Source organism: Gilliamella sp. CG35, from assembly GCF_046635745.1.
Classification (GTDB): domain Bacteria; phylum Pseudomonadota; class Gammaproteobacteria; order Enterobacterales; family Orbaceae; genus Gilliamella; species Gilliamella apicola_I.
The window spans coordinates 1-57,671 of the sequence record NZ_JBIDFH010000013.1; the positions used below are offsets into that span (position 1 = coordinate 1).

At 35.0% G+C, this 57,671-nt stretch carries 56 protein-coding genes and 1 pseudogene (1 of these 57 running past the window's edge); 35 read left to right on the forward strand and 22 right to left on the reverse strand.

Annotated features, from left to right (window positions below; translation table 11 throughout):
- Positions 1-178: 178 nt before the first annotated feature.
- The 11 genes and pseudogenes from ACGH4F_RS07130 to gltP all read left to right on the forward strand — a co-directional run.
- Positions 179-349 (forward strand): annotated as a pseudogene (locus ACGH4F_RS07130) (pseudouridine synthase); the annotation flags it as partial.
- Positions 350-678: 329 nt separating this feature from the next.
- A complete protein-coding gene (rppH, locus tag ACGH4F_RS07135; protein ID WP_065558435.1) occupies positions 679-1,251 on the forward strand; it encodes an RNA pyrophosphohydrolase in 573 nt (190 codons plus the stop codon).
- On the forward strand, positions 1,248-2,117 hold the full coding sequence (lgt, locus tag ACGH4F_RS07140) for a prolipoprotein diacylglyceryl transferase (RefSeq protein ID WP_411590618.1): 870 nt from the start codon (positions 1,248-1,250) through the stop codon (positions 2,115-2,117). The genes rppH and lgt overlap by 4 nt, the downstream gene beginning before the upstream one ends.
- Positions 2,114-2,908, forward strand: coding sequence for a thymidylate synthase (gene thyA / locus ACGH4F_RS07145; RefSeq protein WP_267360940.1), 795 nt, complete (start codon positions 2,114-2,116; stop codon positions 2,906-2,908). Before lgt ends, thyA begins: the two co-directional genes overlap by 4 nt.
- A 226-nt stretch (positions 2,909-3,134) precedes the next feature.
- A complete protein-coding gene (gene lpxL, locus ACGH4F_RS07150; RefSeq protein WP_267350157.1) occupies positions 3,135-4,085 on the forward strand; it encodes an LpxL/LpxP family Kdo(2)-lipid IV(A) lauroyl/palmitoleoyl acyltransferase in 951 nt (316 codons plus the stop codon).
- A 47-nt stretch (positions 4,086-4,132) separates the two neighbouring features.
- Positions 4,133-5,215, forward strand: coding sequence for a 23S rRNA (cytidine(2498)-2'-O)-methyltransferase RlmM (gene rlmM, locus ACGH4F_RS07155; RefSeq protein WP_411590620.1), 1,083 nt, complete (start codon positions 4,133-4,135; stop codon positions 5,213-5,215).
- Between the two features lie 410 nt (positions 5,216-5,625).
- On the forward strand, positions 5,626-7,437 hold the full coding sequence (locus tag ACGH4F_RS07160) for a penicillin-binding protein activator (protein WP_411590622.1): 1,812 nt from the start codon (positions 5,626-5,628) through the stop codon (positions 7,435-7,437).
- Positions 7,430-7,774: a YraN family protein gene (locus ACGH4F_RS07165; RefSeq protein WP_267360932.1), complete on the forward strand. Its 345-nt coding sequence runs from the start codon at positions 7,430-7,432 to the stop codon at positions 7,772-7,774. The genes ACGH4F_RS07160 and ACGH4F_RS07165 overlap by 8 nt, the downstream gene beginning before the upstream one ends.
- A gap of 15 nt (positions 7,775-7,789) precedes the next feature.
- Entirely contained in the window at positions 7,790-8,365 is a 576-nt protein-coding gene (locus tag ACGH4F_RS07170) for an SIS domain-containing protein (RefSeq protein ID WP_220215956.1), read from the forward strand.
- Positions 8,366-8,465: 100 nt separating this feature from the next.
- Positions 8,466-11,162 carry a DNA topoisomerase (ATP-hydrolyzing) subunit A gene (gene gyrA, locus ACGH4F_RS07175; RefSeq protein WP_411590623.1) on the forward strand — a complete coding sequence of 899 codons (2,697 nt, stop codon included), beginning with the start codon at positions 8,466-8,468 and terminating at the stop codon, positions 11,160-11,162.
- 90 nt (positions 11,163-11,252) lie between these two features.
- Complete coding sequence (gene gltP / locus ACGH4F_RS07180; protein ID WP_411590664.1) at positions 11,253-12,563, forward strand: glutamate/aspartate:proton symporter GltP; 1,311 nt, start codon at positions 11,253-11,255, stop codon at positions 12,561-12,563.
- Positions 12,564-12,823: 260 nt separating this feature from the next.
- Here gltP and rpmG read toward each other — a convergent pair whose 3' ends face one another.
- Both rpmG and rpmB read right to left on the reverse strand, forming a co-directional pair.
- A complete protein-coding gene (gene rpmG / locus ACGH4F_RS07185) occupies positions 12,824-12,991 on the reverse strand; it encodes a 50S ribosomal protein L33 (protein WP_025314526.1) in 168 nt (55 codons plus the stop codon).
- Positions 12,992-13,006: 15 nt separating this feature from the next.
- Positions 13,007-13,243 (reverse strand): 50S ribosomal protein L28, encoded by a 237-nt coding sequence (rpmB, locus tag ACGH4F_RS07190; protein WP_220215954.1) that lies wholly within the window; start codon positions 13,241-13,243, stop codon positions 13,007-13,009.
- 300 nt (positions 13,244-13,543) lie between these two features.
- Between rpmB and ACGH4F_RS07195 the strand changes: the two genes are divergently transcribed.
- The 7 genes from ACGH4F_RS07195 (at position 13,544) to argA (ending at position 21,341) form a co-directional block, all read left to right on the forward strand.
- A complete protein-coding gene (locus tag ACGH4F_RS07195) occupies positions 13,544-14,443 on the forward strand; it encodes a LysR family transcriptional regulator (RefSeq protein ID WP_220215953.1) in 900 nt (299 codons plus the stop codon).
- 327 nt (positions 14,444-14,770) lie between these two features.
- Positions 14,771-15,601: a shikimate dehydrogenase gene (aroE, locus tag ACGH4F_RS07200; RefSeq protein WP_267360928.1), complete on the forward strand. Its 831-nt coding sequence runs from the start codon at positions 14,771-14,773 to the stop codon at positions 15,599-15,601.
- A 153-nt stretch (positions 15,602-15,754) separates the two neighbouring features.
- The gene (locus ACGH4F_RS07205; RefSeq protein ID WP_267350143.1) at positions 15,755-16,108 is read left to right on the forward strand and encodes a DUF1870 family protein; all 354 of its coding nucleotides are present in this window, start codon (positions 15,755-15,757) and stop codon (positions 16,106-16,108) included.
- Positions 16,109-16,321: 213 nt separating this feature from the next.
- On the forward strand, positions 16,322-16,834 hold the full coding sequence (gene aroL, locus ACGH4F_RS07210; RefSeq protein ID WP_411590625.1) for a shikimate kinase AroL: 513 nt from the start codon (positions 16,322-16,324) through the stop codon (positions 16,832-16,834).
- A 290-nt stretch (positions 16,835-17,124) separates the two neighbouring features.
- Positions 17,125-18,324, forward strand: coding sequence for an MFS transporter (locus tag ACGH4F_RS07215; RefSeq protein ID WP_411590627.1), 1,200 nt, complete (start codon positions 17,125-17,127; stop codon positions 18,322-18,324).
- Between the two features lie 74 nt (positions 18,325-18,398).
- A complete protein-coding gene (locus ACGH4F_RS07220) occupies positions 18,399-19,679 on the forward strand; it encodes an MFS transporter (RefSeq protein WP_411590628.1) in 1,281 nt (426 codons plus the stop codon).
- Between the two features lie 333 nt (positions 19,680-20,012).
- The gene (argA, locus tag ACGH4F_RS07225; RefSeq protein WP_411590666.1) at positions 20,013-21,341 is read left to right on the forward strand and encodes an amino-acid N-acetyltransferase; all 1,329 of its coding nucleotides are present in this window, start codon (positions 20,013-20,015) and stop codon (positions 21,339-21,341) included.
- Between the two features lie 276 nt (positions 21,342-21,617).
- On the opposite strand, the gene mutH is transcribed toward argA, so the two are convergent.
- From mutH to ACGH4F_RS07240, 3 genes are all read right to left on the reverse strand, one after another.
- Positions 21,618-22,289 carry a DNA mismatch repair endonuclease MutH gene (mutH, locus tag ACGH4F_RS07230; RefSeq protein WP_411590629.1) on the reverse strand — a complete coding sequence of 224 codons (672 nt, stop codon included), beginning with the start codon at positions 22,287-22,289 and terminating at the stop codon, positions 21,618-21,620.
- Positions 22,290-22,338: 49 nt separating this feature from the next.
- Positions 22,339-22,887, reverse strand: coding sequence for an NADPH-dependent FMN reductase (locus tag ACGH4F_RS07235; protein WP_411590631.1), 549 nt, complete (start codon positions 22,885-22,887; stop codon positions 22,339-22,341).
- A gap of 79 nt (positions 22,888-22,966) precedes the next feature.
- Positions 22,967-23,551 carry a Dps family protein gene (locus tag ACGH4F_RS07240; protein ID WP_065558418.1) on the reverse strand — a complete coding sequence of 195 codons (585 nt, stop codon included), beginning with the start codon at positions 23,549-23,551 and terminating at the stop codon, positions 22,967-22,969.
- Positions 23,552-23,825: 274 nt separating this feature from the next.
- Between ACGH4F_RS07240 and srlA the strand changes: the two genes are divergently transcribed.
- The 6 genes from srlA (at position 23,826) to srlR (ending at position 27,912) form a co-directional block, all read left to right on the forward strand.
- Positions 23,826-24,374 (forward strand): glucitol/sorbitol-specific PTS transporter subunit IIC, encoded by a 549-nt coding sequence (srlA, locus tag ACGH4F_RS07245; protein WP_267350127.1) that lies wholly within the window; start codon positions 23,826-23,828, stop codon positions 24,372-24,374.
- A gap of 27 nt (positions 24,375-24,401) precedes the next feature.
- A complete protein-coding gene (locus tag ACGH4F_RS07250) occupies positions 24,402-25,409 on the forward strand; it encodes a PTS glucitol/sorbitol transporter subunit IIB (RefSeq protein WP_411590632.1) in 1,008 nt (335 codons plus the stop codon).
- A gap of 24 nt (positions 25,410-25,433) precedes the next feature.
- On the forward strand, positions 25,434-25,802 hold the full coding sequence (gene srlB, locus ACGH4F_RS07255; RefSeq protein ID WP_411590633.1) for a PTS glucitol/sorbitol transporter subunit IIA: 369 nt from the start codon (positions 25,434-25,436) through the stop codon (positions 25,800-25,802).
- 10 nt (positions 25,803-25,812) lie between these two features.
- The gene (gene srlD / locus ACGH4F_RS07260; protein WP_411590635.1) at positions 25,813-26,592 is read left to right on the forward strand and encodes a sorbitol-6-phosphate dehydrogenase; all 780 of its coding nucleotides are present in this window, start codon (positions 25,813-25,815) and stop codon (positions 26,590-26,592) included.
- A 72-nt stretch (positions 26,593-26,664) separates the two neighbouring features.
- Positions 26,665-27,030 (forward strand): transcriptional regulator GutM, encoded by a 366-nt coding sequence (locus tag ACGH4F_RS07265; protein ID WP_267380258.1) that lies wholly within the window; start codon positions 26,665-26,667, stop codon positions 27,028-27,030.
- A 102-nt stretch (positions 27,031-27,132) separates the two neighbouring features.
- A complete protein-coding gene (gene srlR, locus ACGH4F_RS07270) occupies positions 27,133-27,912 on the forward strand; it encodes a glucitol operon DNA-binding transcriptional repressor SrlR (RefSeq protein ID WP_267350121.1) in 780 nt (259 codons plus the stop codon).
- Between the two features lie 137 nt (positions 27,913-28,049).
- Here the strand turns inward: srlR and serA are convergent, their stop codons facing one another.
- Both serA and rpiA read right to left on the reverse strand, forming a co-directional pair.
- Positions 28,050-29,291, reverse strand: coding sequence for a phosphoglycerate dehydrogenase (gene serA, locus ACGH4F_RS07275; RefSeq protein ID WP_411590668.1), 1,242 nt, complete (start codon positions 29,289-29,291; stop codon positions 28,050-28,052).
- Positions 29,292-29,350: 59 nt separating this feature from the next.
- Positions 29,351-30,025, reverse strand: a complete 675-nt coding sequence (rpiA, locus tag ACGH4F_RS07280; protein WP_411590637.1) for a ribose-5-phosphate isomerase RpiA — start codon at positions 30,023-30,025, stop codon at positions 29,351-29,353.
- A gap of 208 nt (positions 30,026-30,233) precedes the next feature.
- On the opposite strand from rpiA, the gene ACGH4F_RS07285 reads away from it, so the two are divergent.
- The 4 genes from ACGH4F_RS07285 (at position 30,234) to ACGH4F_RS07300 (ending at position 33,331) form a co-directional block, all read left to right on the forward strand.
- Positions 30,234-31,133 carry a LysR family transcriptional regulator ArgP gene (locus tag ACGH4F_RS07285; RefSeq protein WP_065558410.1) on the forward strand — a complete coding sequence of 300 codons (900 nt, stop codon included), beginning with the start codon at positions 30,234-30,236 and terminating at the stop codon, positions 31,131-31,133.
- A gap of 89 nt (positions 31,134-31,222) precedes the next feature.
- Positions 31,223-32,296, forward strand: coding sequence for a uroporphyrinogen decarboxylase (hemE, locus tag ACGH4F_RS07290; RefSeq protein WP_411590639.1), 1,074 nt, complete (start codon positions 31,223-31,225; stop codon positions 32,294-32,296).
- Positions 32,289-32,882, forward strand: coding sequence for a YjaG family protein (locus ACGH4F_RS07295; protein WP_267350113.1), 594 nt, complete (start codon positions 32,289-32,291; stop codon positions 32,880-32,882). The genes hemE and ACGH4F_RS07295 overlap by 8 nt, the downstream gene beginning before the upstream one ends.
- Positions 32,883-33,058: 176 nt before the next feature.
- Positions 33,059-33,331 carry an HU family DNA-binding protein gene (locus ACGH4F_RS07300; RefSeq protein ID WP_065558407.1) on the forward strand — a complete coding sequence of 91 codons (273 nt, stop codon included), beginning with the start codon at positions 33,059-33,061 and terminating at the stop codon, positions 33,329-33,331.
- A 172-nt stretch (positions 33,332-33,503) separates the two neighbouring features.
- Here the strand turns inward: ACGH4F_RS07300 and ybaK are convergent, their stop codons facing one another.
- The 3 genes from ybaK to glyQ all read right to left on the reverse strand — a co-directional run bounded on the left by ybaK (position 33,504) and on the right by glyQ (position 37,970).
- Positions 33,504-33,989, reverse strand: a complete 486-nt coding sequence (gene ybaK, locus ACGH4F_RS07305; protein WP_267350111.1) for a Cys-tRNA(Pro) deacylase — start codon at positions 33,987-33,989, stop codon at positions 33,504-33,506.
- Positions 33,990-34,953: 964 nt separating this feature from the next.
- Positions 34,954-37,026: a glycine--tRNA ligase subunit beta gene (gene glyS, locus ACGH4F_RS07310; RefSeq protein ID WP_411590670.1), complete on the reverse strand. Its 2,073-nt coding sequence runs from the start codon at positions 37,024-37,026 to the stop codon at positions 34,954-34,956.
- An 8-nt stretch (positions 37,027-37,034) separates the two neighbouring features.
- Complete coding sequence (glyQ, locus tag ACGH4F_RS07315; protein ID WP_065558403.1) at positions 37,035-37,970, reverse strand: glycine--tRNA ligase subunit alpha; 936 nt, start codon at positions 37,968-37,970, stop codon at positions 37,035-37,037.
- A 212-nt stretch (positions 37,971-38,182) separates the two neighbouring features.
- Between glyQ and envC the strand changes: the two genes are divergently transcribed.
- Together envC and ACGH4F_RS07325 are read left to right on the forward strand one after the other, a co-directional pair.
- The gene (envC, locus tag ACGH4F_RS07320; protein ID WP_267350107.1) at positions 38,183-39,391 is read left to right on the forward strand and encodes a murein hydrolase activator EnvC; all 1,209 of its coding nucleotides are present in this window, start codon (positions 38,183-38,185) and stop codon (positions 39,389-39,391) included.
- Positions 39,388-40,209: a divergent polysaccharide deacetylase family protein gene (locus ACGH4F_RS07325; RefSeq protein ID WP_267350105.1), complete on the forward strand. Its 822-nt coding sequence runs from the start codon at positions 39,388-39,390 to the stop codon at positions 40,207-40,209. Before envC ends, ACGH4F_RS07325 begins: the two co-directional genes overlap by 4 nt.
- Here ACGH4F_RS07325 and rapZ read toward each other — a convergent pair whose 3' ends face one another.
- The 4 genes from rapZ to dsbB form a co-directional block, all read right to left on the reverse strand.
- On the reverse strand, positions 40,210-41,058 hold the full coding sequence (rapZ, locus tag ACGH4F_RS07330; RefSeq protein ID WP_267380246.1) for an RNase adapter RapZ: 849 nt from the start codon (positions 41,056-41,058) through the stop codon (positions 40,210-40,212).
- Positions 41,059-41,157: 99 nt separating this feature from the next.
- Positions 41,158-41,754: an XTP/dITP diphosphatase gene (locus tag ACGH4F_RS07335; RefSeq protein ID WP_267380244.1), complete on the reverse strand. Its 597-nt coding sequence runs from the start codon at positions 41,752-41,754 to the stop codon at positions 41,158-41,160.
- Positions 41,755-41,830: 76 nt separating this feature from the next.
- The gene (gene rluA / locus ACGH4F_RS07340; protein WP_267360896.1) at positions 41,831-42,487 is read right to left on the reverse strand and encodes a bifunctional tRNA pseudouridine(32) synthase/23S rRNA pseudouridine(746) synthase RluA; all 657 of its coding nucleotides are present in this window, start codon (positions 42,485-42,487) and stop codon (positions 41,831-41,833) included.
- Between the two features lie 78 nt (positions 42,488-42,565).
- Entirely contained in the window at positions 42,566-43,096 is a 531-nt protein-coding gene (dsbB, locus tag ACGH4F_RS07345) for a disulfide bond formation protein DsbB (RefSeq protein WP_065558397.1), read from the reverse strand.
- Positions 43,097-43,242: 146 nt separating this feature from the next.
- Between dsbB and rluC the strand changes: the two genes are divergently transcribed.
- The gene (gene rluC / locus ACGH4F_RS07350) at positions 43,243-44,220 is read left to right on the forward strand and encodes a 23S rRNA pseudouridine(955/2504/2580) synthase RluC (protein WP_267350096.1); all 978 of its coding nucleotides are present in this window, start codon (positions 43,243-43,245) and stop codon (positions 44,218-44,220) included.
- A gap of 30 nt (positions 44,221-44,250) precedes the next feature.
- Positions 44,251-44,913, forward strand: a complete 663-nt coding sequence (locus tag ACGH4F_RS07355) for a histidine phosphatase family protein (protein WP_411590643.1) — start codon at positions 44,251-44,253, stop codon at positions 44,911-44,913.
- 61 nt (positions 44,914-44,974) lie between these two features.
- Here the strand turns inward: ACGH4F_RS07355 and ACGH4F_RS07360 are convergent, their stop codons facing one another.
- From ACGH4F_RS07360 to proS, 3 genes are all read right to left on the reverse strand, one after another.
- Positions 44,975-46,426, reverse strand: a complete 1,452-nt coding sequence (locus ACGH4F_RS07360; RefSeq protein WP_411590644.1) for a M48 family metalloprotease — start codon at positions 46,424-46,426, stop codon at positions 44,975-44,977.
- A 165-nt stretch (positions 46,427-46,591) separates the two neighbouring features.
- The gene (locus tag ACGH4F_RS07365; protein ID WP_411590645.1) at positions 46,592-47,095 is read right to left on the reverse strand and encodes a tyrosine-protein phosphatase; all 504 of its coding nucleotides are present in this window, start codon (positions 47,093-47,095) and stop codon (positions 46,592-46,594) included.
- A 105-nt stretch (positions 47,096-47,200) separates the two neighbouring features.
- The gene (proS, locus tag ACGH4F_RS07370; protein WP_411590646.1) at positions 47,201-48,922 is read right to left on the reverse strand and encodes a proline--tRNA ligase; all 1,722 of its coding nucleotides are present in this window, start codon (positions 48,920-48,922) and stop codon (positions 47,201-47,203) included.
- 329 nt (positions 48,923-49,251) lie between these two features.
- On the opposite strand from proS, the gene ACGH4F_RS07375 reads away from it, so the two are divergent.
- Positions 49,252-50,610: an L-serine ammonia-lyase gene (locus ACGH4F_RS07375; RefSeq protein ID WP_411590648.1), complete on the forward strand. Its 1,359-nt coding sequence runs from the start codon at positions 49,252-49,254 to the stop codon at positions 50,608-50,610.
- Positions 50,611-50,806: 196 nt separating this feature from the next.
- Here ACGH4F_RS07375 and mpl read toward each other — a convergent pair whose 3' ends face one another.
- From mpl to xerD, 4 genes are all read right to left on the reverse strand, one after another.
- Entirely contained in the window at positions 50,807-52,198 is a 1,392-nt protein-coding gene (gene mpl / locus ACGH4F_RS07380) for a UDP-N-acetylmuramate:L-alanyl-gamma-D-glutamyl-meso-diaminopimelate ligase (RefSeq protein WP_267350090.1), read from the reverse strand.
- A gap of 117 nt (positions 52,199-52,315) precedes the next feature.
- Positions 52,316-54,052, reverse strand: coding sequence for a single-stranded-DNA-specific exonuclease RecJ (recJ, locus tag ACGH4F_RS07385; protein WP_411590650.1), 1,737 nt, complete (start codon positions 54,050-54,052; stop codon positions 52,316-52,318).
- Positions 54,053-54,129: 77 nt separating this feature from the next.
- Entirely contained in the window at positions 54,130-54,825 is a 696-nt protein-coding gene (gene dsbC, locus ACGH4F_RS07390) for a bifunctional protein-disulfide isomerase/oxidoreductase DsbC (RefSeq protein ID WP_411590652.1), read from the reverse strand.
- 24 nt (positions 54,826-54,849) lie between these two features.
- A complete protein-coding gene (gene xerD / locus ACGH4F_RS07395) occupies positions 54,850-55,749 on the reverse strand; it encodes a site-specific tyrosine recombinase XerD (RefSeq protein ID WP_324101240.1) in 900 nt (299 codons plus the stop codon).
- A 235-nt stretch (positions 55,750-55,984) separates the two neighbouring features.
- Between xerD and ACGH4F_RS07400 the strand changes: the two genes are divergently transcribed.
- Positions 55,985-56,605: a Pr6Pr family membrane protein gene (locus tag ACGH4F_RS07400; RefSeq protein ID WP_267360883.1), complete on the forward strand. Its 621-nt coding sequence runs from the start codon at positions 55,985-55,987 to the stop codon at positions 56,603-56,605.
- A gap of 2 nt (positions 56,606-56,607) precedes the next feature.
- Positions 56,608-57,258 (forward strand): glutaredoxin 2, encoded by a 651-nt coding sequence (grxB, locus tag ACGH4F_RS07405; protein ID WP_267360881.1) that lies wholly within the window; start codon positions 56,608-56,610, stop codon positions 57,256-57,258.
- A 133-nt stretch (positions 57,259-57,391) separates the two neighbouring features.
- Here grxB and ACGH4F_RS07410 read toward each other — a convergent pair whose 3' ends face one another.
- Positions 57,392-57,671: the 3' portion of a tagatose 1,6-diphosphate aldolase gene (locus ACGH4F_RS07410; RefSeq protein ID WP_411590653.1), read on the reverse strand. It continues 761 nt past the right edge of the window; only the last 280 of its 1,041 coding nucleotides appear in the window; the start codon falls outside the window, past its right edge; it ends in the stop codon at positions 57,392-57,394.

Here is a 57,671-nt window from a genome sequence, read left to right on the forward strand (position 1 = left end):
AGAAGTGAAACGCCGTAGTGCCGATGGTAGTGTGGGTATTACCCATGTGAGAGTAGGGTGCCGCCAGACTTTTAAATAAGTGCGAGAGCCCAGCAGAGATGCTGGGCTTTTTTGCTATTGATGGTTTAGAAATAATTAAACTTAACCAAGCTGACGACAGAAAGGGATATGATTTGAGATGAGCTTATTAATCGCTTTTAATAAACCATTTAATGTGGTGTCTCAATTTTCAGCGCATGAAAAGTATCCAACATTGAAAGATTTTATCTCATTACCCAAATTTTATCCTGCTGGACGATTAGATACTGACAGTGAAGGATTACTTTTATTAACAAACGATGGTAATGTATTTGATTAAAGTAGGTGTATTTTGAAAGGTGTAAGTTATCCCTATTTTTCAACCAAACACTATTGATGTTACCTTTCTTTATCATCTATCTAAATTCAAATTATTGTTTTAATATAATTTAACAATCATTTAACTCATTAATATTCTAATTTATCTTATAATTTTAGTCATTCAAAAAACAGTTTTTATAGAAACAATAGCACTACTGAAAATGGTTAAAACTAATCTGTTTAATAACATATTTCTCGATTAATAGCATTTTTCTATTTATTTATTGCTGTATGTATGAAACAATTTAGCCATATGAAATAGATTTTTTGAGGTAGTCAGTGATTGATAATGATGGCTACCGTCCAAATGTAGGAATAGTTATTTGTAACCGTTATGGCCAAGTACTTTGGGCTCGTCGTTATGGGCAAAATTCTTGGCAATTTCCTCAGGGCGGAATAAAACAAAACGAAACGCCTGAACAGGCAATGTTTCGAGAATTGAACGAAGAAGTCGGATTATTACCTAAAGATGTAAAAATTTTATCTGTTACCAATGGTTGGCTCAGATATAAATTACCTAAACGTATGATTCGTTGGGAAAATCAACCTGTTTGTATTGGTCAAAAACAAAAATGGTTTTTATTAGAGTTAATTTCTGATAATTCAGTGATTAATCTCAATGTTTCTTCTACACCTGAATTTGATGATTGGAAATGGGTCAATTATTGGTATCCAATTCGACAAGTGATTTCTTTTAAACGTGATGTATATCGCAGAGCCATGAAAGAATTTTCATTACCCGTATTTGCCATACAAACTGAAGTGGATGTACAAGCAACAAACAGTTCAAACAAAAAAAAATCCAATTATTTTGTTCATAAACGTAAAAATAAACAGCGAACTAAAAGATGAATCAATATTTACAGTTTCCAAATTTCAATCCAATTGCCTTTTCAATTGGACCTATATCTTTACACTGGTATGGAGCAATGTACCTTTTTGGGGTATTAGGTGCCCTTTTTTTAGCCAAGAGGCGAGCAAAAAAAACAAATAGCCAATGGACTGTTCCACAAGTTGAAAATTTACTGTTTTGGGGATTTTTAGGTCTTTTCGTGGGTGGGCGATTAGGTTATGTACTCTTTTATAATTTTAATGTTTTTATAAACGATCCCATATCATTATTTAAAGTTTGGGAAGGCGGGATGTCTTTTCATGGCGGATTGATTGGGGCTATTTGTGTTATTGCAATTTTTGCTAAAATAAACCACAAAACATTTATGCAAGTTGCCGATTTCGTCGCACCTTTAGTGCCAATAGGTTTAATGTTTGGGCGATTTGGTAATTTTATCAATGGCGAACTATGGGGGCGTGTGACTCATTCTTCAGTTGGGATGCTGTTCCCTACATCATCACATGCAGATTTCATGTTTGTTCAATCACATCCTGAATGGAAAGAACTGTATACTCAATTGCATGGCATACTTCCAAGACATCCTTCCCAATTATATGAAATGGCTTTTGAAGGTATTGTCTTATTTATTATTTTAAATCTGTTTATTAGAAAGCCAAGGCCAACAGGATCTGTATCTGGATTATTTTTACTATGCTACGGTTTATTTAGGTTTGTTATTGAATTTTATCGACAACCTGATGAACAATTAGGCTTATTTTTCAACATCATTAGTATGGGGCAAATTTTATGTCTACCTATGATACTAGGTGGTGCTTTAATTATGTTATATGCATATCGATTTAATCAAAAAGCGAGAAATTCATGAAACAATATTTAGACCTGATGAAAACAATCTTAAATGAGGGTACGCCTAAATCAGATCGCACAGGAACGGGTACGTTATCAATTTTTGGTTATCAAATGAGGTTTGATTTGCAAAAAGGGTTTCCACTGGTAACTACAAAAAAATGCCATTTACGTTCAATTATTCATGAATTACTTTGGTTTTTAAAGGGTGATACTAATATCAAGTATTTACAAGATAATAAAGTGACTATTTGGGATGAATGGGCGGATAAGAATGGCAATTTAGGCCCTGTTTATGGAAAACAGTGGCGAGCATGGGGAACAGCTGACGGTAGGCAAGTTGATCAAATATCGCAATTAATTCAACAAATCAAAACAGATCCCGATTCAAGACGTATGATTGTTTCTGCATGGAACGTTGGAGAGTTAGATCAAATGGCATTAGCACCATGTCATGCTTTTTTCCAATTTTATGTTGCCAATGGAAAACTATCATGCCAACTTTATCAGCGTTCATGTGATGTATTTTTAGGCTTACCGTTTAATATAGCAAGCTATTCATTATTAGTGCATATGATTGCTCAACAATGTGATCTAGAAGTGGGTGATTTTGTTTGGACGGGTGGCGATACCCATTTATATTCAAATCATATGGAACAAACGCATTTACAGCTAAGCCGGGAACCTCGAGCTTTACCAAAGCTTAAAATTAGACGTAAGCCACCCACAATTTTTGATTACGAATTTGAAGATTTTGAAATTGTTGATTATGACCCTTATCCCGCTATTAAAGCACCTGTGGCTGTTTAATCGGAATAAATTACTTCAACTGATTTTTATTTTACAAATTAAGTTGTCTAATATATTGGGATTAATCTGATTAATCCCTAATTTTAATTTTTAATCCTCATGTTAACAATTAGCATTATGAGAAATGAATGTCATTGTTAAGTTAGTAATTTGATTTTTCTGCCACCAAAACCAAGATATAGTATATAATAGTCCACTTTGTTATTGATAATAACTTAATTTTTATATGACTCAAAATCAGGAAATTCGCCCAATCTTTACTAAACGTTTATTACACCCGCGTTATTGGTTAACATGGTTTGGGATTGGTCTTTTATATCTTATCGTGTTATTGCCATATCCAATTATTTATCAATTAGGTAAAGGGTTAGGATTGCTATCAATGAAAATAATTGGCAAACGTAAAGAAACAGCAAGACAAAATCTAATGCTCTGTTTCCCCGAAAAATCACAGCAAGAACGTGATCAGATGTTGCGTGAAAATTTTATATCAACCGGTTTAGCGATTTTTGAAACGGGTATGGCTTGGTTTTGGTCAAATAAACGATTAGCTAAACAATCCTCTATTGTTGGCGATTCGCATATTACTCAAATACAGCAGGCTGGAAAGGGTGTATTACTAATCGGTATTCATTTTCTCACATTAGAATTAGGTGCTCGTATTTTAGGTATGCATCATCCTGGAGTTGGTGTGTATCGCCCAAATGATAATCCTGTTATGGATTACGTGCAGTTAAAAGGTAGGTTAAAGTCTAATAAATATATGTTAGAACGATATAACACCAAAGGAATGATTCGTGCATTAAAAAATGGTGAATTATTATGGTATGCACCAGACCATGATTATGGGCCTAAAAACAGCGTGTTTGCGCCTTTCTTTTCTGTCGAAAAGGCAGCAACTACAATAGGTACGCGTATTTTGGTTAAACTTGGTCAACCTGCAATTATCCCTTTTACCCCCAAACGTGAAAAAAATGGGCATTATACTGTTTATGTTACATCCCAGCTTATTGATTTTCCGATGGACGATGATGTGCAAGCAGCAACGTTTATGAATAAAGCAATTGAGCAAGAAATTTTAAAAGCGCCAGAGCAATATATGTGGTTACATCGAAGATTCAAAACTCGTCCAAAAGGTGAAGCACCATTATATACAGACAGTGTTCAATCCGACTAATACAGCTATTTTTTTGGGATTTTTGAAAAAAGAGTTAAAGATACAATATGCAAAAATTAAATAAGATTATTCTCTATTGCCGTATTGGTTTTGAAAAAGAGTGTGCCGCTGAAATCACAGATAAAGCGGCTCAAAAAGAGATCTTTGGATTTGCTAAAGTTAACGATAATAGTGGCTATGTTGTTTTTGAATGCTATCAAAATGGCGATGCTCAACGCTTAATTCAAGCGTTACCTTTTAGAACACTTATATTTGCACGCCAAATGTTTGTTACAGGCGATCGATTAGTTGATTTGCCAACAGATGATCGTATTACGCCTATTGTTGAAGCGTTAACGGGATGTATTGATAAAGCCGGCGATTTGCGAGTTGAAGTGGCAGATACTAATGAAGGAAAAGCGTTGGCGGGGTTTTGTCGCAAATTTACTGTTCCGCTTCGGCAAGCGTTAAGAAATCATCGGATTTTATTAAAAGTCCAAAATCCAACCCGCCCTGTTATTCATGTGTTATTTCTAAATAATAATAGTTGTTATGTTGGTTATTCACTAAGTGAAAATAATTCACCGTTCTATATGGGGATACCTCGGTTAAAATTTCCAGTTGATGCCCCAAGCCGTTCCACATTAAAACTTGAAGAAGCGTTTCATATCTTTATTCCCTATGAAGAATGGGAAGAAAGACTAAAAGGTGGATTAAATGCTGTTGATTTAGGCGCTTGTCCGGGAGGATGGACATACCAGCTTGTCAAACGAAGTATGATGGTTTATGCCGTTGATAATGGTCCAATGAATCCGAAATTAATGGAAACAGGACAAGTTAAACATTTTCGAGAAGATGGCTTTAAATTTATGCCTAAAAAGCATAATATTTATTGGTTAGTTTGTGATATGGTTGAGAAACCGACTAAGGTGACAGAATTAATAACTAAATGGCTTATCAATGGTTGGTGTCGAGAAACAATTTTTAATCTGAAATTACCCATGAAAAAGCGTTATGAAGAAGTAAAACAAAATTTACAATTGCTCAATAACATATTAAATGACAATCAAATTAATGTTCAAATTCAAGCAAAACAGCTTTATCATGATCGAGAAGAAATTACCGTTCATGTACAACGAATTTGGGGATAAAAATAATTAATTCTTTAATTGACTGTAGTTAGTTAAACTAAGCTAATTTTTTAGGTAAAAGAATATACTTTATTAGTCATCAAAATAGTTTATATATTGTTGTCTTTATAGCTTTATATATGTAACGAAAAAGCTTAATATTGATTGATATATGTTCTGATTTAAATCAATGAGTAATGTAATTAGCGGTCAAATCGCGGTAAATAGATAATAAAGCGAAAATAGTTGTGTTCTTCTATATCCCAAGTAAAAATGCGATAAATTAGCACGATCAAATTTACTAAAAAGTCATTATAAATTGAAAATAAATAGATTATTTTTGAAGTTAAATTAAACACATTATCATAACCAAACTAAGTAACAATGAATTAACAACGAATTTAGTGACAACAAATTACACGAGAATAGGTATGAATATAAAACGCTCATTTTACACAATGTTAATTTCAGTATTATTAGCATTTTTAGTTGGATGTTCAGGGAGCTTTTCAAAAAACGGTTCTGGCTTTGATGAAAGCAAAGATTCGAGTTATTATCTTTCACAAGTCGAAGCAAGTTCTGGAGAAGCTAAAACAAATTGGCAATTGTTAGCTATTCGGGCATTAATTAAAGAAAACAAGCTTTCACAAGCTAACACACTACTTTCTAAGTTGTCGACAGATCTCAATCCGGAACAAAAAATAGATAAAATTTTATCTCAAGGTGAAATCGCAGTTAGAACAGGAAAACGATTTAAGCTTGATACCTTATCTATTAACGAGCTTAATAATTCACAGTTATATCGATATTACTCCATCAAATTAGCTTTAGACAAAAAAAATATTAATGCTCAAGCACATGACTATATTGAATTAGAAAAATGGTCATCGAAAGATCAGCGTCAACAAATATTAAGTAGTACATGGAATTTTTTCAGTAAGTTAAGAAGCGATCAAATGGATAAAATTGCTGTAGGTACTAATGAAACCACATTACAAGGTTGGATTGAATTAAGTATCGCTTATCAAACAACTACACTAGTTGGTGCTTCTGACAATGAAAATTTAAAACAGGCTTTTCATGATTGGGCGACACGATATCCTAACCATCCTGGTAATGGTGTTATTTCAATGTTAACGGGAGAACAAACACTTAGTGTTGATAATGAAGGCAAAAAAGTGGCATTGTTATTACCGTTAAGTGGAACTTCACATATTTTTGGTGAAACAATTCGTCAAGGTTATTTTGATGCCATGAAGTTTTATCCACAAGAACCACAACAAAATATTGTGACGTTTGATACAGCAAGTGCCTCATTAGATAAATTAATTCAACAAGCTAAAGATAAAGATGTAGAATTAATTGTAGGGCCTTTATTAAAAGGTGATGTTAACTATATCAAGCAATTGGCGCCAGGTATTCCTGTATTAGCATTGAATAAAGTTGAGAATAAATCAGATACCCGCAACAAGATGTGTTATTTTGCATTATCGCCTGAAGATGAAGCAAAAGATGCAGCTAATCATATATTTGCACAAAATAAACTAAAACCATTGTTATTAGTCCCACAAAATGAACTTGGTAAACGCGTAGCACAAAATTTTGCAAAACAGTGGTCTCAACTTTCAGTTAACAGTTCACCAGCTTATGTCCAGTATTTTGGAAATGCTAAAACATTAAGTGATAGTATGAATAAAAATGTTGGTATCGAACTTGTTGGTGAGCCTATTGTTCTTACTGATATGCCATCTGAATCAATAAGTTTAGTTGATAATTTTACTGATTTTGATGCTATTTATATTTATTCCTCATACGATGAATTAACGTTGATCAAACCGATGTTGGATATGGGAGCTGATAAACCGATTGGTCACTCGTCATCTGCGAGTGTTGCGCTGTATTCAAGTTCTAAAAGTCATGTCGCAAATGCATCTAATGACTTCTACTATGATTTAAATCAAACGCAATATGCTGAAATTCCGCTCATTTCTAATCAACTTGATACCTCGATCGAGTTGCCGGACAGTATTAAGAAGGATTATTCCTTAATGCGTGTTTATGCAATGGGAATAGATGCTTGGCGTTTAGCAAATCGTTTTAATCAATTAAGTTCAAATCAAACTAATTTTTTAGATGGAATGACAGGTAAATTATCAACGTCAGAACAATGCGAAATAACGCGCGCATTATCATGGCAACAATATTCTAATAGCTCAACTAAATCAGAACCGATTAGTGAATAGAAAAAAAATTGGCGAGCATTTTGAAAATATTGCTTGCCAGTATCTGCTTGGGCAAGGTTTAACGCTTATAGCTAAAAATAGTCAATTTCGCTTTGGGGAACTTGATTTGGTTATGCGTGACAAACAATGCCTTGTTTTTATAGAAGTGCGCTATCGAAAAAATGCCCATTTTGGTCATGCAGAAATGACAATAACGCCTAATAAACAAAATAAAATTAAACAGGCAGCGCAACTTTGGATGATTGCGCAAAATTTGAATATTGAAGAAACTGAGTTTCGCTTTGATGTTTTTGCTATTACTGGTAAAAGCCAACAATGGATTATTAATGCGTTTTAATATTTAGGTGAAAACGTGCAAGACTTAATCAAAAATTATTTTACAGAAAGTATTCAAACACAAATTGTGATGGCTGAATCCTTAGGTTCGTCAATTGAAAAAGCCGCTAACATCATCGTTGAAGGATTACTTAATGGTAATAAAATTATGAGTTGTGGTAATGGCTCTTCGGCTGCGAATGTCCAAAGTTTTACTTCTCGATTAATTACCAGTATTGATATTGAAAGACCTAGTATCCCCGCTATCGCTTTAGTGTCTGATAATGTTTTATTAAGTGCGATTAAAAATCATGAAGAGATTTATGCACGCCAAATACAAGCATTGGGGCAACAAGGTGATATATTAATCGTGGCAACTTGCCAAGGGAACAGTAAAGCAATTATCCGAGCTGTACAAGAAGCGGTCATTAAAGATATGAAAATTGTTGCTCTAACGGCTTTTGATGGTGGAGAGGTAATAGGTTTATTAGGTCAAAATGATATTGAAATTAGAATTCCGACCTACAAAAAAGTGATGGCTTATGAGATGCATGCTATGATTTTAAACTGTTTATGCCAATTAATTGAAAATACTTTGTTTAATCATACTTAATAATGAAAATAAAAACAGTTTAGTTCTGCAATAATAGCGAATAATATGCTATAATTATAAGCTGTTTTAATGATTTATATTAATAAGAGAACTTGGTGTTATGACCGAACTAGCCAAAGAAATAACTCCCGTTAACATTGAAGATGAACTAAAATCCTCTTACCTTGATTATGCTATGTCTGTAATCGTCGGGCGTGCACTGCCTGATGTTCGTGACGGCTTAAAGCCTGTTCACCGACGTGTTTTATTTGCCATGCATGAAGCGGGGTATGATTGGAATAAACCTTATCGAAAATCAGCTCGTGTAGTTGGGGATGTAATCGGTAAATACCATCCGCATGGTGACTCAGCTGTTTATGACACAATTGTACGTATGGCACAGCCATTTTCACTGCGTTATATGCTGGTTGATGGTCAAGGTAACTTCGGATCGGTTGATGGTGATTCGGCAGCAGCAATGCGTTATACCGAAATTCGTATGCAAAAGTTTGCAGGTGCATTACTGACAGATCTTGATAAAGAAACCGTCGATTTTTCACCAAACTATGACGGATCAGAAATGATTCCTGATGTGTTACCAACACGTATTCCTAACTTATTAATTAATGGATCATCAGGAATTGCAGTAGGTATGGCGACCAATATCCCACCGCATAACCTTACAGAAGTTATTAATGGGTGCCTTGCTTATATTGAAGATGAAAATATTTCCATTGAAGGGTTAATGGAACATATTCAGGGGCCAGATTTTCCAACCGCAGCATTAATAAACGGTCGAAAAGGCATAGAAAATGCTTATCGTACTGGCCGTGGAATTATCTATATTCGTTCTAAAGCAACCATTGAAGTTGATGATCACAGTGGTCGTGAAACGATTATTGTTAATGAAATACCCTATCAAGTTAACAAGAAAAAACTCATCGAAAAAATTGCTGAATTAGTTAAAGATAAGAAAGTTGAAGGCATTTCTGCTTTGCGTGATGAATCGGATAAAGATGGCATGCGCATAGTCATCGAAATTAAACGAGATGCGGTGGGTGAAGTTGTACTGAATAATCTTTTCTCATTAACCCAATTACAAGTCTCGTTTGGTATCAATATGGTGGCTTTACATAAAGGTCAACCAAAACTGTTAAATTTACGTGAAATGATTGAAGCTTTTGTGCTACATCGTCGTGAAGTTGTAACACGCCGTACTATTTACGAATTGCGTAAAGCCCGTGAACGTGCTCATGTATTAGAAGGTTTAGCGATTGCACTTGCCAATATTGACCCTGTGATTGAGTTAATTCGAGCAGCTGCAACACCAGCTGAAGCAAAAAGTAAACTTTTATCTCAAGCTTGGCAACTTGGAAATGTCGCGGCAATGCTTGAAAAAGCAGGCGATGATGCTGCTCGTCCAGAAGATTTGGCTCCAGAATTCGGTATCCGTGATGGTCACTATTATCTTTCTGAGGCGCAAGCTCAAGCAATTTTAGATCTTCGTTTGCATCGTTTAACCGGACTTGAACATGAAAAAATTCTTGATGAATATAAAGAGTTATTAGTTCAAATCGGTGAACTATTATATATTCTGGCAAGTCCTGAAAGATTAATGGAGGTGATACGTGAAGAGCTTGAAGCGATACGCGATCAGTTCCAAGATGCAAGACGAACGGAAATTACGGCAAGTAGTGCAGATATCAATATTGAAGATCTGATTGCACAAGAAGATGTTGTTGTTACCCTTTCTCATCAAGGGTATGTGAAATATCAACCGCTTTCAGATTATGAAGCTCAACGTCGTGGTGGTAAAGGTAAATCAGCAACCAAAATCAAAGAAGAAGATTTTGTTGAAAAATTATTAGTTGCTAATACCCATGATACTATTTTGTGCTTCTCAAGCCGTGGTCGCTTATATTGGATGAAAGTTTATCAATTACCTGAGGCAAGTCGAGGATCTCGTGGTCGTCCAATTATTAATTTATTACCACTTGAAGAAAATGAACGTATCACCGCAATTTTACCCGTTCGGGAATTTGACGATGAACATTGCGTATTTATGGCGACTGCTCAAGGAACGGTGAAGAAAACTTCTCTTATTGAATTTAGTCGCCCACGTAGTGGTGGAATTATTGCAATCAACTTACGTGATGATGATGAGTTAATCGGTGTCGATTTAACGAGTAATGAATCACCAGCCATTGATGATGAAGAACTGAATGATGATGTAGTGAATGAAGACATTGAGTCAGATGATGATGAAATCACTCAAGTTTCAGATACGGAAGACATCATGCTGTTCTCTGCTAATGGTAAAGTTGTTCGCTTCCCTGCTAATAAAGTTCGAGCAATGGGGCGTACCGCTGCAGGTGTGCGTGGCATTAAACTTGAAAGTGATGATAAAGTAGTGTCACTTATCGTCCCTCGAGGCAATGGTGCGATTTTAACCGCAACGCAAAATGGTTATGGTAAGCGTACTCAACAAGAGCTTTATCCAACAAAATCTCGGGCAACAAAAGGGGTGATTTCGATTAAAGTCAGTGAACGAAATGGCGCTGTGGTTGGTGCTGTACAAGTGGATGAAACTGATCAAATCATGCTAATTACTGATGCCGGAACGTTAGTACGCACACGCGTTTCAGAAGTAAGTATTGTCGGTCGAAATACACAAGGTGTAAGATTGATTCGCACAGCCGATAACGAAAAAGTTGTGGGTCTGCAACGAATCGCTGAAACCGAAGATGATGATGTGGAATCAGTATCATCGCAGCAGAGAGACGAGCTGGATAATTCAGCTCAGGAGTCCGAAGAATAATTTTTAATTATTAAGAAGGATTAGTTATATAGCTAGTCCTTTTTTATTTTAGAAAACCTCAAAAAGGAATAGTATTAGATGTCATTTTTAATGAAAAAAATATTATCAAATCTTGCATGGCAAATCTTAATAGCATTAATTCTAGGCGTGGCTGTAGGTGCTTATCTGTTCGAACTTTCTGATTCAAACCATCCTTTGTATTCGGATTACCAATTTTTAATCGTTAATGTCTTTCAACCAGCTGGGGAAATTTTCATTCGCTTAATTAAAATGATCGTATTGCCGATTATACTAAGCACATTAACCTTAGGTATTGCAGGCATTGGCGGTTCAAAGCGATTAGGTATTTTAGGCTTTAAAACAATTCTCTATTTTGAAATTATCACAACTATTGCTATTTTGTTGGGGCTTCTTTGGGGGAATCTATTTACACCTGGGGCTGGTATTGATTCTTCAACTTTAGCAACTACTGATGTCAGTAATTTTGCTAAAGCAGCTCAAGAACAAAGCGAAAAACCACATGGCTTAATCGTCATGATTTTAGAGATGATTCCTGTTAATATCTTTAAAGCAATGAGTGATGGTGCTGTTTTACCTGTGATCTTCTTCTGCGTATTTTTTGGTTTAGGACTTATGTCTTTACCTGATAAGCAACGAGAACCTTTCGTATTTTTCTTAAAAGTTGTTTCTGATACCATGTTCAAAGTGACCAATATGATTATGCGTTATGCGCCGATAGGTGTCTTTGCACTTATTACTGTCACGGTGGCAAAATATGGTTTTGAATCTTTATTACCATTATTCAAACTTATTGTTACGGTTTATTCGGCAATGATTATATTTACAATTGTCGTTTTAGGACTTGTTTGTAAATTGTGCCGATTCAGTATTTTTAAACTTTTACGAATATTAAAAGAAGAGTTAGTTATTGCCTTTTCAACAGCGAGTTCAGAGACTGCATTACCTAAAATTATTGAAAAGATGGAAGCCTATGGTGCGCCAAAATCCATAACCAGCTTTGTTATTCCAACAGGTTATTCATTTAATCTTGATGGTTCAACATTATATCAAAGTATCACTGTTATCTTTTTAGCTCAGCTTTTCGGTATGGAATTGTCGATTCTCGATCAAATTATTGTTGTTATTACACTAATGGTTGCATCGAAAGGGATTGCTGGTGTACCGGGAGCTTCAATTTTGGTGCTTTCTGCGACATTAGGTAGTGTTGGAATACCGCTTGACGGCATTGGTTATATTATGGGGGTTGAGCGTATATTAGATATGGGGCGCACCGTGGTTAATGTGGTTGGTAATGCCTTAGCGGCTATTGTTATTGCTCGCTGGGAACATGTATTTGATGATAAAAAAGCCCAAGCATATGAACAGCAATATTTAAAATAAAAAATAGTTTTATAACTTTCCAAAAAGCTTCAGGATAAAAACTGGAGCTTTTTTTATAATTGAATTTAAGTGGTAAATGCTTATCTTCATTAATATTCTGTTTATGTGATAGTTTGTAACAATCAATATTTTTTAATTATCCATGTAGATAATAGAAGAATACATATGGACTATTAATAGAAGTTTAATTTGATAATGATAGGTAATCGATAAACATAAAAAAACCCAGCTTTTGCTGGGTTTTTGGTATTTATCTAAAACTATTTGATTTTAGCTTCTTTATAGATAACATGCTGACGAACAACAGGATCGTATTTTTTGATCTCCATTTTTTCAGGCATGGTTCTTTTGTTTTTGCTAGTGGTATAAAAATGACCTGTACCAGCAGAAGAAACTAATCTAATTTTTTCGCGTACACCTTTTGCCATGATAGGGTTTCCTTATTAGTACTTTTCACCACGGGCACGAAGTTCAGCTAAAACTGCATCAATACCCTTTTTATCGATAGTACGCATACCTTTAGCTGATACACGTAATTTTACAAAACGTTTTTCACTCTCAACCCAAAAACGGTGAGTTTGAAGATTTGGTAGAAAACGACGTTTAGTAGCATTCATCGCATGAGAACGATTATTCCCTACTAAAGGTTTTTTTCCTGTTACTTGGCATACTCGTGACATGTCAATAATTCTCCAAAATTTCTATGCTTAAGCCTTGGGCGTAATATGTTAATGGAATTAACCTCGTCAGGCTTTTAGTTTGCTGCAGCTCTATTTGAGAAGCAGTTTCACCTCTCACACTACACCCACAATAATGAGGTAGCGAAGTATACGCTTTTATCGGCAAATTCTCAAGTATTATCTTGTTTAAGAAAAAAATAAGTTTAAATTTAACTGAGTTAAATAAAATACAAATATTGTGTTAATGGAAAATTCTCCTATACTGTCTTTTGTATAACTAAGTAAAGAGAGTTTGATCACATGAATCTTAAACAACTAAAATATTTCCAAGTGCTTGCTAAAACTCAACATTACACATTAACATCAGAATATTTTTCAATCAGTCAGCCAAGCCTTAGTCATTCTATATCAGAACTGGAAAAAGAGGTTGGGATTAAATTATTTCAAAAAAGAGGCCGAAATGTTGAACTAACAAAAGAAGGAAAACAATATCTTACTTATGTAGAACAAGCACTAACGGCATTATCAGAAGGCGAACAGTTTGTTAAAGAGTTAACCAGTGTTTCACATGGTCATATTGGACTTGCTTTTATCTATTCTATTAGTTCCAATTATATTCCAAAAATTATCAAGGCGTTTTTAGCTCAACCTGAGAATAAAGACATTACTTTCTCTTTTTATGAAGGAATGTCACAAAATATCATTGAAGGATTAAGAGACAAAAAATACGAGATAGCTATCTGTTCACGTTTACAAGATGAACCAGATGTTCATTTTCAAAAGTTAACTAAACAAGAATTAGTTTTTATTATCTCTAATGATCATCCTTTATCTAAGCGTAAAAAACTTGATTTAAAAGACTTAATTCACGAACCCCTTATTTTATTTACAGAACGAAGTGGGATGAAAAGTGTGATCGATGACATGTTAAATAAAACGGGCATCAAGCCGAACATAGCTTGTCATGTTGAAACAGAAAGCGCCATGATGGGATTAGTATCGATTAATTATGGTATCGGTATTATGCCGAGAGTACATATACCTGAAGAGTTCAATGTAACATTAGTACCAATGAGCAAAAATTATCAAAAAAGAGATATATTTATTGCGACAATGGAAAATAGACCGTTATTACCGGCAGCGCAGAAGTTTTATCATTTCTTAATTGAACACAGTGATGATGCGATTTTTGGTCGATAAATTTTATCAACTAGCATGAATTTATCATAGGGGATTTGGCATATCAGAATAATGATAAGGTTTGTGATGTGATAAACCTTATCAATGATCAATTTTCATCAAAAAATAAAAAAAAGTTTATTATCGATGAATTTTCTAAACAATTTAACATTGCTTTTACTCATCAAATTTAAATTCTATATATTAAACAAATTGTTATAAAACAAATCATTAAGGGTATCTATAATTTTAGAAAAAATGATTTAATTTTATAATAAATATGCTTTAATACAATGAATGACAGAATTTATTTATTCGGTTTAATTTTCTAACTTTCAAGGAGATTACATGAGCCAGTTCACGCCTTATAGTATTTACGGCATTATCGGTTATCCTTTAGGACATAGTTTGAGTCCACTAATTCATACCACATCATTTCAAGATTATGGCATTCCAGCGGTTTTGGTTCCATTTTCAACACCACCAGAAGATATTCCTACGCTTTTTAAATCTGTAAGATTATTAAATATTCGCGGATTGTGTGTCACAATTCCACATAAGCAAGCTATTATTCCTTATTTAGATGAAGTGACTGAACATGTCAAAAAAGCAGGTGCTGCAAATTTGGTTTATTGGGATGGTGATAAGCTTTGTGGTGATAACACAGATATTGTTGGTTTTATGCAACCTCTTCAAGAAAAGCAGCTACCGCCACACTACAAAAAAGTGCTATTACTTGGCGCAGGTGGTGCAGCTCGAGCTGCGGTAGTTGGCTTACATGATCTAGGTTATACCGATATTACTGTAACGGATATTGTAACAGATTTGCCGTCAGAGCTTGCCAAAGAATTTAATTTAAAAACGGTTGCTTGGGAAGACCGTGATAAAGTTGAAGCACAAATTATTATCAATTCTACGCCATTAGGTATGAAAGGTAAATTTGAAGATCAGACACCTTATGAATATTCTTGGTTCAAAGGAAAAGGTATTGCATATGACATTGTGTATACTCCATATCATACTCGTTTTAGACAAGAAGCTGAAAAAGCGGGATGGGAATCAATTTCGGGACGAGAAATGTTTATCGGTCAAGCGAATGCCCAATTCAAAATTTGGACAGGAAAAGATTTATCTGACCGGGCAAAACAAGCTGTTATAGATGCTTTAGCTGAAAAATAAGTATTTAGTAAAAATTCAATACATTGAACCATTTTGCATCATTAAATGTGTTTGATAAACGATTTATACAATTTGCTGAAAAATTCTAATTTTCGATTTTAATTGGTTTTTATTCTATTGTATAAATTTAGTCTGTTATTAGAAGGAGTAATTATGACTAACCTAGAATTGCAAGCTTATCGCCGTTTTCTTATGCTAAAAGTGCCAGAAGCAAGCGAATATATTGGTAAAACTGATGCGAAAACTTGGCACGATTGGGAAAAAGGCATAGAGCCTGTACCAGAATTTGTGGCTAATGCAATGAAAGCGCTAAAAAAACTTCGTACTGATAAAGTAAATATTATCATCAATAGTATTAATGATAGAGTAGGAAGTAATACTATTCGTTATTTCATGACATTTGAAGAATTTAAAAAGGTAAACCCAGATCTTGATGTCATACAGTGGCGCTTACATCAATCAATTGCAACGGAACTCTATTTTCGTGGTTTAGAAAAACTTTGTTAGTAGATTATAGATGATAATATAAATTTATAAAGTGAACAGAATAAAGGGTGTAAATTTTTATTTACAAAAAATTGATAAAAAATTAAATTAAATTTATAAAAATCAATGCCGTTTGTTTTGATAAACAATATGTAAAAAAATTGTTGCAAAAGCTGAAGTGAATCACTAGCATAGTGATATATTTTTCAATCTGTAAATATGAAAGGATCCAATATGAATAAGACAATTTTTTTAGTTGGTGCAAGAGCAGCAGGTAAAACAACTATAGGAAAAATGCTTGCAAATAAGCTGTCATTTTCTTTCGTTGATACAGATTGCCATTTACTGGAAACTACCCAAAAAACCGTTGCAGAAATCGTCGAAAAAGAAGGTTGGGATGGATTCAGAGCAAGAGAGAGTCAAGTCCTGATTGATACGACCAAATCGTCACGTGTTATCGCAACTGGAGGTGGGATGGTATTAGCTGAACATAATCGTGACTTCATGAAACAAAATGGAACAGTGATCTTTTTATCTGCTCCTGCGGCAACATTAGCCGCACGCTTAATGAAAGATCCTAATGTTGCCCAAAGACCATCCTTAACAGGCTTATCCATCGTTGATGAAATGGAAAAAGTATTAGCAGATAGATTACCTTTATATCATGATGCAGCACATCATGTAATCAATGTTGATCAAGATGAAAGACAAATTCTTAGTGAAATTCTTCAAATTTTGCAGAATTAATATACTATTTTCTTCCTTTCTTCCAAAGTGCCACATTCAATGTGGCATTTTTTATAAAAAAAAAGAATAAATTCTTAAAATACTATAGAATAAAATTATTTTTTGGTTCGTATATTAATCAATACTATATTTTTCTATTTATGAATTTATTAGAATCTATAAATAAATGTGACCAACATTAAAGTTTAGCAATAAAATTATACTTATCTCTTTTAGATTCAGATTGATGATTGTATATTGAAAGCAATTATAGTTTTATATTTTTAATTTTTAGCTATGGAGTACTACCAATGGATAATCGAAAGGTCAATTCTTATGGGATTGTCAGCTCTATTTACGCAAATTACATTATACAAAGTATTGCTTTAATCGTAATCATGCAATTTTCAAATGATCTTTCAAAACAACTCAATACCGATATTGTTGAACTTGGCTATGTTGCTTCTGGTATTGGGATAGGAAAAATATCTTTGATGCTAGCTGGTGGAATCTTGTCAGATATATTTGGTCGTAAACTTTTTATCTATTTAGGAATGGCATGTTATGTAATCTTTTTTGTAGGTATGACGTTTTGCACTGACATTCATATCGCCTTTTGTCTCGCTATTGCTATTGGGGCTGGAAACTCATGTTTAGATACTGGCTCTATGCCTACATTAACTGAGTGTTTTCCTCGATCAGCAGGTTCTGCTAGTGTATTGATTAAAGCGTTCATTTCAATTGGAACATTAATATTACCTTTTATCGTTACTTTTTTTGGTGAATATCATATCTGGTATGGTTGGGCATTTCTTTCTTTTGCTGCATTTTTGATAATCAATGGAATATTGCTTGCACCAACCCAATTTCCTTCTAAAAAAATTGCTATTACGGGGTGTGAAGGAAGTGATAATTATTTTAAAGATACCCCAAAATTTGCTATTGAAGGTGTGCTATTAATTATCATGGGGTTTACCACCACAGCAACATTTTTGGTCATTTCACAATGGTTGCCAACCATAGCGGTTCAAGGTGTGAATATGGATGAATTTGAAGCTAACCAGTTGATTAGCTATTATAGCGGAGCATCAATTATTTCTGTGTTTGTTACTGCATTTATAGTCAAATATTTTTTAAAGCCAATAGATTGCATCATTATTCTTCCTGCTCTATCCGCTCTTGTGCTCATTCTTTTCTATTTCAATATATCTTCGGAGATGTGTTTTTTTGTTGCTATTGGAATGGGGTTTACTGCTGCAGGTGGCGTACTTCAACTAACGTTAGTCGTCATGCAACAATTATTTCCAACCCATAAAGGTATTGCCGTTGGTTGTATGTATACTTTTAGCGGATTCTCTTTTACTGTTATTCCATTGATAGTACCTAAATTAGCGAAAATTGATGTACGTTATGCCATTTTGACCGATTTTGTTATTGCGCTGACTAGTGTGGTATTAGCGCTGATTGTCTATTTCCGTTTTACCAAAGTGATAGATATGAAAAAAATTTAAAACTCAATGTTATTTACATGATGAGTAAAATTTATTTTAGTGTTTTGAAAATTAATTTTTACAGGAAATAATAAATGAAAAATAGATATTTAGGCACTTCGATCTGTTTATATATAAACTACTTTGTGCATGGAATGGGGGCAATAATACTTGGTTTGAATATTGATTATTTAGCTGCTCAGTTTAATCCTGACATTGCTTACTTATTTAATATTGCGCAAGATGCACTTACTCCTGAACAAACTGACTTAATAGGCAAGGCAAAAAAGAGTGTTTATGATGTCATGATGGGGTTAGGCGTGGGGCGCTTGCTAGTCCTATTTGTTATGGGAACGTTATCCGATAAGTATGGGCGAAAACCTTTCATTGCGTTAGGCGGATTATTTTATATTGGTTTTTTAGTTGGTATTTTGGTTAGCCCGAGTTTTGAAATTGCCTTTATGTTTGCGGTGTTAGGCGGTATAGCTAATTCAACACTTGATGCCGGTACTTATCCTGCATTAATGGAAGCTTTTCCAAAATCGCCTGGCTCTGCATCGATATTAACTAAAGCAGCGATTGCCGCAGGTCAATCGGTACTACCTATCATTATGGGTATTATTATGGCGAGTGAAGGGTATTACGGTTGGTCATTTATCTTATGTTGTATTATTCTCGCATTAAATGCATTAGTTGTACTGAAAATGCCATTCCCAAATCATAAAATCACACCAGAACAAGAAGAAAAAGATTTACAAACCATTACTGAAGAAGCGCCAACTTTAAAACATAAATCAAATTTTTGGATTGAAGGTATCTGTTTTATTGTGATTGGTTTTACCTCTACCGCAACATTTTATCTGGTTTCTTCATGTTTAAAGGATTTCTCTCAAACTGTCGCTGGTATGGATTCAGCAGGAGCGGTTAAGGCATTCTCTTCGTATGGTCTAGGTACCCTTGCTAGTGTCTTTTTAACTTCAATATTGGTCAAAAGTTTAATCAAACCTGTATATATTGTGGTTGTCTATCCGCTGTTATCTATGTTAATGCTTATCGTATTGTATCTCAATCCATCACCAACAATGTGTATTGTCGGAGGATTTGTGCTTGGTTTCACTGCTGCAGGCGGTGTATTACAGCTTGCATTAACGACCATGGCTGAATTTTTTCCATCAGGAAAGGGTAAAGTATTGGGCATTTTCTTCACTTCATCGAGCGTTGCAACGACAGTCATTCCCTTTTTAATTGGCTGGATATCTACAAATTTTGGTTTAAGATATATCATGTTAAGTGATGCAATCATTGCAGGTTTAGGTACATTACTAGCGGTTATCGTATTAATGCGCTATCGCATAATCTTTAATATTAATAAATAAATCATTTAATGAAATTTTAGGAGATGTTGATATTAATTATGACAAAAAACGGTGAATAAATAATACTCGTTTTTTAGTGCATTACTTAAATTTATTCTCAGTTTAAAAAGCATACAATAATGGTATGCTTTTTTTATACGTTGATTTTGTTTTTGTTACCACTTTTAATAATATTTTGATAAACAACACACTGTTGAATACAGGTTTTTCTTTTGTTACTTAACTTATGATTTTATCTTGTTAAAATTTTATCAAATATTGCTTGATTATTGTTCGCAAATAAATAAAAATACAAAAAATATGAATAAATATTCAATTTGGGTGATTGCGAAAATGAAAGAGCGAACAACCGAGTTAGTTGAAGGATTAAGGCATTCTGTACCTTATATCAATGCTCATCATGGAAAAACTTTTGTTATCCTATTAACAGGTGCTGTGCTAAAAAGTAATAACTATTCAAGTATTATTAGTGATATTGGATTACTGTATAGTCTTGGAATCAAATTGGTTATTGTCAATGGAGCACGCAATCAAATTGATGAATCACTTAAAAATCATAATATTGAGCCGAAATATCACAAAAACACCCGAATTACAGATGCCGTTACTTTGGATATTATTAAGCAAGTAACAGGCATGTTACAACTGAATATTACTGCCAGTTTATCAATGAGTTTAAATAATACCCCATTACAAGGTGCTCATATTAATGTTGTCAGCGGTAATTTTGTTATTGCTCAACCCTTAGGAATAGACGAAGGAATTGATTATTGCCATACGGGTAAAATTCGTCGTATTAACAATGAGGCAATTGATGAGCAACTCAATCGTGGTTCAATTGTGTTATTAGGGCCGGTTGGTGTATCGGTGACTGGAGAAAGCTTTAATTTAGCTTCAGAAGATGTCGCTGCCGAAGTGGCGATTCGAGTCAAAGCTGAAAAGTTAATCAGCTTTTGTGCTGAGCAGGGTGTACTTGATGAACAAGGTAAAGTTATTACTGACCTTTTCCCAATCGATGCTGACAACTATGTCAATCGTAAACAGCAATTAGGTAAATATCTATCCAGTGAAGCTCGCTTTTTGAAAGCCGCTTCAAAAGCCTGTCGAAATGGTGTTAGGCGTAGTCATTTAGTTAGCTATTTAATTGATGGCGCTATTTTACAAGAACTATTTTCACGGGATGGCATAGGAACGCAAGTTGCTAAAGAGCATTCGGAGCAAATTCGCTTAGCGACCATAAACGATATTGGTGGTATTTTAGAATTGATTCGTCCATTAGAAGAACAAGGTATTTTAGTTAAGCGTTCACGAGAGCAATTGGAAATGGAAATTGATAAATTCACAATTATTGAACGTGACAATATGACTATTGGTTGTGCAGCGCTTTATCCTTATCAGGAAGAAAAAATGGGTGAAATGGCATGTGTAGCCATTCATCCGGATTATCGCAATTCATCCAGAGGTGATTTGTTAATTAATACGGTTGCAAGTAGAGCACAAAATTTAGGACTCAATAAAATCTTTGTGCTAACAACGCGTAGTATTCATTGGTTTAGAGAAAAGGGATTTAACCCAGCTGAAGTTGATGATTTACCGATTAAAAAAAAGCAACTTTATAATTATCAACGTAACTCCAAAATTTTAATGCTTGATATTATTTAAATTCTTTTCTTAGATTTGAATAAATGCATACAATCAGTTGGTTAATAGCAACGGGAATATCGAAAAACGTATTATTTGTTGTAGTTAAATTGATTCGTTTTGCGTATTCATGCTTTACTACCTCAATTTATAATTAACACAACAAACCAATTTAACTGAACAACAAGAAAGAAGAATCGATTAAAAAAACATTTAAGTTAGAATTGCTAAAATTACTTGAATGTCATTAAAAAAATCTAACTATTTGATATATAATGAATAAAATGATGATAGTATTTATTGGTAAGTAGCGTTGTGTAAAATTTGCTTGGTGAAAGACTTTTTAAGATAGAAACCACGTGGACGTGTTAAAATAGTTTGACCATTTTCTCCTACCGCTTCGGTTAAAGCTTTACCGTTTGCCGCTTTAGGTCTTATTTGTAAATATGTGCCATAATGTGCTGTAATTTTTTCAACATGACCTAATGCAATCATATCCATCAGTTCTTGCCAATCTTGTTTGAGTTGCTGTTCTTGTTCTTTTGAGGGTATCCATAAAATAGGACTGCCAACTTTACGATTGGCAAGTGGGATAGATCTTTCCCCTTCGATTGGGATCCAAAGTACTTTAGATAATTTATATTTCACATGGCTTGTTTCCCAAATCACACCATGATTTGCCATTAATGGTGCTACACTGACAAAGGTCGTTTCTAATGGTTTACCATGCATATCAATTGGAATTGTTTTTAGTTCGATGCCCAAATTACTAAAATCTCGTTCAGCTTTACTACCGGCATTGGCTCCCAAAAACGTTTCAATAAGATTGCCAACCCATCCTTTTTGTTTAGTCAAATTGTCAGGAATTGGCATGCCTAAATATTGAGCAATTTCACCAAATGTATATCCAGCAACAAGTTTTGCTCGATCTAATAACTCTTGTTCGTTGCTTGGAAAAAATATTGCCATTTATAAACGCTATCATCTAATAATTATGCCTACCTAAAATGATAAAGGATTAGCTTAATTTTTCAACCCATACTGCGTAAGCTTGAATAATTGATGAAAGAAATTCTCGGGTTTTTTCTGAAATATTGCCATTCGCATCGAAAGCGGCACTGATACCACCAATATAAGCTTCAGGCTGTTGTAAGGTTGGCATATCTAGAAAAACTAGTGACTGACGTAGTTGATGATTAGCACCAAAACCGCCAATTGCACCTTGTGAGACCGAAATCACTGCGGCTGGTTTTTTTGCCCAGACATTTTTACCATAAGGACGTGAGCCGACATCAATTGCATTTTTGATCACAGCAGGCAAACCTCGGTTATATTCAGGTGTGACAAAAATCACGCCTTGGCAATCCGCTATTTCGTTGCGAAATAAAGTGTAAGATGCTGGTGGGGTATCGGTATCAATATCTTCATTATAAAAGGGAAGATCGCCAATTTCGATTAAATATAAGGAAAGTGAAGAAGGGGCAATTTCTTTAAGGATTTTAGCTACTTTTAAATTATATGAACCTTTACGTAAACTACCAACGAGTACTGCAATTTTTTTACTCATTTTGGGTCCCCTTAAATTGAAAATAAAGAGACACCATGAGTGTCTCTTATTTAAAATAATTACAGATCATTACGGTGTTTTAATGTCCTGATGAATCCAATTTACGTCCTGTCTCAAATAGGAACCAAGCTCGTCTTTCTGATTGGTCAATCCATTCTTCAATTAAGCTTGCTGTTGCTGAATCATTATATTTATCACAAATATCATGAGCAACACGCATTCGTTCTGTTAATCTAATATTATCTTGACAAAGTTCAGCAAGCATATCAGACGGCTCAACAAAATCTGCATTATTGTCAGAAATACTTTGTAATTTAGAGATGTGACTAATTGAACGTAACGTTGTTCCGCCCAATTTACGTACACGTTCAGCAATCGGATCAGTCATTGCAAATAGTTGATCTCCATGATCGTCTAACATTAAATGGTAATCACGAAAATGTGGACCACTGACATGCCAATGGAAGTTTTTAGTTTTTAAATACAAAGCAAAGACATCTGCTAATACAGAATTCATTGCTCCAGAGATATCTTTAGACGCTTTTTGACCTAAATCAGTTGGAAATAAAATTGCAGATTGTTGTAGTCTTTTTGCAGTAGCTGTACTTTTGGCAGATAACGGTTTTTTTGTAGTCGTTTTTTTGGAAGTAGTACTTTTAGCCATCTAATATTCTCCTATAGGTGAATTGTAAAAATTGCTTAACTTTCCTATACCAAATTACGCCAAGTCTTAACTAAAGTCCAATCAAAATGAGCTATTTTTAACTATTACTGCTATTTCAGCAGTCTATGATTCTTATTTTTATTCTAAATAAAGCATTATTTGAAATAAATTCTTTCACAATAAAAGAATTTATTTCAAATTGTGACATGGTTAAAAGTTTTGTGTTTTTGAAATTGATACTCTTTGTTTGAAGTTTAATTAATGAGGAGAAATTATGATTGATACAATTTCATATGGAGCCGAATGGTTTATCGGCTTATTTCAAGAAGGTGGAAAAGTGTTTGTCGGTATGGTTACGGGAATATTACCACTGTTAATTTCACTGTTAGTGGTTATGAATGCCGTAATCAAATTCATTGGGCAAGACCGTATTGAGCGCTTAGCGCAAGCTTGTGCAGGCAATCCTATTTCACGATATTTATTGTTACCTTTAATAGGCACATTTGTTTTTTGTAATCCGATGACGCTTAGCCTAGGGCGTTTTATGCCCGAGTTTTATAAACCTAGTTATTATGCGGCATCATCTTACAGCTGCCATTCAATGAATGGGCTATTTCCTCATGTTAATCCCGGTGAACTTTTTGTTTATTTAGGTATCGCGGCCGGGTTAACAACCTTAAACCTTCCTTTAGGACCATTGGCTGTAAGTTATTTTTTAGTTGGCTTATTCACCAACTTTTTTAGAGGTTGGATTACTGATTTTTGTACTGCTATTTTTGAAAAAAAAATGGGCATTAAATTAGATCGAAAGGTACATCTATAACTAAAAGGAATAAACAAGGAAATGAACATGATGAAATTTATTCGAATTGAAAAAGGTGAAGCCGGTTGGGGTGGACCTTTAGAGCTGCCAATTATAGCGGGTAAAAAAATTGTCTACATTGCAGCAGGTACCCGACCAGCAATTGTTGATACTTTAGAAAAATTAACGGGTTGGCAAGCTATTGATGGTTTTAAAGAAGGGGAACCTCCTAAGGATGAAATTGGGGTTGCTGTCATTGATTGTGGTGGCACATTAAGATGTGGTATCTATCCTAAAAATAGAGTGCCTACGATTAATATTCATGCGACAGGTAAATCAGGGCCGCTTGCCCAATATATTTTGGAAGATATTTATGTCTCAGCCGTAAAATCCAATAATATTAGTGTGATTGAAAAAGAGATAGATAGTGACATCCAGAAAGCATCTGTTACAAACAATTCACATCAAAAAGTGCACACAAATAATTTTAAAAAGTATGACAGTAGTAAAAAAATTACCGAACAAAGCGATGGTTTATTAGCAAAAATCGGTATCGGTATGGGATCAGGTGTTGCCGTATTCTTTCAAGCTGGTCGAGATACGATTGAAACTGTACTTAAAACTATTTTACCGTTTATGGCATTTGTATCGGCCTTAATTGGTATTATTATTGCCTCAGGATTAGGTGATTTAATAGCTCATGGCTTAGTTCCATTAGCTGATAATCCACTTGGTCTGGTTATTCTAGCGCTTATTTGTTCTTTTCCATTACTTTCGCCATTTTTAGGACCCGGTGCGGTTATTGCACAAGTCATCGGGACGTTAGTTGGTGTTCAAATTGGTCTTGGTAATATTCCGCCACACTTAGCTTTACCTGCTTTGTTTGCCATTAATGCTCAAGCTGCTTGTGATTTCATTCCTGTCGGTTTGTCTCTTGCCGAAGCGAAACAAGATACCGTGCGTGTTGGGGTTCCCGCTGTTTTAGTCAGTCGTTTCTTAACTGGCGCGCCAACGGTTTTAATTGCGTGGGCAGTGTCGTTATTTATTTATCAATAAGCAAACGAATAGAGAAGGTCAAAGATGTCAAAAGTTATCTACCATTCAAAAGTTAAACAAATTGGTGACTTTGCCAAAGAAGCGTTGGCAGATGGCATGCTAATCCTGTTTAAAGAAGGTGCACCGTCTGATTTAGCCGATTATTGCTTTATACATAGTCATGACGAGTTAAGGCAGAATCTTGAAATAGGACAATGCATTCAATTAGGCAAGCACACTTATCGTATAACTTCGGTTGGGGAAGTCGCCACAACCAATTTTAAAGAGTTAGGTCATGTCACATTAAGATTTGATGGGAATCGTGAAGCTGAATTACCGGGGTCAGTGCATGTTACTGGTGAAATACCTAATCAACTTAATATCGATGATGAAATTATAATTTTAACTATTTAAGGAACAGAAAATGAAACAAGTAGCAGTCATTATAGGTGGTGGACAAACCTTAGGGGCTTTTTTATCTGAAGGTATTGCTGATGCTGGGTATAAAATTGCCGTTGCAGATTTAAATATTGATAATGCAAATAAAGTTGCTGAAGTAATAAATAAAAAATATGGGGTAGGAACAGCAAAAGGTTTTGGGGTCGATGCAACAAATGAGGAGAGCGTGCGACAGCTAGCACAAGAAGTTGATAATACATTTAAACGAATGGATTTAATGGTTTACAGTGCCGGTGTTGCTAAAGCTGCACCCATTACTCATTTTGTATTGAAAGACTTTCAATTATCCGTCAATGTTAATCTTACCGGTTATTTTTTATGTGCACGTGAATTTGCTAATTTAATGATTAAATATAAAACTGCGGGTCGAATTATACAAATTAACTCTAAATCGGGCAAAGTCGGTAGCAAACACAATTCAGGGTATAGCGCCGCAAAATTTGGTGGCGTTGGATTAACGCAATCTTTAGCACTCGATCTTGCTGACTACGGAATTACGGTTAATTCATTGATGCTGGGTAACTTATTAAAATCGCCAATGTTTCAATCCTTAATTCCACAATATGCTAAAAAACTTGGTATACCAGAAAACCAAGTTGAACAAGTTTATATTGATAAAGTGCCACTCAAACGAGGTTGTGATTATCAAGATGTGCTTAACGTATTGTTATTTTATGCAAGCGATAAAGCATCATATTGTACAGGACAATCAATTAATATTACGGGTGGACAAGTTATGTTTTAACTCAATTTGGTGCGAAGGTATAGCGATGCCTTTCGCACATCTCTTTTCTGGTCTGGTTAAAAGGAGAGAATAATGGATACGACATCAACGTTAGCCTTATTGGCTCTAATTGCTTGGAGTATACAGATAATACTTGGCTGGTTTCAAATTCGTCGTTTTAATCGAGCATTTTTATCGATGAAGAAAGGCACTTACTTAGGTGTTGGTCGTAGCCAAACTCAACGTTTTAAACCGAAAGTTTTAATCGCGCTATCATTAGATCACGATAAAAAAGTGATTGATTCAGTATGGATGAAAGGAGTGACCGTTTTTGCATTGCCAAAACCAATACCACAATTATTGGGACTAAATATTACCGATATTATGCCTGAAACCATTTTCCCCAATGATTTTGCGTCACAAAGCGCCTTGATTCTTGCATTAAAAGCAAATAAATAATCCCTATCTTTTATTTTGAAAAGTATTTTCTTTCATGATGAAGTATAATATTTTATACAATAAATTAATTCTGTTATTGAACAGTAATAATGGACTCCAATCATGAAAGTAAGGCAACGACAAACAGCAATCTTAGAATATCTGCAAAAAAATGGGCAAGTGAGTGTTGATGAGCTAGCTACCCATTTTCAAACGACGGGTACCACTATTCGAAAAGATCTTACTCAACTCTATGAAAGTGGGCTTGTACTACGGACTTATGGTGGTGCAATGTTAAATCGCGAAATTGGTGACCGTGCGATTGATCACAAAACTTATATTAATACGGCACAAAAAAAAGCAATAGCACAGGAAGCGGCAACACTTATTCATGACGGGGATTCTGTTATTTTTGATGCAGGAAGTACCGTTGCACAAATGATTCCTATGCTAGCTCAATTCAATAATTTAACTATCATGACCAACAGCTTACATATGGTGAATGAGCTCGTTGCTAATGATAATGACCAAAATATTATATTAACAGGTGGCACATTTCGTCGTAAATCCGCTTCGTTTCATAGTAATAATGCTTCAGCTATTGCAGCATTTGAATCCTATTCATTTGATAAACTGTTTATGGGTGCTGATGGCGTGGATTTGGTTGGTGGGGTAACCACCTTTAATGAAAGTTATCACGGTAGTGTGGCAATGAGTAAAGCTGCTGCCAAACTGATTTTATTAGCGGATTCTTCAAAGTTTGGACGACGAAGCCCAAATGTTGTTTGTGATTTAGATGCAGTGGATACTATCATCACTGATGATCATTTAGATGATAAATATTATGATGCTTTGATACAACGGGGTATCAATGTTATTAAAGTTAAAGTAGTTGATAAATAGATTAATACTAAAGTTTGATTGAATGTGGAATTAAATTTCTGGAGTATTTGGCTTCTTACGTAATCTCAATATATATTGAGATACGTTAGAAACCAAAACCCATGATCAATAACCCTTTAATTGATAATTTTCTTTAGTTAAAATAGTAATCTTGCTCTGATAGTCCCTGCGACATTTTTGAGTTTAATTAATAACTCTTCAGCTTTACTTTGTTCAACCCTATCGATATCAATAACTACATAGCCAATTTTAGGATCCGTTTGTAGGTATTGAGCCGAAATATTTAAACCTTGTTCTGCAAACAAAGTATTGATTGCGGTTAATACACCGGGTTGATTATGGTGAATATTGATAAATCGACTCGATCCTTTAGCCGGAATAGGTAAAGAAGCTTCAGGAAAATTAACAGCTGACAGGGTCGCACCTGTGTCGGAATATTTAGCCAATTTAGTCGCCACTTCGATACCAATGTTTTCTTGAGCTTCGCTGGTAGAACCACCAATATGCGGAGTGATAATGACATTATCGAATTCACATAATGGCGATTCAAATGGATCATTATTACTTGCTGGTTCGGTCGGAAATACATCAATGGCGGCACCACTAATTTTATTGGCTTTTAAAGCATCAGTTAATGCATCAAGATCGATAACTTTACCGCGTGATGCATTAATTAATATCGCACCTGATTTCATTTGATTGATCTCATTTTTGCTGATCATTCTGATTGTCGTTGGGTTTTCAGGGACATGCATACTGACAATATCACTCATTGCGAGTAATTCATTCATGCTTGCTACCTGTTTTGCATTGCCTAAAGGTAATTTTGTTTCAATATCATAAAAATAGACATTCATTCCCAATGATTCAGCCAATATACTTAATTGGCTACCTATGTGACCATAGCCAATAATACCTAGATTTTTACCTCTAGCTTCATGAGATCCCGTCGCTATTTTATTCCATTTACCTTGATGAGCTTGAGCATTGGCTTCTGGTACTCGTCGAAGTAATAATATGGCTTCGGCTAAAACAAGCTCAGCAACAGATCGCGTATTCGAAAATGGAGCGTTAAAAACAGGAATACCTTTAACAGTTGCAGCATCGAGATCAACTTGATTCGTGCCTATACAAAAACAACCAATACCAGCTAATTTAGGTGCTGAATTAATAATATCTTCGGTTAAATGAGTTCTTGAGCGAATTCCTATGAAGCGGACATCTTTTAAGGCTGTTTTAAGTTCGGTAGGTGATAAGGCGCTTTTAAGATATTCTATATTTGTAAAACCTGCGGATTTGAGTACCTCAACGGCACTAGGGTGAACACCTTCAAGTAATAAAAACTTATTTTCATCTTTAGTTAAAGCCTGAACAACCATCTTTTCCTCTCTTTCCATATACCACATCAATGCGTAAAACTTTAATAATAACACTCAATTTAATTTGAACAATGGTTTAATGTTAACTCTTTGACACCTGAACTTGAACCCACTAATGCAATGTTTGCACCTCGGTTAGCAAACAAACCAACTGTGACGACACCTGGAATATTATTAATATAATTTTCTAATTTAATTGGGTTTGTGATGACAAAATCATGAATGTCTAAAATAACATTGCCATTATCAGTTACAACGCCCTGACGATAAACGGGTTTTCCACCCAGTTTAAATAACTCACGTGCAACGTATGATCTAGCCATTGGAATGACTTCAATGGGTAAAGGAAATTTACCTAATACATTGACAACTTTTGATTCATCAACAATACAAATAAACTGTTTAGCCAATGCTGAAACAATTTTTTCGCGCGTGAGTGCAGCTCCTCCACCTTTTATCATCTGCATCTGATAATTAATTTCATCTGCGCCATCAACATAAACATCCAAACTATCGACTTCATTACAATCAAGTACGGGGATACCATAGCTGAGTAGTTTTTGGGTGGAAGCTTCTGAACTTGAAACCGTTCCTTTAATTTGACCTTTAATCGTTGCTAAAGCATCAATAAAATGTGCGGCTGTTGACCCTGTTCCAACTCCAACTAATGAGTTGGGTTTTACAAACTTTAAAGCAGACCAGCCGACCGCTTTTTTTAATTCATCTTGCGTCATAATATCACCGTAGTTTTAAATAATTTTTATTCAAAAAAATAAAATTTTGAAAGCAAAATTACTGAAGATATGGCATAGTAACCGTTTGGAAAGCAAAAATCATTAGTATTTTAATAAAATATATTAAGTTTTAGATCTATTTAAAAAATTAGCCGGTTCTAAAAGGTTTGAGTATTCAAGCAAAGATCCCATTATTCGTAAAGAGATTATGAAGCGTCCAGATTATAGAGCATTACAAGCATTAGATGCAGTAATAAAAGAGCGAGGTTTTGAAAGAGCAGCCGATAAATTGTGTATTACACAACCGGCGGTTTCACAACGCATCAAGCAACTTGAAAGTTTTTTTGGTCAGCAGCTTTTAGTCAGAACCATTCCGCCCAAAGCGACCAAGCAAGGGGAACATCTTTTAGGTTTATTGCATCAAGTAGAATTACTCGAACAACAATGGTTAGGCGATAACGATCAAAATCCGACACCATTGTCGTTATCGATTGCAATCAACGCGGATTCACTCGCAACCTGGCTTTTACCTGCGTTAAAACCCGTGTTAGATAAAAATATTCTACGTTTTGATATCCAAGTTAAAGATGAAGAGCATACATTAGAATTATTGCGACTTGGTACGGTTGTGGCCGCAATCAGTATTCAAGCCAATCCATTACCGGGTTGCTTGTCAGATATGTTAGGCGCCTTAGACTATATTTTTGTTGCGTCGCCAGATTTTGCTAAAAAATATTTTCCTAATGGGGTTACCCGTTCTTCCTTGTTAAAAGCACCAGCGGTAGCTTTTGATCATTTAGATGATATGCATCAAGCTTTTTTACAAGAGAATTTTAATCTTACGCCAGGAAGTGTCGTCTGTCATATAACCAGTTCTTCTGAAGCATTTGTTCAGCTAGCTAAACAAGGTTCGGCTTGTTGTATGTTACCAAAACTTCAAGTTGAACAAGAGTTGAAAACGGGAGAACTTGTCAATTTGACAGAAGGTCTTTATCAAAGACGAATGCTTTATTGGCATCGATTTGCCCCTGAAAGTAGTGTGATGCAAAATATTTCTGAAACATTGATCCGTTATGCACAAAATGTGCTTTCTCAACCTCATAAATAATCGATTATATAAGCATATAAAATGCTAAAATAAGATGTTAACTTTAAACGTTTGGATCAATTGTCATAACAACTAAAAGAGTCGATGCTATGTATCAACTAAAAAATGATCGTTATTTACGAGCTTTACAGTGTTTACCTGTTGATTACACGCCTGTGTGGATGATGCGCCAAGCTGGGCGTTATTTACCTGAATATCGTGATTTAAGAGCTAAAGCAGGGGATTTTATGACGATGTGTCAAACTCCCGATTTAGCTTGTGAAGTGACTTTGCAGCCACTGAAAAGATTTGATCTTGATGCCGCCATTATTTTTTCTGATATATTAACTATTCCTGATGCAATGGGGCTTGGTTTGTATTTTGAAACAGGAGAAGGCCCAAAATTTAAGCAATCAATTCAGTGTCTATCTGATATTCAGCAACTCCCCATTCCTGATCCAGAGCAATCATTAAGATATGTGATGGATGCTATTCGACTAACCAAAAAAGAACTCGACGGAACAGTACCATTAATTGGATTTTCGGGTAGTCCGTGGACACTCGCTACCTACATGATTGAAGGTGGTAGTAGTAAAGCTTTTACTAAAATAAAAAAATTGCTGTATAGTTATCCTAAAGCACTGCACCTATTACTTGAAAAACTGGCTAACAGTGTCGCTATATATTTAAATGCCCAAATTGAAGCCGGTGCGCAGTCGATAATGATATTTGATACTTGGGGCGGGGTGCTAAGTCATCAAAGCTATCAAACGTTTTCATTAGATTATATGAAATTAATCTTATCGCAATTAAAACAAGGTAAAAAGAGTCAAAATATCACTTCTTATGTACCTGTAACCTTATTTACTAAAGGTGGCGGATTATGGCTAGAAAATATTATAAACTCGGGATGTGATGCGATAGGTGTTGATTGGACAGTTGATCTAAGTAACGTGCCAAAAAAAGGACAAATAGCGGTACAAGGTAATCTTGATCCTTCAGTATTATATGCTGATAAGCAAATAATCGAAGCGAATGTAGATGCTGTGTTATCGGAATTTGGCTATCATAATGGGTATGTTTTTAATTTAGGACATGGTATTCATCAAGATATTCCGCTAGAACATGTACAATATTTAATTGACGCGGTTCATCGTCAATCAAAAAGGTTTCATCATGATTAAAAACCCAATTCAATTAAGAATGGAAAAATTGCCTGAATGGCAACAACGTTTATTTATGGTTTGTTTGTGTGAACGAATGTACCCTAACTTTGTTTACTACTGCAAACAAGTTGATAATCAAGAAGATAGTAAAAATTACAAAAAAATACTTGATTTAATATGGGAATCCTTATTAGTCTATGATGTGAAAATAAACTTTGATTTACAGCTAGAAAAATTAGAAGCTATCATTCCTGTTTTTACTAATGAAAGCCCTTATATGGTCTATCCTGCTATTGATGCATGTCAGGCACTTAGCGAGTTGTTACACTCGTATTTAAGTGGTGATATTGCTGAACACACCGCTAAAGTAAGTAGTATATCAGCGACAACTATTGCTGAATTTGAGATGACAAAAGAAAATATTTTACTTTCAGAGGATGAACAACAGCAATTACCTAGTGTAATTGATGAATTTGATTTGCAATGGGAAATTTTCCGATTATTACGCGATGAAAAAAATGAAATGGAAGATTTAATAAAAGGTCTAAAAGCAGAAATTCGAACGTCACAAATGAGCAATATTGGTGTTTTTTTAAGCAATTAAAGCGTTCCAGCCATGATTTTTTTATTTTTTAATAAATTTTTCTTTTATATTAGAGCAATATAGACTACATTTAATAGTAATGTAACCTAAATGTTGTTTACAGTTGGAAAGTTATGTAATTAACTTTCTTTATTATGTTAACTTTAACAATAAAATAAATATGTAAGGATATTTCCATGAATAAAACAGAACTTGTCGATGCAATTGCTAGTAAAGCTGATATTACTAAAGTTGCAGCTAAAACTGCGTTAGAAGCTACATTAGCAGCTATTACTGAATCATTAAAAGCTGGCGAACCAGTACAATTAGTTGGTTTCGGTACATTTAAAGTTAATGCTCGTAAAGCACGCACGGGTCGTAATCCTAAAACCGGTAAAGAAATCAAAATTGCTGCAAGCAAAGTACCTGCTTTCGTATCAGGTAAAAGTCTTAAAGAAGCAATCAAATAGTTTTTTTAAATTGTCGAAAATGTTTTTTTGACAATTAATAACGCTAGGTCATGGAACATCGTTTCATGACCTTTCTATTTAAAAAAATGATTAAAACGTATCAATGCATTACAATGCGTTTAAGATATCTTACATTTAATCTGTATTTGTTAGTTAATATTATTTAATTAAGCTAAGATGTAATTTCTATAAATTTAGCATTTAATACTGTAAGTAAATCACTAGGTGCCATTTCAATTTCTAATCCTCTTTTTCCGCCTGATACCAGCATAGTGTTTAAATAATTTGCGCTAATATCAATTAATGTGGGTAGACGTTTTTTCTGACCTAATGGACTGATTCCTCCAACCAAATAGCCTGTCGTTTTTTCAGCTATATTAGGATGAGTTAAATCAATCTTTTTACAGTTAAATGCTTTTGCTACTTTTTTAAGATCTAAATGTTTATTAACAGGTAATACGCAAACAGCTAATGTTTTGTCATTGTTGTTTAAACTTACAACAAGCGTTTTAAAAATTTGATCGGCAATCACATTTAATGTTGGATCAAGTTTATTGACAGCTTCTTGACCGTAATTAGTTGTATTAGGGTCGTGTTCATATTGATGAATTTTAAATTGAATTTTTAATTTTTTTAGTTGGTTAATCGCTGGTGTCATATCAATATCCCCTGTAATCAAAATGATAGGGTATCATTTAATTTTAATCACTCTATAAATTTTTTAATAGAGTGATTAAAAAGAATAGTGGATAATTTTAAATAATTAATTGATATTTTGCTTTGTTTTTTAATGGGTTTTATGCTGGTTTTTTAATAGCATATTGAGACGATAAAGGAAACATATCATAAAGATATTTGCAAATATTATTATTGTTGAATAGATAATATTTATCATCAGCGATGTAATTGAAATTGCCCAATGTGACAATAAAAATATAGCTAAAAAGTAGATTAAAAACATTGGTAAGGTTAATCGCCAATACATTAACGTGTGTGTAAAACATTCTATAAATTTTTGGAAAAAATCTTTTGTTGAAGGTTCAATAATTAAACTATTGAATTGGAAATAAACTATCGATATAACAATCATAACAACAATCGTGACCGTTAAAATTAAAAGATTCATGATTTGGATGGGTAAAATCAGATTCAAAACTGAGCATATTAATAACATAAATATTAACCCAGTAACGATTAAACATGCACAAACTAAATTTAAACCGATTAAATTTAATATGTTTGGTAACAAACGGGACAATATTAAATTGAAATTAAATTTATTGCTGATTGAATAATTATATATCACAGCAAGTATAATCGCCTGTGTCATAAAATTTATCACCATATAAATCATTGCTGGTTTTAATAATTGCAATAACACGGCATAGAGAGATTGGTTAGATAATTGCTGAAAAAGTTGTTTATCAAATAAATTATTTAAAATTGGTGTGGTAGTGGCACTGATTAAAAAACAGATGATAATGATTGGTTGAAAACGATTTCTAATAAAATTAATTGTTTCATTTAACAATCGAGAAAAGGATAATTCGGTTTGCATTTTTTAGCTCTAAGTCATTAAGTGGTAACCAAAATAGGCTACCACAAGTGTTGATATATATTTATTATGATTGTAATAATGAGATATCTGCAACTTTTAAAAATAAACTTTGTAGTTTTTTCAATAATGATAAACGATTAAGTTTTATTTTTTCATCATTAACCATGACCATAACTGAAGCAAAAAATTCATCAACGGGTGCTTTAAGCGTAGATAACTCAACGAGGGCATCTTGATACCGTCCTTGATTAAAATATGGGGCTAATTTATCCATTAACACCGCAACATGTTTTGCTAACTCTCCTTCTGCACCGGCTTCAAGCAATGAAGCATTAACACTATCAGGAATTGCTAGTTCTGCTTTAGACAATATATTCGATACTCGTTTATTTGCTTCAGCTAATGATGATGCTTCTGGCAGTGTTCTAAAATGTGTTACGGCTTTTACACGCGCATCAAAATCGGCTGGTTTGGTAGGATTAAGAGCCAATACGGCTTGAATAGTATCAATGGTGAAACCAAGTTCTTGATACCAAGCACGAAAACGACCCTGCATAAAACTAACAATATCAGTTACAACATTTTGGTTATTTAATTTATCACCATATAATGAAACGGCAAATTCAGATAACGCAATAAGATCTAACGGTAAGTTTTTTTCTACAATGATTCTTAGCACACCAATAGCCGCACGTCGCAGTGCAAAGGGATCTTTATCGCCTTTAGGGTGTTGCCCAATACCAAAAATACCCGCTAAAGTATCCATTTTTTCAGCGATTGAAACAGCACAAGAAACAGCTGTACTTGGTAACTCATCACCGGAAAAACGAGGTTTATACTGTTCTTCTATGGCGGTGGCGACTTCAACACTTTCACCATCTTTAAGGGCTAAATAACGTCCCATAATCCCTTGCGTTTCAGGAAACTCGAAAACAGTGTTCGTGACTAAATCGCATTTAGTCAATTTGCCTGCACGTTTTGCTTGCGCTACATCTGCACCAATTTGCTCAGCAATGAAACCTGACAATGATTCAATACGTAATGCTTTATCTTTTACAGTACCCAACTGTTGTTGAAATAATACCGTTTCAAGGCGAGGTAAGCGATCTTCTAAACGCTGTTTTAAATCTGTTTTATAGAAAAACTCAGCATCGGCTAAACGTGGACGAACCACTTTTTCATTACCGGCAATGACCACTTGCGGATCTTTTGACTCAATATTAGCAACAAAAATAAAATTCGGTAGCAATTTTCCTTGTTTATCATAAACAGGGAAGTATTTTTGATCGCCTTTCATAGTATAAACAAGTGATTCGGCAGGGACGTCTAAAAAACGTTCTTCAAATTTTGCTGTTAAAACAACAGGCCACTCAACCAATGAAGAGACTTCTTCTAATAAACTGTCTGTTAAATCCGCTTTACCATTAAGTTTTGCCGCTGCGGCTTCTGCTTGTTGTTGGATAATTAATTTACGTTTATCATAATCAGCAATAACTTTACCGCGTTGTTCTAAAATTTCAGGATATTGATCGGCATTATCGATAGTAAACTCCTGTTCACCCATAAAACGGTGTCCACGGATCACCCGTGCGGAATCAATGTCTAAAATAGTACCGGGTACTAGATCATCACCATATAACATCGTCACAGTATGGCTTGGGCGAATAAATTCAACTTGACGGGCTGCCCAGCGCATTGGTTTTGGTATTGGTAATTTGTTTAAAGCATTTTTAACCATATCACATAACAAATTGACAACAGGCTGTCCTTTTTGATTTTGTGTATAAGAAAGCCATTCCCCTTTATCTGTTTGTATTCGTTCTGCTTGATCAACCGTAATACCACAACCACGAGCCCAACCTTCTGCGGCTTTTGTTGGATTTCCTGCTTGATCGAATGCTGCACTTACTGCTGGGCCTCGTTTAACGATTTGGCTATCAGGTTGAGTATCATTCAGATTTAATACTTTTAATGCTAAACGTCTTGGTGATGCATACCAAAGGACTTCACCATGTTCTAAATTTGCATTATCCAGTTGTTCGATAAAATTAGCCGCAAAACTTTCAGCCAAAGTTCGGAGCGATTTTGGTGGTAACTCTTCTGTACCAATTTCCACTAAAAATGTTTTTTGCATAATATATATTCCTACTTAGATGATGCACTTTCGCTTGAAGGTGAATTTTGGCACATAGGGAAACCGAGCGCTTCACGTGATGCATAATAGGCTTCAGCAACCATTTTAGTTAATGTTCGAATACGTAATATATAGCGTTGTCGCTCTGTAACCGAAATGGCTTTACGGGCATCAAGTAAATTAAAACAGTGAGCGGCCTTTAAAATACGTTCATAAGCTGGTAAAGGAAGTGGTTTTTCTAACTCAAGCAAAAATTTTGCTTCTTTTTCGTGTTGTTCAAAACAGTAAAATAAGAAGTCAGTATTCGCATATTCAAAATTATAAGTTGATTGTTCAACTTCGTTTTGATGGAAAACATCGCCATAAGTCGTTTTACCGAATGCTCCATCACTCCAAATCAAATCGTAAACACTATCAACGCCTTGAATATACATGGCTAGTCGTTCCAAACCATACGTTATTTCACCTGTTACTGGCTTACATTCAAGTCCACCGACTTGTTGAAAATAAGTAAATTGGGTTACTTCCATACCATTTAACCACACTTCCCAGCCAAGCCCCCAGGCACCTAAGGTTGGGTTTTCCCAATTGTCTTCAACAAAGCGAATATCATTGATTGTCGGATCTAGACCAAGCTCCTTTAACGAACCTAAATAAAGTTCTTGGATATTATCGGGTGAAGGTTTTAAAATAACTTGGAATTGATAATAATGTTGTAGCCTATTTGGATTTTCACCATAACGACCATCAGTAGGGCGACGAGAAGGCTGAACATAAGCAGCATTAATTGGCTCAGGTCCAAGCGCACGTAAACAGGTCATTGGATGTGATGTACCTGCACCCACTTCCATATCTAAGGGTTGAATCACTGTACAACCTTGATTAGCCCAGTAATCTTGTAACGTAAGTATTAAACCTTGAAAGGTTTTGACATTAAACTTTTGCATGATGTTGTCTTTATGGTTGAATTGATTTTTTCGATATTTAAAACAGTGCTGTATTTTATACTTTTTATGAGTGCTTGTGAAATGTCTAATCGCTTCATATCATAATATATTACTTAATTATCTTAATGTGGTTTACATTTTGCATCTTTACCTATTTGTCGGTATAGTGACATTATCATTATTGCTTGGTAATAAATCTAAAATAAAACACCATGTCTATTTATCAAAAAATTGTTGTGATTATTTTTATAACATTAATCAATGTTAGTTTTTTGCACGCTGATGATACTCAGAGGCTAGAGTCTTTGCGTCGTTCAATTGAAGAACAAGAAAATCGAATAGCAGAACAAAATAAACAACGCACTCAATTAGTCAAAGACCTTAAACAGCAAGAAACCGAAATAGCAATTTTGTTGACCTCAATTGAAAAAAATGATTTATCGTTAAAAAAACTTAATCAAGAAATTCATATAATGATTGACCAGATAGATGAGCTGGTTAATAAGCAAACACAGCAACGAGCAGTGTTAGCTAAACAATTGATAGGTGCATTTAAAATTGGGAAAAATAGCGGATTAGAACTGGTATTTTCGGGGGAAAAGGGGGAACGTAACGAACGAATTATTCAGTATTACGGATACATTAACCAAGCTCGAGAGCAATTAATTAATGAACTTAAACAGACCCAATTACAATTAAGTGAAAAAAAAGCTGCTTTGCAAAAAAAAGAGTCCTCTCATAAAGTATTACAAAATAGACAAAAGCAAGAACAATTGAGGCTTGAAAAAAATCGTCAAAATCGTAAAAAAACGATAGTATCGCTTGAATCATCTATGCAACAGAATCAACAAAAATTAGCGCAACTACGTGAAAACGAAGCGAAATTGCAAGCAAAAATCGCTCAAGCAGAAAAAGAAAGTCAACGTATTGCAGAAGAAGAAGCAAGGCAAGCTAAAAATATTGAAGAAAAACAAAAAAATAATAACTATACATTGAGCTCAGATGAACAATCACTCATGGCAAGAGTGAGTGGTATTGGCAAACCGGCTCATCAATTTAACTGGCCGGTAAGTGGGAGTGTGGCACATCGATTTGGTGAGGCATTACAGGGCGAATTATACTGGAAAGGTATGGTCATTAATGCGAAAAATGGTGTGACAGTCAAAGCAATTGCTGATGGAAGAGTGTTATTAGCCAGTTGGCTACAAGGCTATGGATTTATGGTGGTTTTGGAGCACGGAAAAGGCGACATGAGCTTATATGGATATAATCAGCGTGTTTTAGTGGGAGTTGGGGATAAAATTAAAACCGGTCAATCAATTGCAATTGTTGGCTCGAGTGGTGGTCAAAATAATCCCGGACTTTATTTTGAAATTCGGCGTGATGGTAAAGCGCTAGATCCGAGTGGATGGTTAAAATGATTGTACGCTGTGTAAGTTTAGTTTTTATGAGTCTGTTATTATTCCCTATTAATAATGGACTTGCTTCACAACTGGCTATTGTTATTGATGACTTCGGTTATCGTCAGCAAAATGAACAAAAAATTATTTCACTATCACCTAATATTACGATTGCAGTCTTGCCTTATTCACCCCATGCCAAACAGATGTCTACCTTAGCAAACAAACAAGGCAATGAGGTGATTATTCACTTACCCATGGCACCATTATCTAAACAACCATTAGAAAAAGAGACACTATTTCCTTATATGGGGGAAGAAGAAGTTAATCAAATTATTGCCAATGCTGTTGAGCGCGTACCTTATGCAATTGGCGTGAATAATCATATGGGAAGTTTAATGACATCTGACCTTAAAGGTATGGAGCATGTTATGAAAGCACTTAGCCATTATTCATTCTTCTATTTAGACAGCAAAACAATAGGTAAAACGCAGGTAATTAATGCGGCTCAAAACTATAATATACCTGTTCTTGTACGAGATGTTTTTCTTGATGATAAACAGAATGAAAATGCCATTGCTTACCAATTTGATATTGCTATTGAATTAGCCCGAAAAAAGGGGCAAGCAATTGTTATTGGTCATCCTTATCCACAAACGGTGAACGTCTTAACAAAAAAGCTGTCCGAATTACCTTCAGATATACAACTTGTTAAACTTAGTCAATTAATTCATCCAGAATCCTTACCCGAAAAACCAACATTAACCTTCAAAGATATATACAAAATATTTGAAAAAATAGGTTATGAAATCTATTATTTATCAATAATTCAGCAATAATTACTTCTTCTCTAAAGTACGGTGACGGACTTGAACTTGTTTATTTTGAGCTCGAAAAATATCAGCTAACTGGTCAGCAATGAACACGGAACGGTGTTGACCACCTGTGCAACCAATTGCAATAGTTAAATAACTTCGATTGTTTTTCTCTAACATTGGTAACCAATTTTTTAAATAATCTGCAGTTTGATAAATAAAATTGGTCACTTCATCATGTTTTAATAGATAGTTTTTGACCGGATCATCTAATCCTGTTAGTGGTCTTAACGATACATCCCAGTGTGGATTCGGTAAAAAACGAACATCAAAGACAAAATCTGCATCCACCGGTAAACCATGCTTAAAACCAAATGATTCAAAAATCATGGTGAGTTCACGCTCTTTTTTGCCTAAAATACGAGATCGTAAAATATCTGATAGTTCATGCACGGAAAGATTATCAGTATTAATCATTAAACTAGCATGAGATTTTAAGGGTTCTAAATACTTTTCTTCTTGATCGATGGCTTCTTCAAGGGAAAATTGCTGATTAGCCAATGGGTGAATTCGTCTTGTTTCACTATAACGACGGATAAGCGTATTACGGCTACAATCAAAAAAAATTATCTCAGGCGAAACAGATTGAGGTAAACGTTGAAATATATCTTTATCAAAATCAAAATTGATTGGTAAATTACGGATATCAATACTCACAGCAACAGGGGTTTTATTATTTTTGAGTGAATCAGCTAATTGTGGTAATAAAGCAACAGGAATATTATCAACACAATAAAAACCCATGTCTTCTAACGCACGTAATGCAATCGATTTTCCTGAACCTGAACGGCCACTTACTATCAGTAGGATCACAATTTCAACTCCGATATAATTGATGCATGTAAGTATATAACGTTTATTCGTAAACTTGCAATTTGGAATATAAACAATATTACAACAAACTAAATATTTTTAATATTTAGTTTTTATTTCTTTAATCAATTGTTTAAGAGCTTGCCCTCTATGGGAAATTTGGCTTTTGTGTTCTTTAGTCAGCTCAGCGGCAGTACAATTTAGTTCTGGCACATAAAATAAAGGATCATAACCAAAACCGCCTTTACCTTTTAATTCATTTAAGATTAAGCCATTCCATTTGCCTAAACAGATGATGGGAGTAGGATCGTTTTCATGACGCATAAAAACTAGAGCACAATAAAAATATGCGGAACGCTTTTCTTGAGGAATAGGTTGTAATGCTTGTAATAATTTTTGATTATTACTTTCATCATTACCGTGCTCGCCTGCATAACGTGCAGAATAGATACCCGGTTCACCATTAAGTGCTTCCACAACTAACCCTGAATCATCGGCTATGGCGGGTAACCCAGTTAATTTTGCAGCATATCTCGCTTTTATAATGGCATTTTCGACAAATGTTAAACCTGTTTCATCGGCATCAGGGAGATTAAACTGACTTTGTGCGATGATATCAAAACCCGCATCAGCCAGTAAATTTTGTAATTCATTGACTTTACCCTGATTATTGGTTGCTAAAACAATTTTTTGCATAAAGGTTCCTTAACCTATTGGCTTAATATTTGAGCTGATTGCTTAAACATAATGAGTGTTTTTTATATTTACTTATTTAAAATTCAGGATCACAAGTAAAAGTCATGTTTTCACCTGATTTAGGATGATTAATTGTTAATAATTGTGCATGCAATAGTAATCTTTTTGACATCGAGAAAGCTTCTGGATGGGCATAAAATTTATCGCCTAAAATTGGATGACCAATAGCTTGCATATGCACACGCAGTTGATGAGAGCGTCCTGTAAATGGAAATAATTTAATGCGAGTTGTATTATCGGGATTTCTTGCAATAACTTGATACTCTGTTAATGCATATTTGCCATTTTCCTTATCTACCATTTGTCTAGGACGATTTGGCCAATCACAAATCAGTGGTAATTCAACAGATCCGGTGTCTTGCTCAACATGTCCATGCACAACCGCGATATAGGTCTTTTTAGGAATACGTTCTCGAAATTGTTTTTTAATTTCTCGATCGGCAAGTTTAGATAATGCGACAACCATAATGCCACTGGTTGCCATATCTAAACGGTGTACCGATTCCACATAACTATATTTTTGTTGCAAACGATGAATGATACTGTCAATAAATTGTGGTTTATTACCAGAAACCGATAAGATTCCCGGTTGTTTGTTAACAACAACGATATGATCGTCTTGATATAAAATTGAAAGCCAAGGATCAGTAGGGGGATGATATTCCAAAAGCATTTAAATATGACAATTAATAACTAAAAATTGCCATATATTCTAGCAAAATCAACAAAAAGTGCCAGTTCTATAAATTGTTTACTTATGCCATGTTGATTCTTTCGGTGAAAAGAGCTGCATAAACAATATGATCAGACCCACAATAAAATAGCAAGCAAAAATGATGATCATCCATTGTGACATTTCAATCGTTAAAAATGACCAGATTTTTTCAGAGCAAGAACCATAAGCACTAAATACTTCAGGTAACCAAGTATCTAAAGGTAACCAGGATGGAAATTCAGTTTTAATTGAACACGTATCACCAAAGCTTGGCTCGAACTGTAGTTGTGCATGGAATTTTGCTAATCGAAAACCTTGAAATGCACTAATAAGCCAAATAAAAATACCGGCTAAACGAAAAGATGTTTTGCGAGGAGCCAGAAATCCAATAAAGCTTGCTATCATGATACCAAATATTGCACAACGTTGATAAATGCACAATGTACAGGGTGCAAGACCTAAATTGTATTGAAAATGTAGAGCAATTAATTCAAAAACAACGGTTGAAAGAAAAAGTAAAAACCAAGCAAACCTTCTACGTGAGTACTGATTAAGCAGCGATAACATACTATTTTATTCTCCCAGATTCCGTTATAATTGTTTTGCTTTTATTATACTGAAAAAAACTACCTAATTATAATTAAGATTAGTGTAGATTATTTAAGAATAATGTAAACGACTTTTACTCATTGATAGCGGACTAATCATCTCTTATGCACACAAACGCTCCACAAAAAAAATTAAATGTTACTTTTGTGACTATATCTGAAGAAAATGCGACTCAACGTATTGATAACTTTTTACTCACCTATTTGAAAGGTGTACCAAAGAGTATGATCTATCGTATATTACGCAAAGGTGAAGTGCGAGTGAATAAAAAACGTATTAAGCCAGAATACAAATTGAATATTGGCGATGAAGTTCGTATTCCTCCTATTCGAGTTGCTGAAAAAGCCACGCCCGAAATCTCAACAAAATTAAATAAAGTGGCCGAATTAGAAAAGGCAATTATTTATGAAGATGAGATGATTTTAGCTATCAACAAACCTTCGGGCATTGCGGTGCATGGTGGCAGTGGCTTAAGTTTTGGTGTGATTGAAGGATTACGAGCATTAAGACCTGAAGCAAAATTTTTAGAGTTAGTGCATCGAATCGATCGTGAAACATCAGGGGTGTTGCTAATTGCTAAAAAACGCTCTGCATTAAAAGCGTTGCATGAACAGCTTCGTCTTAAGCAGATGCAAAAAAACTATTTGGCATTAGTGAAAGGTAATTGGTCTTCTGACTGTAAAGTGATTCAAGCACCATTGCTAAAAAATGTGCTCAAAAGTGGTGAACGCGTTGTGAAAGTTGATAAAGAAGGAAAACCTTCAGAAACACGTTTTAAAGTAGAAGAACGATTTGAGTTTGCCACGTTGATAAAAGCCAGTCCTGTAACAGGCCGTACTCATCAAATTCGAATTCATACGCAATATGCTAATCATCCGATTGCTTTTGATGATCGTTATGGGGATCGCCAATTTGATGCATTATTATCACATACTACACTCAACCGTCTTTTTTTACATGCGGCGAGTGTCAAATTTATTCATCCTAAAACCCAGCAAGAAATGCTATTACAAGCCCCAATGGATGCCACATTGCAAGCTTGTTTAACTCAGCTTAGAAAAGATAAATTTAAACAAGCATAATTTAAAAAATAAATAAGGTAGTTAGCACCAATGAAAGATATCAATTTATATTTAATTAGACACGGTCAGACGGAATGGAATATTAAAGATCAAATGCAAGGCTCACAGAATTCCCCTTTGACAGAAGAAGGAATTTTAGGTGCAAAGGTGACAGGAAAGTACCTTAAAGATATTCCGTTCATACAGGCTTATTCAAGTACTCAACAGCGTGCAATGGAAACTCGAGACTATATCATCAATGAAAATGTAAATGTTATTCCAACCGCTGAACTTTCAGATTTATGCGAAATGGATTTTGGTATTTGGGAAGGTAAACATGTGCCGACATTAAAAAAAGCATTTCCAGAATTTAACACTTATCTTACTGATCCTGCTAACTTTGATGCTACAGTCAATCAAGGTGAAAATTATCAACAAGTTTTGGCACGTATGGAGCGAGCATTAAAGACCATTATCGAAAATACTAAGCAAGATACCGGTAATATTTTAGTTGTTTCTCATGGCACAGTATTACGGATACTACTTTGTGTTTTAAATGGAGGAGACTGGCGTTTACACCGTGATGAAGCGTATTTTCCACGAATGTTAAATACAAGTATCAGTGTGGTTAACTATAAACAAGATGAAAATCAGCTTGAAGGGCAATTTTCGGTTAAGTTTTATAATAACGTTGATCATTTAGCCAATAAATAAATTTGCTGAATGAATATTTTTCTGGCTAATGTGGATGCCATTAGCCAGAAAATTATAAATTTTACCTTTTGTATTTTGCAAAGCGTTTTTGCAGTTGCTTTAATTGATTTATTCTGGCGTCTATTTTAGATAGTGTGATTTGATCGCCTTTAGCTCTATTTTTAGCGTTTTGTAGCAATTGAATAGATTCATCAAATCTACCTTGTAAAGCAATAAGCTCAGCTCTTGCAGTCATTTGTTGTGCTGTTGAGTGCAGCCCACCATAAGCTTTAATCAATTCATCCCAGCCATTCATATCGTCATTATGGTCATGGGTATAGCGATGAAGAAGACTAACCGCCTGTTGGTAATTTTTATTATTATTATAAGCCGCCGCTAAATTTAATTGTATCGCTGTGCTGTTAGGAAATTTTTTTAAAGCTTGCTGTAATCGTGTAATGGCAACACTATTATTATTAAGTTCTAAATCAATATCAGTCATTAAATCAATAAACCATAGATTATCAGGCTGACTATCTAATAATGGTTGAAGTTGCTGTTTGGCTTGTTGATATTTACCTGCCTGATAATCCGCCAATGCGGCACAGTATATGATGGCAATTTTGCTTGGTTGATTATTTAATTTTTTATAACCTTGAATTAATAACAAAGCGGCATTTTTATTTTTAGCCGTAATAATCGCTAATCGAGCTTTAGCTAAATAGTAATCAAGAGAAGAAGTAATATTTTTTTTACTGTATTGCAAAGTTCGGTTGCGAACGTCAGTTAAACGATTATTAGGCAATGGGTGAGTAAGTAATATTTCAGGCGGTTTACTACTAAAGCGCGTTTGATCAGCAAGTTTTTGCAAAAATTCAGATGATGCATAAGGATCAAATCCGGCTTTGACTAAAGTCCTAAGACCAACACGATCCGCTTCTTGCTCATTGCTCTGAGTAAAACTAATCATACTTTGTGCAGACCCCGCCATTGTACTTGTCATTGCAGCCATTCCAGCTTCAGGATTTGCTAATGTAAGTAATATAGAACCTAACGTAGCTCCCCAAAAATAAGGACTGTTACGATTTTGGGCTTCGATTGCACGGGCTAAATGTCTTTGGGTGACGTGACCTATTTCGTGAGCCATGACCGACGCTAGTTGACTTTCGTTATCCGTATCAAGTATTAACTTAGAATGGACAACAACATTACCACCAAAAAAAGCGAAAGCATTAAGGACATCGCTACGCATGATATAAAAGTGAAAAGGGGTTTGTACCGATTCTGATTTTGAAACTAATTTTTGACCCAAGTCATTAATATATTGATTCAAAACAGGATCATTTAGAATAGGGGCTTGAGCGCGTAACATTCGCATGTAATAATCCCCCATTTCCATTTCTTGACCGATACTTAATGTTGATGCAGCCGCTGTACCAATATCGGGCAAGTTAATGTTATCTGCATATACCAATGAGGTATTTTGCAATAGCAATGAAGCCGAGATTAAAAATGCAATTGTTTTTTTTAGCATTATTTTATTCCATAGGGATAATATAATTATTAATAGTTATTTTAGCTGAAAAAAAACACAATATCGATTTGAATTTGTGATTAAACTTTACATAAAGTTAATAAGCCTAACAGATAGCATCTTTAATCAATGACGTTGTTTAGGGTTATCAAAATTTCTATCTTTTTATTGAAAAACGGCAGAGCGAATTTTTTCAATATCAACTGTTTCAAGATATTTTTTGATATTGGGATAAACATTGTAGTGATGACCAAATTCAGCTTGCATTAACTCATTAATAGCTTGAGATTTAGTCCAATTTTCAAAAACCAAACGGTACATAGCAATAGCGACGCCGGTACGATCACTACCTTGCCAACAATGGATTAATATCGGTTTAGGGGAGGTATGAATTGCTTTCATTACTTGGATCATTTTCTCATCAGTAATATCACCTGCCCGCATTCGAATCCAAACTTCTGACATCTGTGTATTTTCGACTAACTCACGATCACTGTGAAAAAACCGTAAATTTATAATGGTTTTAAAGCCAAGTTTATCAAGATATTTAAATTCAGTTATTGAAGGTTGTTCTGAGCGATAGATATCGTTAGACACTTGATGAAAATTATCCGGTAATTGATAATCAGAATTAAGCTTAGATTGACAGCCAATGAGATTTAAACTCATACAACACAGCAGTAGTAGACATATCACAATCGTTGTAATACGGTTATGACTCATTTTTAACTGTTGTGTTGTATTTTGCATAACTAATTATTCGAACATGTTTATTTAAACTGTTTGAAGACGTTTTTTAATAAATGTCATCAATTCATCGATTTTTACTAGCGATTTTTCACCACCAGCACGGTGTTTATATTCAACTTCGCCATTTTCAAGATTGCGTTCACCGATGACAAAAGTATGTGGAATACCAATGAGTTCGGCATCAGCAAACATCACGCCCGGTCGCTCTTTACGATCATCAAAGAGTACTTCAATACCTGCTGATTGTAGATCTGCATAAAGCTTTTCAGCAGTGGCTTGTACTTTTTCAGATTTATGCATATTCATTGGTATTATGGCAACGCTAAAAGGCGCAATTGCGTCAGGCCAAATAATACCGCGGTCGTCGTGGCACTGTTCAATCGCTGCTGCGACAATACGACTTACACCAATACCATAACACCCCATAATCATGACATGATTTTGACCATCTTCCCCTTGAACAGTGGCTTTCATCGCTTGAGAATATTTGGTTCCTAATTGGAAAATATGTCCTACTTCAATACCACGTTTAATTTGTAATGTTCCTTTACCGTCAGGGCTAATATCGCCTTCAACCACATTACGAATATCTTCAATGCGAGGTAAAGCGACATCTCTTTCCCAATTGATATTGAAGTAATGTTTATGATCAATGTTGGCACCAGCACTAAAATCACTCATTACTGCCACATCACGGTCAATGATGATTGGCATATCAAGGTTTACCGGTCCTAATGAACCTGGTCCTGCATTCACTATCGCACGAATTTCATCTTCAGTTGCAAATTCTAAAGGCGATGCCACAATATCAATTTTTTCCGCTTTGATTTCGTTCAACGTATGATCACCACGGACTAATAAAGCCACAAGTTGGTGCCCACTCTCTTTAGTCGCCTTAACCATAAGTGTTTTAACTGTTTTTTCAATAGGTAAATTAAATTGTGCAACTAATTCATCAATCGTTTTGGCATTAGGTGTATCAACCAGTTCCATCGCCTTGGTTGGTGCAAGGCGACTTTGTGTTGGCGCTAATGCTTGTGCCATCTCAATATTCGCCGCGTAATCAGATTCGGTAGAAAAGACAATATCATCTTCACCACTGTCGGCTAATACTTGGAACTCATGCGACCAGTTGCCACCAATAGAACCCGTATCAGCTCGTACCGCTCTAAAATTTAAACCTGCACGTGTAAATATGGCACTGTAGGCTTTATACATATCATCATAGGTTTCTTGCAAGGATTCTTGTGAAGTATGAAATGAATAAGCATCTTTCATAATAAATTCACGAGAACGCATTACGCCAAATCGAGGGCGGACTTCGTCACGAAATTTGGTTTGAATTTGATAAACATTAAGCGGTAACTGTTTATATGAACTCACTTCGTTGCGTAGTAAGTCAGTGATCACTTCTTCATGGGTTGGACCTAATACAAAATCACGATCTCCCCGGTCTTTAATACGTAATAATTCCGGACCATATTGTTCCCAACGGCCGCTTTCTTGCCAAATATCAGCAGGTTGCACAACTGGCATTAACACTTCAATTGCCCCTGCTCTGTTCATCTCTTCCCGAACAATATTTTCAACTTTTTTAAGTACACGATAACCAGTGGGCAGCCAAGTATATAATCCTGCGGCAACTTTACGGATCATGCCGGCACGTAACATTAATTGATGGCTTATCACTTCAGCGTCTGCTGGAGTCTCTTTTAATGTAGAAAGAAGATATTTACTGGTTCGCATAAATTTATCCTGAAAAAAATAATGTACTAATGAATATACTAAAATGTGAGCTAGTTTAGCAGTCCGTCGCGTAACACTAAAGTAATTTTATGCGTAATTGTTGTAATCGACAAAAATTATTTATAAATTTAAGCAAATAAAGAGAGATAAAATGAAAATTAACAACATGACTAAGGCGCATATCTTCGCTTGGCAAAATTTTTTACGATTTAAATTGAAAGCTTGATTCTATACTTGATTATGCCATGGTTAACGCCATAATATAGCCATCATCTTTGATCAAATAGTTATTCTTACTTTAATCGACGTTAACCGTATAAAGGAAACAAATGGCTTCAGTTTTTGAGATATTTAAAATTGGTATTGGCCCTTCAAGCTCGCATACTGTTGGTCCAATGCGAGCAGGCAAAGCATTTATCGATCAGTTAATTGATAATGGTCAAATGCCTGTTGTGACTAAGATTATTGCCGATGTCTATGGTTCATTATCTTTGACAGGTAAAGGTCATCATACTGATATCGCTATTATTTTAGGGCTAGCGGGTGAAAAACCCGATACCGTTAATATCGATGATATTCCTATTTTGATTCAAAATATGAATCAAAATAAACGGTTATCTATCTATAATGGTCGTTATGAAATAGCGTTTTCAAGTGAAAATATTCTATTTCATTCTACTTTTTTGCCTAAGCATGAAAATGGTATGACTTTAACGGCTTATCAAGGTGAGCAAATACTTGCTCAAACCACTTATTATTCGGTCGGCGGTGGTAAAATTGTAGAAGATACACAGTTTGGTCAACAAGATCAAAATACGGTTGACTTTCCTTATCCTTTTTCATCGGCAGCACAACTTTTGCAGCACTGTGATGAAAACTCATTATCGATATCAAGCATTCTGCTTAAAAATGAGTTACAACTCCATTCGCAACAGGAAATTATCAACTATTTTACGTTGGTTGGACAAACCATGTTAGATTGTATTAAGCGAGGTATCCACACTGAAGGTTTATTACCGGGTGCATTAAAAGTACCTCGTCGAGCGAATGCACTTTACCGACAATTATCAACCAGTAAAAATGATAATGATCCAATGATTATTATCGATTGGATAAATATGTTTGCCTTAGCGGTCAGTGAAGAAAACGCAGCAGGTGGGCGGGTGGTGACAGCGCCAACCAATGGGGCTTGCGGTATTATTCCAGCAGTGCTTGCTTATTATGATAAGTTTATTGCTCCAGTAACTCCTGATACCTATGTTCGGTATTTTTTAACTTGTGGCGCCATAGGGCTTTTATACCAAAATAATGCTTCTATTTCGGGGGCTGAAGTAGGTTGTCAAGGTGAGGTGGGGGTAGCTTGTTCAATGGCTGCAGCTGGACTTGCGGAATTACTGGGTGGCAGTCCTGAACAGGTGTGTATGGCGGCTGAAATTGGTATGGAGCATAATCTTGGTTTAACCTGTGATCCCGTAGATGGTCAAGTACAAGTCCCTTGTATTGAACGTAATGCCATTGCTGCAGTAAAAGCGATTAATGCGACACGTATGGCGCTAAGACGAACAACTGCTGCCATTGTATCTCTTGATAAAGTAATAGAAACGATGTACGAGACAGGTAAAGATATGAATGCCAAATATCGTGAAACATCACGGGGTGGATTAGCCATAACGGTGCATTGTAGTTAGTAGTGCATTTATAATTAGTAATCGATTTGAAATCTATTTCTTAAAATCAATTTTGCCAGTCAATGCTGATTGGGGCGATCCGATTTTGATTGTTGATAAACAAATTGTAATATCTTGAAAAGATTGTGAAAGGTGTGCTATTTATACTTGTATGGTAGGCTAGGTATCTAGCCATACCGACAAGCATAAAAATCAATTAGATTAAATCTTGGTCTTCCTGCTCTTTGCTTTGCTGTTTTGTTAACTTATCCAAAAGCTTTTTATGAATACCATTAAATCCTCCATTGCTCATAATTAATATTGCATCGGTTGGTTTTGCTGATTTAACAATCATTTCAACTAACAAATCAATATCACCAGACCAATAAGCCGGTTGAATACAAGCATCAACAACATCAACGACTAACCATGGTAACTGTTCTGGTTGAAAAATGAAGATTTCATCGGCACGACCTAATGACGGCGCTAATTCATCTTTCGATATGCCTAATTTCATGGTATTTGAGCGAGGCTCTAACACTGCCAGAATACGACGATTAGCACCAATTTTACTACGTAGCGCTTCTAATGTTGCCAAAATAGCCGTTGGATGATGTGCGAAATCGTCATATATTTCAATATTATTGACTTTACCATAAAGTTCTAAACGTCGTTTAGCATTAACAAATGAGCTGAGAGCTAAACAAGCATCAGCCGGTTGAATACCGACATTATGGGCAGCAGCAATTGACATGAGTGCATTATGCATATTGTGTTCACCAACCAAAGAATACTCTACTTCGCCGACTTTTTGACTATTGTAATAAACAGCAAAGTGACTTGCATCATGGTTAATTCTTTGAGCTAGCCAACCAGATTCTGACTCAGTAAAAGTTTGTTCACTCCAGCAACCTTTGGCTAAGACTTGTCGTAAATTCACATCATCTTGAGGCGAAATAATCAGCCCTTTGCTAGGGACTAAACGTACCAAATGATGAAATTGTTTTTGGATTGAATTAAGATCATCAAAGATATCAGCATGATCAAACTCAAGATTGTTCATAATAAGCGTTTTAGGGCAGTAATGCATAAACTTGGAGCGTTTATCAAAAAACGAACAATCATATTCATCAGCTTCAATAACAAAAAATTTACCTTCGCCTAATCGAGCGGAAACATCAAAATTACCCGGTACACCACCAATCACAAAACCTTGTTTATATCCCTGTTTTTCCAATATCCAATTGACCATGCCTGCTGTGGTTGTTTTACCATGCGTTCCTGCAACAGCGATAACCCAACGATCTTTTAATACATTGTCATGTAACCACTGTGGCGCAGAGATATAAGGAATATTACTATTTAGTATATGCTCGACACAAGGATTACCTCTGGATAAGGCATTACCAATAATGACTAAATCCGGGCTAGGAGTCAGTTGTGATGGATCATAACCTTCAATAATGTCAATATGCTCTTTTTGTAAAAGCGTGCTCATAGGTGGATAAACGTTTTTATCTGAGCCAGTAACTTTATGGCCAAGAGAACGGGCTATTAATGCAATTCCTGCCATAAATGTGCCACAGATCCCAAGAATATGAATATGCATTTTTAGTCCTCAATCTCTACAAATTATGTTAATAAACTAGTCTTTATCTGAATTATATCAAAGGTTAATGTAATGTAACTTTTAAATATTCTGCGAATTATAATCGATTTTGATCAACTATGCGATAGGCCACAAATGTCTAATCAATAATTTGGCGGCTTGATTACCACGAAACTCATCTACGTCTAAATGATAAACAACTTTAGCTTGTTTTATTGATAAATCAGGCCATTCTAGACGATCAACATTAAATGCAATACCATCAATGATGGGTCCGCCATTTTTAGGTTCTAAAACCAATTTAAGATGCTTGTCTGCCAATAATCGCTGTTGATGAATGATGAATTCACCATCAAAAATAGGTTCAGGGAATCCTTCTCCCCAAGGCCCAGAATCTTTTAATTGTTTGGCAATTGAATAATTGAAATCTTGTCCATCGATTTCCCCGTCTGTTTCAATAACCGTTTCTAATAATTTGTCATCTAATCGTTTAAGTAATAATGCTTCAACACATGCGGTAAAACGTGATAAATCATTTTCATGTATTGTTAAACCAACCGCCATCGCATGTCCCCCAAAACTTACCATAAGCTCAGGGTGTAAGTGCTGCAATTCATCAAGTAAATCGCGTAAATGAATTCCTTTAATTGACCGTCCAGATCCCTTTAAAAAACCATCTTGAGTAGAAGCAAACGAAATAACCGGACGATGATATTTTTCTTTCAAACGGGAAGATAAAATCCCAATGATACCTTGATGCCACTCGGGATGATAAACCACTAGAAAGTGAGGAATCGAGGTTTTTTCATTCTCCATTTTTTCAATGAAAGACAGTGCTTCTTGATGCATCGTCTGTTCAATTAATTTGCGATCATTATTTAAATTATTAAGATCAGTTGCTAAGTTAAGGGCGGTGTCAGGGTGGTCACAGAGTAATAATTCGACACCAAGCGACATATTGTCCATTCTCCCAGCGGCATTTAATCTTGGTGCAATGTAAAAAGCAAGATCAGTCGCATTACATGAACAGCAATCTTTTTTGGCAACTTGCAATAATGCCTTAATACCTTCACAACAGTAACCAAAGCGGATTCGGCTAACTCCTTGATGAACTAAGATACGGTTGTTATGATCCAGTTTCACGACATCGGCAATAGTTCCCAGTGCAACTAAATCTAATAAATTAGCAATGTTAAATTCAGCTAACTGATTATCATTAAACCAGTTTTCTTGCCGTAACTTTGCTCTTAACGCTAACATTAAATAAAATGTCACGCCCACTCCAGCTAAATTTTTGGAGGGAAAAGTACAATCAGGTAAATTAGGGTTAATAATGGCATCCGCCGAAGGTAACGGGTTTGGGCATAAATGATGATCGGTAATAATGACTGGCAAATTAGCTTGTTTAGCAAATTCGACCGCTTCAATAGCTGAAATGCCATTATCGACAGTAATAATCAGGTCAGCTTTCGATGATATCGCTTTTTTAACCACTTCAACACTTAAACCATAACCATCTTCAAATCGGTCAGGAATAATATAGTCGACAAACTGACATCCCATCTGTTTTAATGCTCGGACAGCCAATGCGGTACTGGTCGCCCCATCGGTATCAAAATCGCCAACAATCATGATTCTTTGATTGTTTTTCATGGCTGAATAGATAATTTCAACGGCTTTATCTATACCATTTAACTGATCATAATTACTTAGATTTCGAGCAGCATAATCAATCTCTTTGCTTGATGTCACGCCACGTAGAGCATAGATTCGTTGCAATAATGTTGGAATGTCATTCGAAAATTCAGGATGTAACTCGGGTAATTTACGACGTACTAATTTAGTTTTATTCATATTTTCAATGTTAGCGCATTTGCGCTAACATACTTATTAATTATAAATTTGAATTTTAGCTAGTATTTAATTAAAAATTATTTAGCTGTGTTTTTTAAGATTTCAATTAATTTATCGGCTGGTATGTAACCTGGAATAAGTTGCCCATCGGATAAAACGATTGACGGGGTACCGCTTATACCTAGTTGTCGACCAACGTTAAATTGCTGAGTAACATAAGGAACGTCGCTGGTAGCTGGTGTAATAGGATCGCCTTTGTAAGCTTTATCAAAAGCAGCTTTGCGATCAGCAACGCTCCAGATAGATTGCATGTTTTTACCAACTTCACTATCAGCACCTGCACGAGGGTAGGCGAAATAATGGACTGAAATGCCATTATTTAAATATTGATCTATATTCTCGTGCAACAATTTACAATAATGACAAGTATAGTCAGTGAATACTGAAATCACATATTTTTCATCTTTGGCTTTGTAAATGATAGCATCTTTTTCGATAGTTTTCATTAATGCCAAATTAGTGCTATTAGCGATGTTTTTCGGCTCGTCACCTTCAACATTATAGATAGGGCCTTGAGTTAAATATTTACCATCGTCCGTGACATAAAAGGTTCCATCGGGTGTGACTACACTTTTCAAACCTTTTACGGGCGTGTTGGTAATTTTTAAATCTTTATTCTCATAACCTAGCTTACTCATGGTATCGGTAATGTCACTATTACCTGCCAAAACTGAGGTTGAAATTAACGCCAAACCTAAAACTAATTTTTTCATTTACTTATCCTTATTTTTTAAACCCTATGCTCGAGGATGATGTTTGCTGTGTAATTGCTTTAACCTTTCTGTTGCTACATGGGTATAGATTTGCGTAGTTGAAAGGCTGCTATGTCCCAATAACATTTGAACAACCCGCAAGTCTGCCCCATGATTAAGTAAGTGGGTAGCAAATGCATGCCGAAGCACATGAGGAGAAAGTGCTTCAATATTTATATCAGCTAGTATGGCATAATATTTTATTCGATGCCAGAATGTCTGTCGTGTCATTTTTTTTCCAAGTCTACTTGGGAAAAGCACATCGACTGGCCCCGATTTAAGTAAATCATCGCGTCCATATTTAAAATAGTATTCTAACCAATAAATGGCCTCTTCGCCCAGTGGGACTAAACGTTCTTTATTCCCCTTACCTATTACCCGAATCACACCTTGTCGTAAACTAATATCACTTATTTCTAAACTCACTAATTCTGTTACCCGTAAACCGGTTGCATAAAGCACTTCTAACATGGCTTTGTCTCGAAGCTCTAATGAGTCTTGAGTATTAGGGGATTCAAGCAAAGCCTCAACTTGTGATTCAGTTAAATCTTTGGGCAATTTTTTTGGTAATTTAGGCGAAGACAGGACAGCTGAAGGATCATCGGTGCGATAATTCTCTTGATATAAGAATTGAAAAAAACGTTTTGTTGCACTCATCAGTCGTGCGGTGCTACTTGCTTGATAACCATCGGCAACCCGTTGCATTAAAAAATCTTGCAAATGAGTGGTCTGAGCAGTAATAAAATTCACATTTTTCAACTGTAGCGATTGATTGAGTGCCAATAGATCAAGTTTATAAGATTCTATAGTATTTTCCGCTAAATTTCGTTCTAACCATATGGCGTTGAGGAATTCTTCAACGAGTTTGTCATTGTGAGGACGAATGTGGTCTTTTGACACCAAGATTATCTCTACATTTTAAATATAGAAAATATTATATACTAAATTAGCAATTAATTGCAGTGTAACTCATGTTGAATCATGAATATCATATTGTATGATAAAAGACATTATTTTAACTTTTTACTGATATAATGTTATTGATGTTAGTGAAAAAAATATGTGGCTTGCATTGTTTGATATATACTTATCATTTCTAAAATTTCCTCAATGTAATTATATGTTAAAGCGAAATATTTACCTTTTTATCGCGGTTTATGCGTTATTCGTAATTGGGATTGAAACTCATGTTTATTGGCATGCTCGGCTTCGTCCATGGCAACCTGGTACGCCGATAGGTCGAATAATATTTTATTATAGTTTTTTTACTGTTCTTTCCAATCTCATGCTAGCAATAAGTTGCCTATTTTTAACCTTTAAACCTAACTGTAACCGTTATAGCTTTAATGTTATTCGATTAAATGGCTTAATTGGTGTAATTATTACTGCAATAATTTATAACTCAATTTTACGCGGTATTCATCAACCGCCAAATAGTTTATTGCGTTTTACAAATGAAAGTTTACATGTTGTTATTCCCCTATTAGGTATTTTGAGTTGGCTTATTTGGGGACCATTCAGACGTATCAACGCCAAAGTTGTTATTGGTTCGATATTGTCAATGATAGCGTATGCTATTTATATCTTCGTACGAGGTTATTTTACACATCAATATCCGTATCCATTTATCAACATTGAAAAAATAGGTTATATAAAAGCATTATATAATGTGAGTAAAGTGCTATTATTATTTTTGGGATTAACTTTCTTATTATGGTGTATTGACCGTTTAAGGAGATAAAAATGAAACTATATATTTATGAACATTGTCCTTTCTGTGCACGAGCAAGAATGATTTTTGGTTTGAAAAATATACCGGTTGAAGAGCACGTTTTACTTAGTGATGATTCGGAAACACCGCAAAGCATGATCGGCGAAAAAATGGTTCCGATTTTGCAAAAAGATGACGGGAGTTATATGCCAGAAAGTTTAGATATTGTGGATTACATCGACAATAATTATGGGGGCAAACCAATTTTAGTTGGATCACAATCATCCGAAATATCAGCGTTAATTAAGCAATTACAACACTATGATTATAAATTAGAGTGTCCTCGCTATATTAAACTCGGTTTAGCGGAATTTGCAACTCAACATGCTATTGATGATTTTGTTGCCAATAAAACCAAAAAAATAGGTTCGTTTGATGCATGTCTTGAACAAACTGATGAATTAGTCATGTCCGTATCAAACATTCTAGATAAACTAGCACCCCTGATTGTTTCAGCACATGCTTGTAATGGTAATTTATCATTGGATGATATCTTATTATTTCCTGTATTACGTAATTTAACTTGTGTAAAGAGTTTGACCTTTCCGCCTAAAATTAAAGCTTATCTGGAATCGATGTCAAAACAGAGTAAGGTTAATCTGTTTTTTGATAAAGCCGTATAATTACCAATATTTTGAAGCAAAAAAACTCATTAACCTAGGTTAATGAGTTAACAATTAGAAAATAGGAATACGATAAGTATTAACCCATGCTAACAATATGATAAATCGTAGTTAGCATGTTGAAACTGAGCGATTAATTACCTAATTTAAGATCAATGATTTCAATTTGGTCTTTACCGCCGTAAATGTCATACCATGGCGTAGCATATTGTTTTAAAATCTTATTGAGCTCTTCAACGTTTTCCCGTCCGGTGGTATCTAACCAGCGTTTTAATCCTTCTTTCCCTTCCTTCGCATAAACGGCAACACCTTCAAACCAAGTGGCACGACCACCTAAAATACCACTATATTTAGCACCATTTTCACCCGCGAAAATTAACTCTTGATGGAATGTTTTGGTCGGAACACCGGCA

Excerpts from the sequence above, each read along its gene's own strand:
- lgt (WP_411590618.1), top strand. The coding sequence starts at position 1,248 with ATGAATCAATATTTACAGTTTCCAAATTTCAATCCAATTGCCTTTTCA.
- thyA (WP_267360940.1), top strand. The coding sequence starts at position 2,114 with ATGAAACAATATTTAGACCTGATGAAAACAATCTTAAATGAGGGTACG.
- lpxL (WP_267350157.1), top strand. The coding sequence starts at position 3,135 with ATGACTCAAAATCAGGAAATTCGCCCAATCTTTACTAAACGTTTATTA.
- rlmM (WP_411590620.1), top strand. The coding sequence starts at position 4,133 with ATGCAAAAATTAAATAAGATTATTCTCTATTGCCGTATTGGTTTTGAA.
- ACGH4F_RS07160 (WP_411590622.1), top strand. The coding sequence starts at position 5,626 with ATGAATATAAAACGCTCATTTTACACAATGTTAATTTCAGTATTATTA.
- gyrA (WP_411590623.1), top strand. The coding sequence starts at position 8,466 with ATGACCGAACTAGCCAAAGAAATAACTCCCGTTAACATTGAAGATGAA.
- gltP (WP_411590664.1), top strand. The coding sequence starts at position 11,253 with ATGAAAAAAATATTATCAAATCTTGCATGGCAAATCTTAATAGCATTA.
- rpmG (WP_025314526.1), bottom strand. The coding sequence starts at position 12,991 with ATGGCAAAAGGTGTACGCGAAAAAATTAGATTAGTTTCTTCTGCTGGT.
- rpmB (WP_220215954.1), bottom strand. The coding sequence starts at position 13,243 with ATGTCACGAGTATGCCAAGTAACAGGAAAAAAACCTTTAGTAGGGAAT.
- ACGH4F_RS07195 (WP_220215953.1), top strand. The coding sequence starts at position 13,544 with ATGAATCTTAAACAACTAAAATATTTCCAAGTGCTTGCTAAAACTCAA.
- aroE (WP_267360928.1), top strand. The coding sequence starts at position 14,771 with ATGAGCCAGTTCACGCCTTATAGTATTTACGGCATTATCGGTTATCCT.
- ACGH4F_RS07205 (WP_267350143.1), top strand. The coding sequence starts at position 15,755 with ATGACTAACCTAGAATTGCAAGCTTATCGCCGTTTTCTTATGCTAAAA.
- aroL (WP_411590625.1), top strand. The coding sequence starts at position 16,322 with ATGAATAAGACAATTTTTTTAGTTGGTGCAAGAGCAGCAGGTAAAACA.
- ACGH4F_RS07215 (WP_411590627.1), top strand. The coding sequence starts at position 17,125 with ATGGATAATCGAAAGGTCAATTCTTATGGGATTGTCAGCTCTATTTAC.
- ACGH4F_RS07220 (WP_411590628.1), top strand. The coding sequence starts at position 18,399 with ATGAAAAATAGATATTTAGGCACTTCGATCTGTTTATATATAAACTAC.
- argA (WP_411590666.1), top strand. The coding sequence starts at position 20,013 with ATGAAAGAGCGAACAACCGAGTTAGTTGAAGGATTAAGGCATTCTGTA.
- mutH (WP_411590629.1), bottom strand. The coding sequence starts at position 22,289 with ATGGCAATATTTTTTCCAAGCAACGAACAAGAGTTATTAGATCGAGCA.
- ACGH4F_RS07235 (WP_411590631.1), bottom strand. The coding sequence starts at position 22,887 with ATGAGTAAAAAAATTGCAGTACTCGTTGGTAGTTTACGTAAAGGTTCA.
- ACGH4F_RS07240 (WP_065558418.1), bottom strand. The coding sequence starts at position 23,551 with ATGGCTAAAAGTACTACTTCCAAAAAAACGACTACAAAAAAACCGTTA.
- srlA (WP_267350127.1), top strand. The coding sequence starts at position 23,826 with ATGATTGATACAATTTCATATGGAGCCGAATGGTTTATCGGCTTATTT.
- ACGH4F_RS07250 (WP_411590632.1), top strand. The coding sequence starts at position 24,402 with ATGATGAAATTTATTCGAATTGAAAAAGGTGAAGCCGGTTGGGGTGGA.
- srlB (WP_411590633.1), top strand. The coding sequence starts at position 25,434 with ATGTCAAAAGTTATCTACCATTCAAAAGTTAAACAAATTGGTGACTTT.
- srlD (WP_411590635.1), top strand. The coding sequence starts at position 25,813 with ATGAAACAAGTAGCAGTCATTATAGGTGGTGGACAAACCTTAGGGGCT.
- ACGH4F_RS07265 (WP_267380258.1), top strand. The coding sequence starts at position 26,665 with ATGGATACGACATCAACGTTAGCCTTATTGGCTCTAATTGCTTGGAGT.
- srlR (WP_267350121.1), top strand. The coding sequence starts at position 27,133 with ATGAAAGTAAGGCAACGACAAACAGCAATCTTAGAATATCTGCAAAAA.
- serA (WP_411590668.1), bottom strand. The coding sequence starts at position 29,291 with ATGGTTGTTCAGGCTTTAACTAAAGATGAAAATAAGTTTTTATTACTT.
- rpiA (WP_411590637.1), bottom strand. The coding sequence starts at position 30,025 with ATGACGCAAGATGAATTAAAAAAAGCGGTCGGCTGGTCTGCTTTAAAG.
- ACGH4F_RS07285 (WP_065558410.1), top strand. The coding sequence starts at position 30,234 with ATGAAGCGTCCAGATTATAGAGCATTACAAGCATTAGATGCAGTAATA.
- hemE (WP_411590639.1), top strand. The coding sequence starts at position 31,223 with ATGTATCAACTAAAAAATGATCGTTATTTACGAGCTTTACAGTGTTTA.
- ACGH4F_RS07295 (WP_267350113.1), top strand. The coding sequence starts at position 32,289 with ATGATTAAAAACCCAATTCAATTAAGAATGGAAAAATTGCCTGAATGG.
- ACGH4F_RS07300 (WP_065558407.1), top strand. The coding sequence starts at position 33,059 with ATGAATAAAACAGAACTTGTCGATGCAATTGCTAGTAAAGCTGATATT.
- ybaK (WP_267350111.1), bottom strand. The coding sequence starts at position 33,989 with ATGACACCAGCGATTAACCAACTAAAAAAATTAAAAATTCAATTTAAA.
- glyQ (WP_065558403.1), bottom strand. The coding sequence starts at position 37,970 with ATGCAAAAGTTTAATGTCAAAACCTTTCAAGGTTTAATACTTACGTTA.
- envC (WP_267350107.1), top strand. The coding sequence starts at position 38,183 with ATGTCTATTTATCAAAAAATTGTTGTGATTATTTTTATAACATTAATC.
- ACGH4F_RS07325 (WP_267350105.1), top strand. The coding sequence starts at position 39,388 with ATGATTGTACGCTGTGTAAGTTTAGTTTTTATGAGTCTGTTATTATTC.
- ACGH4F_RS07335 (WP_267380244.1), bottom strand. The coding sequence starts at position 41,754 with ATGCAAAAAATTGTTTTAGCAACCAATAATCAGGGTAAAGTCAATGAA.
- rluA (WP_267360896.1), bottom strand. The coding sequence starts at position 42,487 with ATGCTTTTGGAATATCATCCCCCTACTGATCCTTGGCTTTCAATTTTA.
- dsbB (WP_065558397.1), bottom strand. The coding sequence starts at position 43,096 with ATGTTATCGCTGCTTAATCAGTACTCACGTAGAAGGTTTGCTTGGTTT.
- rluC (WP_267350096.1), top strand. The coding sequence starts at position 43,243 with ATGCACACAAACGCTCCACAAAAAAAATTAAATGTTACTTTTGTGACT.
- ACGH4F_RS07355 (WP_411590643.1), top strand. The coding sequence starts at position 44,251 with ATGAAAGATATCAATTTATATTTAATTAGACACGGTCAGACGGAATGG.
- ACGH4F_RS07360 (WP_411590644.1), bottom strand. The coding sequence starts at position 46,426 with ATGCTAAAAAAAACAATTGCATTTTTAATCTCGGCTTCATTGCTATTG.
- ACGH4F_RS07365 (WP_411590645.1), bottom strand. The coding sequence starts at position 47,095 with ATGAGTTTAAATCTCATTGGCTGTCAATCTAAGCTTAATTCTGATTAT.
- proS (WP_411590646.1), bottom strand. The coding sequence starts at position 48,922 with ATGCGAACCAGTAAATATCTTCTTTCTACATTAAAAGAGACTCCAGCA.
- ACGH4F_RS07375 (WP_411590648.1), top strand. The coding sequence starts at position 49,252 with ATGGCTTCAGTTTTTGAGATATTTAAAATTGGTATTGGCCCTTCAAGC.
- mpl (WP_267350090.1), bottom strand. The coding sequence starts at position 52,198 with ATGCATATTCATATTCTTGGGATCTGTGGCACATTTATGGCAGGAATT.
- recJ (WP_411590650.1), bottom strand. The coding sequence starts at position 54,052 with ATGAATAAAACTAAATTAGTACGTCGTAAATTACCCGAGTTACATCCT.
- dsbC (WP_411590652.1), bottom strand. The coding sequence starts at position 54,825 with ATGAAAAAATTAGTTTTAGGTTTGGCGTTAATTTCAACCTCAGTTTTG.
- ACGH4F_RS07400 (WP_267360883.1), top strand. The coding sequence starts at position 55,985 with ATGTTAAAGCGAAATATTTACCTTTTTATCGCGGTTTATGCGTTATTC.
- grxB (WP_267360881.1), top strand. The coding sequence starts at position 56,608 with ATGAAACTATATATTTATGAACATTGTCCTTTCTGTGCACGAGCAAGA.